38 protein-coding genes, 2 tRNA genes, 1 rRNA gene and 3 pseudogenes are annotated in these 43,359 nt (G+C 34.5%); 26 read left to right on the top strand and 18 right to left on the bottom strand.

The genetic code is table 11. From position 1 onward, the window contains the following. Positions 1 to 136 precede the first annotated feature (136 nt). The 9 genes from rrf (at position 137) to ACFOUV_RS16970 (ending at position 5,839) form a co-directional block, all read left to right on the top strand. A 5S ribosomal RNA gene (gene rrf, locus ACFOUV_RS17010) occupies positions 137 to 252 on the top strand. Positions 253 to 280: 28 nt separating this feature from the next. Next, positions 281 to 357: transfer RNA gene (locus ACFOUV_RS17005), tRNA-Met, on the top strand. Between the two features lie 174 nt (positions 358 to 531). Continuing rightward, positions 532 to 608, top strand: a tRNA-Asp gene (locus tag ACFOUV_RS17000). Positions 609 to 831: 223 nt separating this feature from the next. Continuing rightward, a complete protein-coding gene (gene thiL / locus ACFOUV_RS16995; protein ID WP_379497976.1) occupies positions 832 to 1,797 on the top strand; it encodes a thiamine-phosphate kinase in 966 nt (321 codons plus the stop codon). A gap of 9 nt (positions 1,798 to 1,806) precedes the next feature. After that, a complete protein-coding gene (gene tsaE, locus ACFOUV_RS16990; protein WP_379497975.1) occupies positions 1,807 to 2,256 on the top strand; it encodes a tRNA (adenosine(37)-N6)-threonylcarbamoyltransferase complex ATPase subunit type 1 TsaE in 450 nt (149 codons plus the stop codon). Between the two features lie 11 nt (positions 2,257 to 2,267). Then, the gene (gene tsaB, locus ACFOUV_RS16985; protein WP_379497974.1) at positions 2,268 to 2,975 is read left to right on the top strand and encodes a tRNA (adenosine(37)-N6)-threonylcarbamoyltransferase complex dimerization subunit type 1 TsaB; all 708 of its coding nucleotides are present in this window, start codon (positions 2,268 to 2,270) and stop codon (positions 2,973 to 2,975) included. Continuing rightward, positions 2,965 to 3,417, top strand: coding sequence for a ribosomal protein S18-alanine N-acetyltransferase (gene rimI / locus ACFOUV_RS16980; RefSeq protein ID WP_379497981.1), 453 nt, complete (start codon positions 2,965 to 2,967; stop codon positions 3,415 to 3,417). The genes tsaB and rimI overlap by 11 nt, the downstream gene beginning before the upstream one ends. Further along, positions 3,414 to 4,424 (top strand): tRNA (adenosine(37)-N6)-threonylcarbamoyltransferase complex transferase subunit TsaD, encoded by a 1,011-nt coding sequence (gene tsaD, locus ACFOUV_RS16975; protein WP_379497973.1) that lies wholly within the window; start codon positions 3,414 to 3,416, stop codon positions 4,422 to 4,424. Before rimI ends, tsaD begins: the two co-directional genes overlap by 4 nt. A 242-nt stretch (positions 4,425 to 4,666) precedes the next feature. Continuing rightward, the gene (locus ACFOUV_RS16970; protein ID WP_379497972.1) at positions 4,667 to 5,839 is read left to right on the top strand and encodes an FtsW/RodA/SpoVE family cell cycle protein; all 1,173 of its coding nucleotides are present in this window, start codon (positions 4,667 to 4,669) and stop codon (positions 5,837 to 5,839) included. A gap of 59 nt (positions 5,840 to 5,898) precedes the next feature. Here the strand turns inward: ACFOUV_RS16970 and ACFOUV_RS16965 are convergent, their stop codons facing one another. Next, positions 5,899 to 7,824: an ABC-F family ATP-binding cassette domain-containing protein gene (locus ACFOUV_RS16965; RefSeq protein ID WP_379497971.1), complete on the bottom strand. Its 1,926-nt coding sequence runs from the start codon at positions 7,822 to 7,824 to the stop codon at positions 5,899 to 5,901. Between the two features lie 154 nt (positions 7,825 to 7,978). Between ACFOUV_RS16965 and ACFOUV_RS16960 the strand changes: the two genes are divergently transcribed. Both ACFOUV_RS16960 and ACFOUV_RS16955 read left to right on the top strand, forming a co-directional pair. Further along, complete coding sequence (locus ACFOUV_RS16960) at positions 7,979 to 8,611, top strand: redox-sensing transcriptional repressor Rex (protein ID WP_379497970.1); 633 nt, start codon at positions 7,979 to 7,981, stop codon at positions 8,609 to 8,611. Positions 8,612 to 8,706: 95 nt separating this feature from the next. Beyond that, positions 8,707 to 9,696, top strand: coding sequence for a hypothetical protein (locus tag ACFOUV_RS16955; RefSeq protein ID WP_379497969.1), 990 nt, complete (start codon positions 8,707 to 8,709; stop codon positions 9,694 to 9,696). Positions 9,697 to 9,725: 29 nt separating this feature from the next. Here the strand turns inward: ACFOUV_RS16955 and ACFOUV_RS16950 are convergent, their stop codons facing one another. Then, on the bottom strand, positions 9,726 to 9,923 hold the full coding sequence (locus tag ACFOUV_RS16950; RefSeq protein ID WP_379497968.1) for a YdiK family protein: 198 nt from the start codon (positions 9,921 to 9,923) through the stop codon (positions 9,726 to 9,728). 3 nt (positions 9,924 to 9,926) lie between these two features. Next, positions 9,927 to 10,631: a CPBP family intramembrane glutamic endopeptidase gene (locus tag ACFOUV_RS16945; protein ID WP_379497967.1), complete on the bottom strand. Its 705-nt coding sequence runs from the start codon at positions 10,629 to 10,631 to the stop codon at positions 9,927 to 9,929. Between the two features lie 309 nt (positions 10,632 to 10,940). On the opposite strand from ACFOUV_RS16945, the gene groES reads away from it, so the two are divergent. Together groES and groL are read left to right on the top strand one after the other, a co-directional pair. After that, positions 10,941 to 11,225, top strand: coding sequence for a co-chaperone GroES (gene groES / locus ACFOUV_RS16940; RefSeq protein WP_379497966.1), 285 nt, complete (start codon positions 10,941 to 10,943; stop codon positions 11,223 to 11,225). 68 nt (positions 11,226 to 11,293) lie between these two features. Further along, complete coding sequence (gene groL / locus ACFOUV_RS16935) at positions 11,294 to 12,931, top strand: chaperonin GroEL (RefSeq protein WP_379497965.1); 1,638 nt, start codon at positions 11,294 to 11,296, stop codon at positions 12,929 to 12,931. A 77-nt stretch (positions 12,932 to 13,008) separates the two neighbouring features. On the opposite strand, the gene ACFOUV_RS16930 is transcribed toward groL, so the two are convergent. The 3 genes and pseudogenes from ACFOUV_RS16930 to ACFOUV_RS16920 form a co-directional block, all read right to left on the bottom strand. Beyond that, on the bottom strand, positions 13,009 to 13,275 hold the full coding sequence (locus tag ACFOUV_RS16930; RefSeq protein WP_379497980.1) for a tyrosine-type recombinase/integrase: 267 nt from the start codon (positions 13,273 to 13,275) through the stop codon (positions 13,009 to 13,011). Positions 13,276 to 13,346: 71 nt separating this feature from the next. Then, a pseudogene (locus tag ACFOUV_RS16925) lies at positions 13,347 to 13,589 on the bottom strand (tyrosine-type recombinase/integrase); the annotation flags it as partial. A 47-nt stretch (positions 13,590 to 13,636) separates the two neighbouring features. Then, positions 13,637 to 14,140 carry an Arm DNA-binding domain-containing protein gene (locus tag ACFOUV_RS16920; RefSeq protein ID WP_379497964.1) on the bottom strand — a complete coding sequence of 168 codons (504 nt, stop codon included), beginning with the start codon at positions 14,138 to 14,140 and terminating at the stop codon, positions 13,637 to 13,639. 1,029 nt (positions 14,141 to 15,169) lie between these two features. On the opposite strand from ACFOUV_RS16920, the gene ACFOUV_RS16915 reads away from it, so the two are divergent. Further along, the gene (locus ACFOUV_RS16915) at positions 15,170 to 16,741 is read left to right on the top strand and encodes a hypothetical protein (protein ID WP_379497963.1); all 1,572 of its coding nucleotides are present in this window, start codon (positions 15,170 to 15,172) and stop codon (positions 16,739 to 16,741) included. A gap of 359 nt (positions 16,742 to 17,100) precedes the next feature. Here ACFOUV_RS16915 and ACFOUV_RS16910 read toward each other — a convergent pair. From ACFOUV_RS16910 to ACFOUV_RS16895, 4 genes and pseudogenes are all read right to left on the bottom strand, one after another. Next, a pseudogene (locus tag ACFOUV_RS16910) lies at positions 17,101 to 17,346 on the bottom strand (tyrosine-type recombinase/integrase); the annotation flags it as partial. A gap of 490 nt (positions 17,347 to 17,836) precedes the next feature. Beyond that, positions 17,837 to 19,672, bottom strand: coding sequence for a nuclease domain-containing protein (locus ACFOUV_RS16905; RefSeq protein WP_379497961.1), 1,836 nt, complete (start codon positions 19,670 to 19,672; stop codon positions 17,837 to 17,839). After that, entirely contained in the window at positions 19,656 to 21,686 is a 2,031-nt protein-coding gene (locus ACFOUV_RS16900; RefSeq protein WP_379497960.1) for an McrB family protein, read from the bottom strand. Before ACFOUV_RS16900 ends, ACFOUV_RS16905 begins: the two co-directional genes overlap by 17 nt. A 24-nt stretch (positions 21,687 to 21,710) precedes the next feature. After that, positions 21,711 to 22,757, bottom strand: a complete 1,047-nt coding sequence (locus ACFOUV_RS16895) for a hypothetical protein (RefSeq protein ID WP_379497959.1) — start codon at positions 22,755 to 22,757, stop codon at positions 21,711 to 21,713. 345 nt (positions 22,758 to 23,102) lie between these two features. On the opposite strand from ACFOUV_RS16895, the gene ACFOUV_RS18595 reads away from it, so the two are divergent. From ACFOUV_RS18595 to ACFOUV_RS16870, 5 genes and pseudogenes are all read left to right on the top strand, one after another. Next, positions 23,103 to 23,261 carry a hypothetical protein gene (locus ACFOUV_RS18595; protein ID WP_449290040.1) on the top strand — a complete coding sequence of 53 codons (159 nt, stop codon included), beginning with the start codon at positions 23,103 to 23,105 and terminating at the stop codon, positions 23,259 to 23,261. Between the two features lie 57 nt (positions 23,262 to 23,318). Beyond that, positions 23,319 to 23,654, top strand: a complete 336-nt coding sequence (locus tag ACFOUV_RS16885) for an SDR family oxidoreductase (RefSeq protein ID WP_379497958.1) — start codon at positions 23,319 to 23,321, stop codon at positions 23,652 to 23,654. A gap of 267 nt (positions 23,655 to 23,921) precedes the next feature. After that, a pseudogene (locus tag ACFOUV_RS16880) lies at positions 23,922 to 24,047 on the top strand (helix-turn-helix domain-containing protein); the annotation flags it as partial. A gap of 33 nt (positions 24,048 to 24,080) precedes the next feature. Next, on the top strand, positions 24,081 to 24,452 hold the full coding sequence (locus ACFOUV_RS16875) for a helix-turn-helix domain-containing protein (RefSeq protein ID WP_379497979.1): 372 nt from the start codon (positions 24,081 to 24,083) through the stop codon (positions 24,450 to 24,452). After that, positions 24,350 to 25,279, top strand: coding sequence for an IS3 family transposase (locus tag ACFOUV_RS16870; RefSeq protein ID WP_379497978.1), 930 nt, complete (start codon positions 24,350 to 24,352; stop codon positions 25,277 to 25,279). The genes ACFOUV_RS16875 and ACFOUV_RS16870 overlap by 103 nt, the downstream gene beginning before the upstream one ends. Positions 25,280 to 25,293: 14 nt before the next feature. Here the strand turns inward: ACFOUV_RS16870 and ACFOUV_RS16865 are convergent, their stop codons facing one another. Beyond that, a complete protein-coding gene (locus ACFOUV_RS16865) occupies positions 25,294 to 25,683 on the bottom strand; it encodes a helix-turn-helix domain-containing protein (RefSeq protein WP_379497957.1) in 390 nt (129 codons plus the stop codon). A 331-nt stretch (positions 25,684 to 26,014) separates the two neighbouring features. Here ACFOUV_RS16865 and ACFOUV_RS16860 point away from each other — a divergent pair, with 331 nt between their 5' ends. The 5 genes from ACFOUV_RS16860 to ACFOUV_RS16840 all read left to right on the top strand — a co-directional run bounded on the left by ACFOUV_RS16860 (position 26,015) and on the right by ACFOUV_RS16840 (position 32,045). Beyond that, positions 26,015 to 26,875, top strand: coding sequence for an alpha/beta fold hydrolase (locus ACFOUV_RS16860; RefSeq protein WP_379497956.1), 861 nt, complete (start codon positions 26,015 to 26,017; stop codon positions 26,873 to 26,875). Beyond that, complete coding sequence (locus ACFOUV_RS16855) at positions 26,872 to 28,035, top strand: flavin-dependent monooxygenase (protein WP_379497955.1); 1,164 nt, start codon at positions 26,872 to 26,874, stop codon at positions 28,033 to 28,035. Before ACFOUV_RS16860 ends, ACFOUV_RS16855 begins: the two co-directional genes overlap by 4 nt. 39 nt (positions 28,036 to 28,074) lie before the next feature. Further along, positions 28,075 to 29,064, top strand: a complete 990-nt coding sequence (locus ACFOUV_RS16850; protein WP_379497954.1) for a VOC family protein — start codon at positions 28,075 to 28,077, stop codon at positions 29,062 to 29,064. Between the two features lie 311 nt (positions 29,065 to 29,375). Continuing rightward, complete coding sequence (locus tag ACFOUV_RS16845) at positions 29,376 to 30,956, top strand: MFS transporter (RefSeq protein ID WP_379497953.1); 1,581 nt, start codon at positions 29,376 to 29,378, stop codon at positions 30,954 to 30,956. A 210-nt stretch (positions 30,957 to 31,166) separates the two neighbouring features. Continuing rightward, positions 31,167 to 32,045 (top strand): fumarylacetoacetate hydrolase family protein, encoded by an 879-nt coding sequence (locus ACFOUV_RS16840; RefSeq protein ID WP_379497952.1) that lies wholly within the window; start codon positions 31,167 to 31,169, stop codon positions 32,043 to 32,045. A gap of 352 nt (positions 32,046 to 32,397) precedes the next feature. Here ACFOUV_RS16840 and dmpG read toward each other — a convergent pair whose 3' ends face one another. Genes dmpG through ACFOUV_RS16815 form a run of 5 tightly spaced genes read right to left on the bottom strand, consistent with a single transcriptional unit; the run spans position 32,398 to position 36,450 of the window. After that, on the bottom strand, positions 32,398 to 33,426 hold the full coding sequence (gene dmpG, locus ACFOUV_RS16835; RefSeq protein ID WP_379497951.1) for a 4-hydroxy-2-oxovalerate aldolase: 1,029 nt from the start codon (positions 33,424 to 33,426) through the stop codon (positions 32,398 to 32,400). Between the two features lies 1 nt (position 33,427). Beyond that, positions 33,428 to 34,309, bottom strand: a complete 882-nt coding sequence (locus tag ACFOUV_RS16830; protein WP_379497950.1) for an acetaldehyde dehydrogenase (acetylating) — start codon at positions 34,307 to 34,309, stop codon at positions 33,428 to 33,430. A gap of 11 nt (positions 34,310 to 34,320) precedes the next feature. After that, positions 34,321 to 35,094 carry a 2-keto-4-pentenoate hydratase gene (locus tag ACFOUV_RS16825; RefSeq protein ID WP_379497949.1) on the bottom strand — a complete coding sequence of 258 codons (774 nt, stop codon included), beginning with the start codon at positions 35,092 to 35,094 and terminating at the stop codon, positions 34,321 to 34,323. Positions 35,095 to 35,113: 19 nt separating this feature from the next. Then, the gene (locus ACFOUV_RS16820) at positions 35,114 to 35,950 is read right to left on the bottom strand and encodes a bifunctional riboflavin kinase/FMN adenylyltransferase (RefSeq protein ID WP_379497948.1); all 837 of its coding nucleotides are present in this window, start codon (positions 35,948 to 35,950) and stop codon (positions 35,114 to 35,116) included. 23 nt (positions 35,951 to 35,973) lie between these two features. Next, a complete protein-coding gene (locus ACFOUV_RS16815) occupies positions 35,974 to 36,450 on the bottom strand; it encodes a flavin reductase family protein (protein ID WP_087974595.1) in 477 nt (158 codons plus the stop codon). Positions 36,451 to 37,089: 639 nt separating this feature from the next. On the opposite strand from ACFOUV_RS16815, the gene ACFOUV_RS16810 reads away from it, so the two are divergent. Both ACFOUV_RS16810 and ACFOUV_RS16805 read left to right on the top strand, forming a co-directional pair. Next, positions 37,090 to 38,916: a V4R domain-containing protein gene (locus tag ACFOUV_RS16810; RefSeq protein ID WP_379497947.1), complete on the top strand. Its 1,827-nt coding sequence runs from the start codon at positions 37,090 to 37,092 to the stop codon at positions 38,914 to 38,916. A gap of 385 nt (positions 38,917 to 39,301) precedes the next feature. After that, entirely contained in the window at positions 39,302 to 40,675 is a 1,374-nt protein-coding gene (locus ACFOUV_RS16805) for a DHA2 family efflux MFS transporter permease subunit (RefSeq protein WP_379497977.1), read from the top strand. A gap of 875 nt (positions 40,676 to 41,550) precedes the next feature. On the opposite strand, the gene ACFOUV_RS16800 is transcribed toward ACFOUV_RS16805, so the two are convergent. Both ACFOUV_RS16800 and ACFOUV_RS16795 read right to left on the bottom strand, forming a co-directional pair. Further along, entirely contained in the window at positions 41,551 to 42,384 is an 834-nt protein-coding gene (locus ACFOUV_RS16800) for a right-handed parallel beta-helix repeat-containing protein (protein ID WP_379497946.1), read from the bottom strand. A 37-nt stretch (positions 42,385 to 42,421) separates the two neighbouring features. Further along, positions 42,422 to 42,925, bottom strand: coding sequence for a hypothetical protein (locus ACFOUV_RS16795; RefSeq protein WP_379497945.1), 504 nt, complete (start codon positions 42,923 to 42,925; stop codon positions 42,422 to 42,424). Positions 42,926 to 43,359 lie beyond the last annotated feature (434 nt).

Below are 43,359 nucleotides of genomic sequence, written 5' to 3'. Positions count from 1 at the left end.
GATCGAGGACTTAACTAAATTCTTTTTGATGTCTTGATTCACTCTTATTTAGTTTTTAAGGTATAAATTAAAAAAATACCTTGCATTTTTAGATGAAAATGCATATAATAAAACTTGTCCTTATTTTTAAGGAATGTCTGGTAGCAATAGCGAAGAGGTCACACCTGTTCCCATCTCGAACACAGAAGTTAAGCTCTTCAGCGCCGATGGTAGTTGGGGCTTTGCCCCTGCAAGAGTAGGACGCCGCCAGGCAGTATGTTTTATTATATATCCCTTACATCGCGGGGTGGAGCAGTCCGGTAGCTCGTTGGGCTCATAACCCAAAGGTCGTAGGTTCAAATCCTGCCCCCGCAACCAATTTATTTCAGGTTAACTACGTTGAATAGATTTATTTGTTAATTGAAAATCAGTAGTACTTGAAGAGTGCAACCAATTTATTTTAATTATCTACATGAAGTAATTGAGAATCACAAAAAAGATTCTATCCAGATTAAAAGTGAAGTACTGGATGTTGATCGCATTTATAAATTTGGTCCGGTAGTTCAGTTGGTTAGAATGCCTGCCTGTCACGCAGGAGGTCGCGGGTTCGAGTCCCGTCCGGACCGCCATTTTTATACTATAATAGATGATTGTACACATGATTTCGTTAAACGAAACGTGTGTTTTTTAGTTTTTAAGCTCCTTTACCATACATATTTTTTGAAATATAGTTATCCCTCTTTTGATACATATAAAAACCCCTCTAATTTCCTACGATTCCATTATTATTTTTCCTTTTTCTTTATGTTTTTGCTATCATAGTTGTAGTTAATAAAAAGTATGGTGATTATTATGGACGAATTTTCATTTATAGACTCAATAAAACAGAAAACGTATAGTCAATCATCGTTAATCAAAGGCATAGGTGATGATGCAGCGGTTTTCAGAAGCTCAATGGACATTGTTACAGCAGTAGATACGTTTGTTGAAAATGTTCATTTTTCTAAGGAAACAATGAATTCCTTTCATGTTGGATATCGAGCACTTGCAGCTAATATTAGCGATTTGGCTGCGATGGGAGCTGTACCAGCTTTTTATCTTGTCTCCATTGTAATTCCTAAAGGTTGGGAACAGAATGAACTTGTTCAAATCTTTGATGGGATGAAACAGTTAGCAGAGCAATATAAAATGGATTTAATCGGTGGAGATACAGTTTCAGGTAAAGAACTATCTATTTCCATCACAGTGCTTGGGTATACAATGAAGGATAAATCACGTTTTAGAAGCGATTCTATTCAAGGTGATGTCGTTTTTGTTACTGGGACATTAGGTGATTCTCAGGCAGGATTTCATGTATTGACAAATCCCGATAATTACATCGAACCTGCTTATTTTGTAAATAAACATCGCATGCCATCGCCTCGCGTTGACTTCTCAAGCAAATTAAATAACATATCCAGATTAGCATTAAATGATATCAGTGATGGAATTGCAAGTGAAGCCAATGAAATTGCTGAAGCTTCGAGTGTTACAATAACATTAGTAGATGAATTACTTCCTACCAGTACTAATTTTAATCAATTTCCAGCGGATTTGCAGTATAAATGGAAATTATACGGTGGAGAAGATTTTGAATTGATGGGCACAGTATCAAAAGAAGAATGGAATGAAGTAAAGCGAATTGCTGAACTGACGAATACAATGGTTTCTAAAATTGGTTATGTTTCTGCAGCAGATCCTGTTGGTCGTGTATTTTTAAAACAAAATCATAACAAGGATATCATTTTAGAGAAAAAAGGATACGTACACTTAAAGTAGGTGGATTAAATGACGAAAATAAAAACAAATACAGAGCGGGAAACAACTTCACTAGCAGGAGAACTTGCCTTGTTGCTTAAGCCTGGTGACGTAATTACACTTGAGGGTGAATTAGGTTCTGGTAAAACAACATTTACAAAAGGTCTGGCAAGAGGACTCGGTGTGAAACGAAATATAAGCAGTCCTACTTTTACGATCATAAAAGAATATGAGGGAGAGCTTCCTTTATATCATATGGATGTTTACAGGCTTGAGAATTCTGAAGAAGATATTGGTTTTGATGAGTATTTTCATGGAAATGGGATTAGTGTTGTAGAGTGGGCACAGTTTATTGAGGAGTTCTTACCCGATGAACGATTAAATATTAAAATCAGCTATATTGATGAACATAAGAGAGAACTGGAATTTACACCAACAGGTACTCACTTTAAATGGGTTGTAAATGAATTGATGAGTTAGGAGCAATTTGAATGAATATACTTGCAATAGATACTTCGAATCAGGTACTTGGTGTGTCCATACTGAAAGATGACCAGATCGTTGGAGAAGTAATGACAAATCTCACAAAAAATCATTCGGTGAGATTAATGCCTGCAATAGAAAATTTGATGAATGAGGTTGCTCTAAAACCTGAGCAACTGGATAGAATCGTGGTTGCAAAAGGGCCTGGGTCTTATACAGGAGTAAGAATTGGCATCTCAACAGCTAAAACAATGGCCTGGGCATTAAATATCCCGGTCGTAGGTGTATCGAGCCTGGAAGTACTCGCTTATCAGGGACGGTTCTTTAGTGATTATATCTGTCCTTTCTTTGATGCACGAAGAGGGCTTGTATTTACAGGTTTATATCAGTGGATTGATCATAAACTTGTGAAAGTCCTGGAAGAAAAGAATCTATTAATGGATGATGTGTTGAAAGAGCTTGAAATAAAGGAGAAAAGTGTTCTTTTTTTAAGTCCTGACATTTCTGTTTATAAAGAAGGAATTCAGCAATCCCTCGGAGAACTTGCCGTTATACCTGAAGGTCCGTACCATATACCTCAAGCAGGTCATTTAGGATTGGCTGGTATAATCAAAGAAGCGGATTCTACACATACTTTAACACCTAACTACTTGCGTCTGGCTGAAGCAGAATCAAATTGGTTGAGACAACAAAAGGAAAATAAAAATCATGGCTAACGTTACGATAAGGAAGATGGAACTTTTCGATGTAAATCACGTATTGGATGTGGAACGTGTCTCATTTGCAACCCCGTGGACAACAGATATTTTCTATCAGGAATTGATTGATAATAAGCATGCGCATTATTTTGTTATGGAGCTAGATGATAAGATTGTTGGCTATATAGGAATTTGGATTGTAATTGATGATGCCCAAATTACGAATGTAGCTATCCTGCCAGATTACCGTGGGAATAAACTTGGTGAAAAGCTTTTTGGCTATACCGTACAGTACGCAGTAAAAATGGGAGTAAAACGGCTTTCTCTGGAAGTTCGGGAGTCCAATAGTCCTGCTAAGGGGTTGTATAAAAAGTTTGGTCTTGTAGCTGGTGGAATTCGCAAAAATTACTATACAGATAATGGGGAAGATGCTATCGTTATGTGGGTGAATTTAATATGAAAACAAATAGATTAATATTAGGAATAGAAACGAGCTGTGATGAAACTGCTGTAGCCATTGTAAAAAATGGAACAGAGATTATCACAAATGTTGTAGCTTCCCAAATTGAAAGTCATAAACGTTTTGGTGGGGTAGTGCCTGAAATTGCATCCAGACATCATGTGGAGCAAATTACGCTTATACTTGAAGAAGCTTTTCAGGACGCACAGGTGACATGGGATGAAATTGACGCGATTGCAGTGACAGAAGGACCTGGTCTTGTTGGAGCATTACTTGTAGGCGTAAATGCAGCCAAAGCACTTGCATTTGCCAAACAGAAGCCTTTAGTGGGCGTGCATCATATTGCTGGCCATATTTATGCCAATCGATTGGAAAAGGAATTTCAGTTTCCGTTGTTGGCTCTTATTGTGTCAGGTGGGCATACGGAGTTGGTTTTAATGAAAGAACATGGATCATATGAGCTAATTGGAGAAACGCGTGATGATGCAGCTGGAGAAGCTTATGATAAAGTAGCCAGAATGCTTCATCTACCCTATCCGGGCGGCCCACATATTGACCGATTGGCTGCAATTGGGAAAGAAACAATTGAGTTCCCAAGAGCTTGGCTTGAAAACGACAGTTATGACTTTAGTTTCAGTGGATTAAAATCAGCTGTGATTAATAAAATTCACAATGCGAAGCAACGTGGAGAGACGCTGAAAAATGAAGATATCGCTGCCAGCTTTCAGGCTAGTGTTGTAGAAGTCTTAACTGCCAAAACAGTAAAAGCTGCGAAAGAGTATAATGTGAAACAGGTAATCGTAGCTGGTGGAGTGGCAGCAAATAAGGGCTTAAGAAAAGAATTGAATTTCGCTTTTAGTAAAACAGAAATACCCTTACTAATTCCAGATTTCAAGCTCTGTACAGATAATGCTGCCATGATCGCTGCTGCTGGAACAATTGCCTATGACCAAGGAAGACGTTCAGGGCTAGATCTGAATGCAAATGCATCGTTACTATTAAAGTAATAACAGGTTATACACAGGGTTGTGGATAATTTAATAGGATAACTGTAAAATATAGATTTTCATTGTGGGTAAAAGTTGTTGATAAAATGATGTAACCCTGTGGATAATGTGCATAAGTTTGTTAATAACCTTAAGTATAGCTAATTAATTGATGAAAAAGCTGTGGATATCTCTGGTTTATCCACGATGTATCTATAAAGAAGCAATGGAATGAACAGGAAAGAAATTTGGGTGATGCTGTAATGAATAAAAAACAATCGTATTATATGCAAACGGATTTAATATTTTTATTTACTTTGTTCGTCTGTGTTAGTTTGCTTGCCATTTTTAATGCGCAGCAGCTGGAACAGTATGAAGGTGAAAACTTTGTTCTAAAACAGATTTTATGGTTCACTGCTGGAGCTTGTATCGTAGCAGCTATCCAATTTCTTGATTTGGAACAACTCTATAAAGCAAGTGTGTATATATATGGAACGAGCATTTTAGTACTTATCGTATTGTTGATAAGTCCTGAATCAATAGCAAGGACCATCAATGGGGCAAAAAGCTGGTTTACTTTGCCGGGATTGTCTTTGCAACCAGCAGAGTTTACTAAAATAACGACCATTTTATTTATGGCTGCTGTGATCAGTAAGCATAAATCAAAGTTTGAAGTAAGCAACCTTAAAAGTGATGCCTATTTATTAGTTAAAATACTTATTCTTACTGCTATACCTGTATCCTTGATTCTGCTGCAACCCGATTTTGGAACAGCAATGGTATATCTGTTCATTGCAGGTATGATGATTATATTATCCGGCATTAACTGGAAAATAATTATGAGCTTAATCGTTGTCATTTCTACGGTGTCTGCTGCAGTTATTGGTTTTGTTATAAAATTTCCAGTACTGGCACAAGAAGTTCTCGGAATTCGTCAATACCAGGTTAATCGTATTCTGACTTGGTTTGATCCAACGCAACAGTCCAGTGACGCAACATACCATTTTGACCGTGCATATATGGCACTGGGTTCTGGGCAGTTATTTGGCAAAGGAATGGGAAGTCTTGAAGTTAATTATCCGGAGGCACATACGGATTTTATATTTTCTGTAATTGGGGAGAGCTTCGGCTTTATTGGAAGTGCCATTGTTATATTTTTGTACTTTATGCTTTTGTATAAGCTTGTCACATTAGGACTGAGCATATTTAAGCATTCGTCATTTGGTACGTATTTTTGTTTTGGTTTTTTGAGTCTTCTATTAATCCATGTTTTTCAAAATATTGGAATGACCTTAGGGGTTATGCCGATTACCGGGATTCCATTATTATTAATCAGCTATGGAGGGAGTTCCGTCTTATCCACAATGATCGGGTTAGGTATCGTGTATCGGGTGGCAGTAGAGAACACCATTCAAAACGATTATTTATTTAAATAGAAAAACAGCAGTATCCTTTAAGATACTGCTGTTTTTCTATTTTTAACTGTTTCATCGTTTTAGAGGTTCTCTTGAAGAGAAGTCCATTCTTCCATTAATTGCTCAGCTTCTTGTTTTGTGCTGCTTACTTTGTGGGTAAGTTCCAATGATTTTTCATGGTCCTGATATACTTCAGGTTTTGTCATTTCCTCTTCCATTTCGGAAATTTCCAATTCCAAACGTTCAATCATTTCCTCAAGCTCAGCAATCCGACGCTCTGTTTTCCGCTTTTCACTTTGCTGTTGCTTTCCTTCTTTAAAACTCAGCTTTTTATTTTCGACAGCTGGACCAATTTCCTTTTCCTGCTGAAGTTGTTTTAATTCTGCTTCTTCTTCCTTTTTTTCCAAGTAGTAGTCATAGTCTCCAAGATACATTGAAATGCCGTTTCGTTGCATTTCAGCAACCTGATCGGCAATTTTATTGATGAAATAGCGATCATGCGAGACGAATATAATGGTTCCGGGAAAATCATTAAGAGCAGCTTCAAGAACCTCTTTGCTGTCAATATCCAAATGGTTTGTTGGTTCATCCAATATAAGCAGATTTGCCTTTTGCATTTTCAATTTTGCGAGAGCAAGTCGGGCCTTTTCCCCACCACTTAATGTGTGAACTGGTTTAAGGACATCTTCACCAGAAAATAGAAAATTCCCGAGAATGGTTCGAATATCTTTTTCATTGATTGTAGGATAATCATCCCATAATTCCTGTAGAAGGCTTTTTGATTTGTCAAGCTCTGCCTGTTCCTGATCATAATAACCAATTTGGACGTTGGTGCCGAGTTGGATTGACCCACGATCAGACTTTAGGTTACCTAATATAGCTTTTAATAAAGTTGTCTTACCAACTCCATTTGGCCCTACGAGTGCGATGCGCTCGCCACGATTTACATGTAATTTAATATCGGAGAAAATAGGTTCCTGTTCATCTTCATAACTTAAACGCAGTTGATCTATTTTTAAAACGTCATTTCCGCTTCTTTTTTCAATCTGAAAGGAAAATGATGCTGAAGATTCATCTCCAGGCGGACGGTCAAGTCGATCCATTTTTTCGAGCTGCTTTCTCCGGCTTTGCGCTCTTTTTGTAGTAGAAGCTCGGACAATATTTCGTTGTACGAAGTCCTCCAATTTCTTAATTTCTGTTTGCTGCTTTTCAAATTCCTTTAATTCCTGTTCGTAATTTAAAGCCTTTTGCTCCAAATACTTACTATAGCTTCCATAATATTTACTCGTTTTGTGCCGTGCAATTTCATAAACAATGGAAACCGTCTTGTCTAGAAAATAGCGATCATGCGAAACGATGACAATGGCACCAGGATAGTTTACTAAATAATTTTCCAACCAGGAAAGCGTATCGATATCCAGGTGGTTAGTTGGTTCATCCAAAATCAACAGTTGCGGTTTTTGCAGTAAGAGTTTCCCCAATGCCAGGCGTGTCTTTTGACCACCGCTTAGCTCCATGATAGGTGTATTGTAATCATAATCAAAGAAATTCAACCCTGTCAGAACAGTTTTTATGTCTGATTCATAGGTGTACCCTCCACCAGTCTGATAGGCGAGCTGAAGTTTATCATAATCTTGAAGTAACTTTTCATATTCTTCCCCTGCTAAATTAGAAGCATTTTCCATTTCCTTTTCCAACAAACGAAGCTGGCTTTCCTGACGCCTTAGATGCGAGAATACCTCAATCATTTCATCCCAAATGGTTTTACCTGACTCCAGTGTCATATGCTGGGAGAGATAGCCGAATGTAAGGTCTTTCGGTTTAAAGAAATCTCCTTCATCATAGGATAATTCACCAGCCATAATCTTTAACAATGTCGATTTCCCGGCACCGTTTCTACCTACAATGGCGACACGATCTTTATCTTTTATTTCTAGTTTAATATTTGATAAAATTTCTTCTGCACCGAAGGATTTTGAAAGGTCGTTTAATTGCATTAATATCATAAATATTCACCCCATCCTTCATAGTGTATCTTATAGTTAATTAAGTAAGCAACTCAGGTTGTGAAAAATATCACGATTTCTTTCTGGATTTCTGTTAAAATAGAATAGGATACGTTTATATCATTTACTATAGGATCGAAAAGAGGAAAGTTTAATGGATCAAAATAAAATTCCACAAGCTACTGCAAAGCGCTTGCCACTATACTATCGTTTTCTGAATAACTTAAATCAGCAAGGTAAAAAAAGAGTTTCATCCAAAGAATTAAGTGAAGCAGTAAAAGTTGATTCTGCTACAATCAGAAGAGACTTCTCCTATTTCGGTGCACTAGGCAAAAAGGGTTATGGTTACAATGTCGAGTACTTACTAGGTTTTTTTAGAAGTACTTTGGACCAAAACGAAGTTACAGAAGTGGCTTTAATTGGTGTAGGTAACCTTGGTACAGCATTCCTAAATTATAATTTTATGAAAAATAATAATATCCGCATTACGATGGCTTTCGATGCTGACCGTGAAAAAGTAGGTACCGATATTGGTGGGATACCCGTTTATCATGTCGACGATCTCGATGAAAAATTAAATCATATTAAAGTTGCAATCTTAACCATACCAGCTATTGAAGCGGATTCAATTGCCAATAAACTGGTAGAGAAGGGGATTACTGGAATCCTTAATTTTACACCTGCGAGGATAACCGTCCCTAAAGCAATTCGCGTACATCATATTGATTTAGCTGTCGAATTGCAGGCACTCGTATATTTTCTGAAACACTATTCACTTGATAAATAATAATAATGCTATTGAAATGTAATTATTTCGATGGCTTTATTTTTTTGCAAATTGGAGTATATCTAATTATCTAATGAAAGATGGGAGAATTTTTTATGAAGAAATTGGGGCGCTTTGGGATTTCCACTATTTTATTTATTTTTATTTCATTCGTACTTGCAGCATGTTCAGAAGATGAAAGTATACAAGAATCGTCTGATAAATCCGTTCGTGCAGAGATGGAGGAAGATACGGAAGAAGATTTGCAGGAAAATCTCCCTGAAGACGAGGTATTATTTACAGTGATTGAGAATAATGTAAAGGCACTTAGAAATGGAAACCAAAATGAATATAAGCAAACGGTACATAGTGAGTCACCTGTATATAATCAAAGAGTAGATACAATGAAACAATTATCCCATTATCAGTTGGATATGGAGCTTTCCGGTCTTTCTGTAGAAGAAAGGACGGAAGAAGAGGCAAGGGTTTCTTTTATACAGACAACGATAAAGATGGAAGGACCCGAATTTCAAAACAATAAAACTTCAGGGATACATGTATTAAAAAATGAAAATGGAAATTGGAAAATCTATCAGACAGAAGTCGAAGAAGTAATTACACTTGATGAAGATGTCTTATCTGAAGAAGTAACGATGGAAGGGGAATATACGGATTACATTACCAATCTGAAAAATCCATTTGATGATGGTGGGTGGACGCTCGGAAACTATCAGGAAGCAGATGGGGAAGCGATTGCAGAGTATCTTCTATCGCATGAGGACTTTAGTAATTTAACGGAATTATTAACCATTCATTATTACCAGGATGGAAATCATCAGATAGGCATAGAAAATTTCATTTCTGAAATGGAGAACAATCTTACCGAAGTGCATACAGATAGCTTAGAATTCAACACGTTAGAACAAACATCAGAGGAAGGAGTAATTGAATTCGCTTTAACTGATGATGAGGTACTGTTCGATCAGGAAGAGGTTGTGAGAGTGTTCATAAAAGAAAATGACTTGTTTGCTATACGGTATACGACATTGGATAAAAAGATAGATAACAAAGAAGATTGGATCGATATGCTAAAAGATGTACAGTGAATAAGTAAAAGGAGCAGAATGTTATCATTCTACTCCTTTTTATTTTTAGACTTAAAATATTGTGTCAGCAGTTTAAAGACTACCCAGAAATCCATGGCTGCAACTGCAGCAAAGATAAGCGTAACCGGATTCCAAAGCGTATCGCCTTTACTTTGAATTGCAATGTAAATAAATGTCGTACCCATCAGTGTGTATATGAATGCTTTGATTAATAATGACTTACCCATTAATTATCCTCCAATGAAAATTGTTTGTAATTGGTCCAGTTGTTGTTGAATTTCCTCTGGAGTCAGTGAATACTGTGCAAGAACAACCATCGTATTCATTCCAGCGTGAACGATAATTGGCACTAGAATCCGCTTCGTTTTTACATACAGAAATGCGAATACAAAGCCCATCGAAGCATAAATTAAGATGTGCTGCGGTTCACCATGAATGAATCCGAAGATAAGAGCGGAAAGCAGCCCGGCTAAAAAGAAATTCATTCGTTTATAAAAAGTACCGAATATGATTTTACGAAAAATTAATTCTTCCAGTATTGGTGCAATAATTGCTGGAATTAGCATAAATAATGGAGCGGCACGGGTAATATCCATAATCTGTTGCGTGTTCGCTGAACCTGGATCTATACCTAGCACTTCCATTTCAATTGTAGCTGCAATACCTTGAGCGAATAAAGCCATAAATATACCAAGCACAGACCAAAGAATGACGGTACCTGTAGTGGCAGCATTTCGGGCACTTTGCATTTGCATATCTGGTTTCATTATAAACAGGATTACAACAAGACCAGCAATAAAGCTAAAGATTGTCCAATAAACAACAGCATCAAAAGCAGAGATCGGAAATACGTTTAAAAGCAAAGGGGCTCCGAGTATGCCTGAAAATTGAACAATAATATAAGTGAGAATTACGTACCAGTATCTTCTAGCCAAATGAACGTCTCCTTTAAATTTTTTCTACTTGGCTATTTTATAAATGGTTGCTAAAACAACGACCCTATAGAAAACAGCCTTCTACATTTACATATCCCCCATTCTAACATAACTTGCATGCTGAATTATAATCGTATGTCTTACTTTAAAATCATCTTCTCTACTTATATTATTAAAAATATGGAAAAATAAAACATACTTTGCTTGCATTTTTCGGATGGATTAATTATTATATTAGTAGGAGTTAGCACTCAATGTGTTAGAGTGCTAATAAACTAAAATTGATATGGAATTAAGGAGGCATTCTACATGATTAAACCATTAGGAGATCGTGTTGTTATCGAACTTGTTGAACAAGAAGAAACAACTGCAAGCGGAATCGTACTTCCAGACTCTGCAAAGGAAAAACCGCAAGAAGGTCGAGTTGTTGCAGTAGGAACTGGTCGAGTAACTGAAAATGGAGAAAAAGTAGCACTTGAAGTTTCTGAAGGTGACGTTATTATTTTCTCTAAATTTGCTGGTACTGAAGTAAAATACCAAGGTGCAGAATACTTAATTCTTCGTGAAAATGACATTTTAGCTGTAGTTAGCTAATAAAAACATAAAATTAACTACTTATTTAAATAAATTAATCATGATTTAATTAAAGGAGGACTTTTCTTATGGCTAAAGATATTAAATTTAGTGAAGATGCTCGTCGTTCCATGCTGCGTGGTGTGGACATTTTAGCAGATGCAGTAAAAGTAACATTGGGACCAAAGGGTCGTAACGTTGTTTTAGATAAAAAATTTGGTTCACCACTTATCACAAATGATGGTGTAACAATCGCTAAAGAGATCGAATTGGAAGATGCTTTTGAAAATATGGGAGCACAACTAGTATCTGAAGTTGCATCAAAAACAAATGATGTAGCTGGTGATGGTACTACTACTGCAACTGTTCTTGCACAAGCATTAATTCGTGAAGGACTTAAAAACGTAACTTCCGGAGCAAATCCTGTAGGAATTCGCCGAGGAATTGAAAAAGCAGTAGCAACTGCAGTTACAGAATTAAAATCTATTTCTCAACCAGTTGCAAACAAAGAGTCCATTGCACAAGTTGCAGCAATTTCTGCATCTGATGAAGAAGTAGGTAATTTAATTGCTGAAGCGATGGAACGTGTTGGTAATGATGGTGTAATTACAATTGAGGAATCTAAAGGCTTCAACACAGAATTGGAAGTTGTTGAAGGGATGCAATTTGATCGTGGATATTCTTCCCCTTATATGGTTACTGACCAGGATAAAATGGAAGCTGTTTTAGAAGATCCATATATCTTAATTACAGACAAGAAAATCGGTAACATCCAAGAAGTATTGCCAGTACTTGAGCAAGTCGTACAACAAGGTAAACCACTTCTATTAATTGCTGAAGATGTGGAAGGCGAAGCACTTGCAACATTAGTTGTAAACAAACTTCGTGGAACATTCAATGCGGTAGCTGTTAAAGCTCCAGGATTCGGCGACCGTCGTAAAGCAATGCTTGAAGACATCGCTATCTTAACTGGTGCAGAAGTAATTACAGAAGATCTTGGACTTGATCTTAAATCTGCAACAATCGATCAATTGGGTCGCGCATCCAAAGTAGTAGTAACAAAAGAAAACACTACTGTTGTTGAAGGCGCAGGAAGCCCAGAAGCAATTTCAAGCCGTGTAGCACAAATCCGTGCACAAGCGGAAGAAACTACTTCTGAATTTGATAAAGAAAAATTACAAGAACGCCTTGCTAAATTAGCTGGTGGTGTAGCAGTAATCAAAGTTGGTGCTGCAACTGAAACGGAATTGAAAGAACGTAAACTACGCATTGAAGATGCATTGAACTCAACACGTGCAGCAGTTGAAGAAGGTATTGTTGCAGGTGGTGGTACTGCACTTGTGAATGTTTATAATAAAGTAGCAGAACTTAATCTTGAAGGTGATGAAGCTACTGGTGTAAGCATCGTTCTTCGCGCTATCGAGGAACCAGTTCGTCAAATCGCTCACAATGCAGGTCTTGAAGGATCCATCATTGTAGAACGTCTTAAAGGCGAAGCTGTTGGTATTGGTTACAATGCTGCAACTGGCGAATGGGTAAACATGGTAGAAACTGGTATCGTTGACCCAACAAAAGTTACTCGTTCTGCACTTCAGAACGCAGCATCTGTAGCAGCTATGTTCTTAACTACGGAAGCTGTAGTTGCTGAAAAACCTGATGAAAATGCCGGCGGTGGCGGCGGAATGCCTGATATGGGCGGCATGGGCGGCATGGGTGGCATGATGTAATATAGGTTGCCAAACCTTGTTATATCAACGTTTACTAACATGTTAACATGTTTAAGTGTCCGAAAAAGTGACCGATATTAGTTATTAAGATATTTTGAGAGGTTTCCCATTAAGTTACTAAACTTTTGGGAAGCCTCTTTTTTAATGTTTTTTGTCATATGTGCGTAAATGTCCATAGTTGTTTTTATATCAGCATGTCCCAGTCCTTCCTGAATTTCCTTAATATGAACACTAGCTTCAATTAGTAATGAAGTATGGGTATGTCTGAATGAATGTGGTGTAATATCTTTGTCGATATTAGTTCTTTTCAGTAATCGCTGTAACCGAATTGATATAGCCTTTATTGTTTTGGGATAACCTTCATTAGTTGCAAAGATAAAACCGTTGTCATTATAAAAAGGCTTGTTTTTATTTTTTATAATTTCCTGTTCAGTATTATACTTCTTAGTAAGTTAATTAAAAGTTCATCAATTGAGATTGTACGTCTTGAGGTTTTTGTTTTTGGTGTTAGTAATTGATAATTTAACTTATTATTAGTTGGATTGTAGTAAGTTCTTATAACGCGCAGAGTCTGATTGTCAAAGTCAATATCTGACCATTTTAAAGCAACTAATTCACCTACACGTAAACCAGTATAAGCTAACATTGTAAAGGCAAGTAAGTCACTTTCTAGTCCTTCATTCTTAGTAACCGTTAGAAATTCTTCTAATTCTTCTTTTTTAGAAACTTATCAATAATAGTACTTCCTTTTTCTAGATCTTCAACAGTTTCTCTTTTCTGCGGAAGCTTAATATCTTTTGTGGGGGTATCCTTAATCAATTTATTTTCATAAGCATATTGAAAAACCATGTTCGCTGATGTGTGGATACTGGAAACATAATTATTACTAAATTTATCAGCGAGTTTGTCTAGGGTGTCTTGGTAGGCTTTTTTTGTAATTTTTTGTAATACCACGTTATCATATTCAAGACGAATATGGTTTAAAGCAATTTTTCTTGCTCTTAAGCTACTCTCCTTTACACCTTGAGAAGAATAATGACGCTCCCAATCACTACATAAATCACCAAACTTAATATTAGAAGGTTGGATATATTCACCATTATGGAATTGCCTTTCAAACAATGCGGCAGCAAGTTTAGCGTCTTTTTGAGTTAGAAAGCCTTCCTTACTCTTTCTTATGTCTTTTCCCGTTATGGGGTCAGTTCCCATATATACACGAAATCCCCATTTTATTCCTTTTTTGGTCTTCTTTTTATATAATACGTGCCATGAATAATCACCTTCTTTAACTGGTTACAACTCGATATATCAATACAAATAATTAAGGAAGCAACCAATTTGCCAGACAAAATAATAAAGGAATTACAAGAAGAAGTTAAAAATAGATAATCATTTTATGACGTCCTGCTGTTTGAACAGTAGGTCATCTTTAATATTGTTCAGCAAATAAAATAATAACATATGAATTAAGTATATACAGAATATAGAAAAATTATTATGGGATATTTTCTGAAAGAGCATACTATTGACAAAATTACCTATCAGTTTCAAAATTGTAATAAAGTATCATTATTTTATTCCCGCTTTAGTAATGATTACTATAATTAACTTAACTTAAATGTGCATGAGTACTTTAGTGACAGAGAATTTGGAAAGGCGGAAATCAAATTCCGAAGACATCACACTCTCTGTTTATAATGGAATAGACGGCGTATTTAATAGTTATCAAAATTGGGTTGAGCAGATTTTGGGCGATTATTAGAGGGTTAGAGTGATATTGTCACAGGAATAATTAGAATGAAAAAATGGCTGCTTAACGAGTAAAATATATTAACGACACAAAGTTAAAGATATTATACACATTGAACGGGAGCATGATGTAATACATCAGCCCAAACGCTTCCATATGACAGGCAAGAAACTGGAATATATAAAGACACCTATGTTATTTGTTAAGGTGCTTTTGAGAGGTCGTTCAGTGAGTCACTGAACTTACTGGAAGCCTCTTATTATGTTTTATTTCAGATATGCGTACACTGAATAAGTGCTATAAATATTAATAGCCCTCAAAACATTCTTGAATTTAATGTTGGCATTGAATTTAATAAAAAGTAGTATGCGTGTCTCTAATCGAATGTGGAGTCAATCCCTTTTACCATTCTTAAAGAATTAGAGCTACTTCAATGGCATCATTTTATAAGTATTGTTAGTAAAATAAAATTAAATAAGGTGATAAATATGGAAAAACCAAAACTAGTAAAATGGAATGAAGAAAAATGTATAAAGCATTTGAAGAAATTGTACGAGGATTATGGAATATTAAACGCTACTACCATTCACAAGTACGCTGGTGGAATGGCAAAATATATAGAAGCTAACTATGGAAATCTCTCAGCATTTTGTGATGATAATGAGATAGTTTACTTATTTAAAAGTGGAAAGAACAATTGGACTGAGGAGAAAGCTATTAGAGTACTTAAAGAAATATATGAAGAGAAGGGTGCGTATAGCACATCTGAATTGCAAACTGTAAATAGTGGACTTGAGCGGTTTTTAAGAACAAGGAAAGATGGAGTACGAGATTTTTGTGAAAAGAATAAGCTCTCTTATGTTCTTAAAAGCCCTAAAAAGAACAGATGGACAACAGAGAAAGCTATAAACATTGTAAAGAAACTTCATAAACAATATAAAGAGCCAGTCGGTATGAAACTATTATCTAGGACTAATTATGGTGGTCTTTATCAATGGGCCAGTAAGGAATATGGATCGTACAAAGCTTTTATTCTAAATAATGGGTTAGCCGAGTATACAAGTTATCAGAACAACTGGAATGACGTAAAATGTTTCAGATTAATAAAAGATCAATTTATTGCTAAAGCTGGTAAAATTCATCCAGAAAGCATTAAAAAGAGCTTTAAAGGTGCATATAACTATATTTACAACGAGCATGGCGGTTTTGAGAACTTCTTAAACTCTTACGATTTACAAGATTATGTAGATGTTAATAATACTATATATACTGATGAAATTGTTAAAAGAAAAATAAAAGAAGCATACACTCTGCTGGGGGATAAGGTATATAGAACATGGTTAAGTGAAAATGGCTTTGGAGGTGCTGGAACTTACCTAACTAGATTAGGGGAAGGCAGCTTCATTGAGGGAGCTAGAAAGCTTGGATTAGAGGATTATGTAATTTCAATATATACGGACTGGACGGATGAACTGGTATTAGAAAAAGTAAAAGAAATGCTTGAGGACAAAGGTGAACCTATTATTTCAAAAGATTTTGAGACAAATGGATTAACAGGTATGCGTGACTGGATAGTAAAAAAACATGGTGGACTGAAAGAATTCTTTTTGAAATATGGAATAGAAAGCCAGTATGCAAATATGAAATATGTAGGAAAAGAATTATGGTCATATGGCCTACAATTTGAGGAACTTGCAAAGGAAGCTATTGAGCTATTCTTTGAAAATGTAGCTTATAATAAATGGGTGGGTAATGTAAGACCTGATTTTATTCTTAATGAAGGAATTTGGATTGATACTAAGTTGTCCTCATTTGCTTATTTCACCGATGAAACTGTAAAGAAGTACACTGTTAAAGAAGAATGTAAAGAACTCTGGTTATTGTACTTACGAGGTCATAAATTTAATCATGGTAACCCACAAGTGAAATTGATCTCAATAAAAGAATGGTATGAAGACTTAATCAGAATGGGTAGAAGGGATCTAGTTGATAAGTTTGATGGACTAAGGGAAAAGGTTTATGAGAAGGAAAGAATAGATGGAAAAAGAGTTCATAAGTAATCTATCAGCCTACAGTATTGGATTAAAAAGTATCCAATATTAAGAGTAAATATTTTAATTTACCAATTAACGTGGAAGTGAGTTATGAATTAAAATGTACTAAAACAATTATTAAGTTATATCCAATAAAAGTGAATGCTAACATTTTGCTAACGCAATCCCATAAAAAACGGTAAATCTCCGTTAAAGGTGTTACAGACGGAATTAAGCAAAACCTTGATATATCGAACTTCCTGCACCTCTCGTTAAAGATATTACACAATCTCATCTTAAGGACGGCATGATGTAATAACCGCCCGGAACCATTGATATATAAGGGTTTTGTGTGAAGAAAAAGTCATTTGGCTACATTTGATACATTATTGTAGGCTTCTCATCAGTTGACCAAACTTTTGAGAAGCCTCTTTTATCAATTCTTTTGTAATGTGGAGATAGACATCTTTGGTGATTTGATCATCTGAATGGCCAAGTCTATCCATGATTTGTTCAAGTCCTACACCGGCCTCTGCAAGAAATGATGTATGTGTATGTCGTAAAGAATGTGGAGTTAAATCAAGATTTAAGTTTGCGATAGCAAGTAGCCTTGCCATCCTATGTTGTACCAAAAAAGATGGCTTCCAAAAATTCCAAATGAATATTTATTCTAAATAAAAGTGGGGAGATTCGAGACATTATTGCAAGAATACAAAATCTGAAAGTGGAGAGATTAGACAATCCATTTAATGAAGTTTCCACAATTAGACATCAAGCTTTTCTAAAGTCACACAAGTATTTCGGTGAAACTCATCCTTCATTTCGCTTTATTAATGAGGTAATTGATGAATTTAAGATTGTGTCTGAGCTTTGGGAGCTAAAAAAATGGTGTAGCAAATTAAAAGATACATTAGTTACAGCTCTTTATTCTTAGGAAGAATCTCTAAAAAAAGGACCTGTTCTATGTAATTAGAACAAATCCTTTCAACAAGCGCACCAACATTGTGTGTTGCCATTTACACTCCGCACATATGGGTAGATAATAAATAAAGCTTAGGAATTAGAATTATTTTTGTCTAATCATAATTTATTTATTGAAATAATGTATTACTAACCTCTTTTCTATATAAACATTTCATATTTTAATGCTTCAAAGATGAGATTTTCAATCTTTTCTGAGTCTTCTCCTGGACTATATGGTACTTTGGTCAGCCAGTCTTTCTTCACTATTTCTTTGTTATTTTTGTTATTATTAATTGAATTTGGAAAGATGACCCAAACCCCGGCGATAGGTGTCTTATTACGTGAGATTTTATCAGGAACGATATAATCTTTTGATTTACTCACAAATTCACTATCGAATTTAGAGTAATGAAGTAATTGTTTATATGCTTTCCATTCACTATGATAATCACTAACTCCCAAATTTCCTATAGCTGTTGCTGGTCTATATTTAAAGTCGATAATAAAACTTGCTTCATAGATATCATTTTCATAGAAATCAATTCGTGTATCAGGTCTGTTATTTGGAAAGCGTGAGTATAATGGGTCATCGAATGTTGTTGTTTTTCTATCATAGGAAATAGGCTTATCGTAAACTAAGTTTATGGTTTTGTTTCCGGCACCTTGGAGTGAAATTGTTGTACCCTCTTCAAGTAAAGGAACTTGCCAAGTGGTGAATATTTCTTTGTCATCATAAATCCAACCTTTTATGGGTTTGAAATTTAAAGTTGGAGATTGGAGAGCTTTTAATAATTTTATGAATCCCCACATTTCATATAATTTATCCGTTCTTTTCCACCGATATGAAAAGTCGGCGTTTAATTGAATTGTTTGTTTCGTATTTTTTAATTCCCGAGAAATTTGATGTAAAAATCTATATCGACCGTCTAAATGAAGACCAACTGCATTACTGGATATTCCACTTACTTCTTTGACCCAATCAGATTGGAGTAGAAAGTTAAAAGCATTATATAGTTTTTTCATTTTTAATCTATTTTCTCTGAGAGATTCAATTTGCTTGAGGTAAATTGTTCGTTCATTTTCAGGTCTTGGGTATTTACCACCGCTAAGTCTGTTTGTATCATATTCAATGTGTGGGATCAATTGTTCTATATAATGAATAGCAGTGCGTGTCACTTTTTTTAAATATCTAACAATTTCTACTAGAACTTGATTCTCTGGAAGATTTCTTGTAATCAATCGCTTAGGAACTAATAATCTTTTCTTTACATCCATTTGCTTCAAGCGATGTTTTACAGTTTCTTGATCAATAATTCTAGCTTTAGAACTGTCTTCTAATTGATAATGATTGATAACCTTAGATCTAGGTGTAAGGTTAATTTCATTTACAATTGGAATTATTTTATTACAGTTTTGCGCCAATATTAGTAATTGACTAGAAATAGATTCTTTATTTTCTAGTTCTTTATCCATTTTAGTAGAAGATTCATTACTCACTAGCATATGAGCTAAATTCTCAATCATTTCTTCTATTTCTTCTCTCATTATACCTAACTCAACATCTGTAATTTGTTTTGGATTAACCTTGATATAGGCATAGTATTTTTCATTACCACATGTAACATATATCTGGTAAGTACCAGGAACAAACGGATAATAGTCTGTATTAGAACTATTAGTAGAAGAGTTTTTATAAAGAATAATAGGTTCAAAAGATTCTTCGATATAAATATTTCCATTAACATCTTCTTTACAGATAGAATTTTGGTAATAGTCTAAGGTATCCATATATATACGTGCATTATTGTCAAAAGAATTAAATTCCATAATAATATCTCTGTTTTCGGTAATAGGAATCATTAAATCTTCTGAAACAGTATTCATCATTTTAGTTGTAAAAAAATACTCGCTGTAGTCTACCATTTCATCTTGAAATTCATTTACAAAGCTACTTTTAATTTTTTCTTGAATTTTAAATTTAAATGGTATGTCCATAAACTTGTAACTCCTTGGCTAAATTAAGTATTTTTAATCTTGAATCATCAAAATTTGAAATCTCACTATATTGATCAAACAAACGAACTAGAGAGCTGTCTTTAACTTGGTTAGAATTTCCATCATATACACCTAAAATAAATGAGAGTTGATCTTCACCTCCACGTATTTTTGTAAGTACACGTTGGAGAATTTGGAGATCGATTGCTTTTTCACGCGTAAGTTCATTGTTACTAGGTAAACATTGTAAATAATGATCGATTTGTCTAACTATTCTAAAACCAATACCTAATTGGTTATTTGCACTTTGTAAAAGTTCATGAACATCCCATAAGAAATCTAATTCACTGTCCTGTAAAAGAAATTTATTTTCCTCAATGGAAGACGGGCGTGTACCAAAAAATTGTGTTTTCGTAAAAGCTGCTGAGCCAATACTATCTGCAACATTTGATTTTTTAGCTGATTCTGCAACTTCTTTAAACTTTCGAAGTTTGAGATGAATTACATTTGCCCTATCTAATACTTTGTCTGAAAAATGATATGTTGATTCATCTAAATTTACAGTTCCTACAAATAGGACATTATCAGCTATTTTGACAGTGTCAGAGTATTCTCTAGAATTGTATAAGCGATTTTGATAATCTTTGTTGTATAAGGTAATTCTTCGCTGATCTTCGCTAACTTCTTCTAATACTGAAAGAAATTGAGAAAAATAATGTTCTACACGAGCCAAATTCATCTCGTCAAAACAAACAATATGGAGTTGATCTTTGTTTTCGTCTTTGTTAGCTTTGATGAGAAAATCAATTAAACCAGAATCACCAGGACGGTAAATATTATTTAAAACATCTAAATAACCTAATAAATCACTATCATCTTGCCAAAATGGTCTAACTGGAATCTTTTTATAATTTCCTCTATCTGCTAATCCTAGAGCTTCTGCATAACAGTTTACAATTTTAGATTTTCCTGTTCCACTCATTCCAGCTAAAATCACTAAATTTCCAGTTTTCATAGAGGTGTGAAAATTGTAAAGATCTTCATCGGTATAAAATAAACCATGACTCTCTGCAATCATCTTAAAATTATATAAAATCTTTTGCTCAATTTGTTCAGCTTCTCCCTGAACTTTTTCTAAGTGATTATTAGTTTTTTCCTGAATTTTATTATTTAGAAGTATTTCATCCTTTTTCTTTTCGTCAGATAGTTTTTTTTCGTTTTTTCTTAATGTCTCCCTAATAGGATTTGATGCATGTTTTTCTATAAAGAAACAAGTCAACTTTTCCAAATTTTCTTCATTGCTTTCTACATTGCTGTAATTACTATACAAAAAGTCGTCATCTTCAATAATAATTTTGTTTGCCTCATCCGAAAAAGAAAACGAATAGGAAACGGGACTCTCGCCATTATTAATATCATTTAGAGGGCCATATGCAAAAACCTTCTCTTCACTTTCTTGTAAAATAATGTAGGGAGGAATAAATGAGTCTTCGAACATTAAAGCATCAAACCTTGTGTTATCAATATACTCACGTAACTCAGTAATCTTAGCACCACTTTTTAATAAATCAATAAACTGATTCACATCGGAAACTTTAAAGTAAGGAATTGTATCGAACTCTTGTTCAGGTAAAAAATCCTTATCTTTTGTAGTAAAGACCGGATTAATAACATTATAGTATCCATCATTATACTCAAGCTTAAAAATTACTATAGACTTACTAAAATCTTGATATAACTGTTTTCTTTTCTCTTGTTTTGACGAATTTCTATATTCGGAATTTGCGTATTTATATCCACTACGCAACCGAGTATCAAGTGCTTTTACTACGTTTCCTAATCGATTCAATTCGGTCTCTATGCGGTCCGGAACATGTGATAATATTTTAATATTTACCTTAAACCCACTCGCCCCATCGTATAATGGATCTTGACCACTTTTCATTTCTCCAGGACTGGCTAATCTCCCTAAATAATAATTACCGAAAATTTTATTTTCTGTCTGAGTATACACTTTGTATCAATTCTCCTTAATAAATTAATGGACTAATTTACTGTAATTTTTTTTATCAATATTCACTTTATTACTATAGGGGTTTCTTTGTAATTGTTTTTTTTCTTTAGCTGATAGTTTATCTTCGACACACCAATATTCTTCGTAATCTTCATTAAACATATATGTAGAAATATCTTTATTGAAATATTCAAATTCGTGTGTATCTGTCTTCTGTGCGTTCAAAGGTAAATCTCCAAAGACCAAAACTCTAATTTTCTTTCTTTTATTTTCTATTACACTTGTCTTTGATAAGATTTTTTTATCATCCATATTATTTATTTCTGTTTTTTCATTCTTATCTTTTTGCAATTCTACTAATTGATTTTGAAGAATGGTATTTTTATCATTTAATAAAAGTAATTTTTCTTTAAATTCTATCCTCTCAAAATCTAAAAGATCTGAAGATTCCTCCATATCTTTAATATAACTATCTTCCAATTTTTTAATTTCATTTGTATATTGAGTAGTCATCTGATTGTATTTTGTTTCTAAAGTATCAAACTTTTTTTGCAGGCCTTTGTGGGCTTTTGTTATAGTACTTATTTCTTTTTTAAAATCCCTAATTTCTTCTAATGCTTTAGCAAGTTTGGCTTGATAGGGGTCAATGGCTATTTCTTTAATAACTTCCTCTGGTTGCAAATTTATTACTTCATTTGCTCTAGAATTATTTTTAGAGACAAAATACAGAAGAATATATAAGAAACCATGTTCTTTAATTTTTTCCTCATATTTTCCCTTTTCGATATTATCTAAAGCATGCAAATGCGATGCTTTATTATTCATATCTATATTTAGATCAGGAATGAGGGTCTCAACATAATAAGCAACTATAGCTTTTTGAATATTAGTCTTGTTCAGGCTGTTATTAAGCAGATTTAAGACAATTTTCCATTGACTTTCTTTGTTAATTAATTGGCTTTGCATATTTCCTATTCTTACATTTTTTCTTGTGAGTACTTCTTTTTTTTGCCTTTCGTCTAGTCGATTAATCAGGAATTTCCATATATTAATATCAATGTCCTTACTCATGTCGTCCTCCTTTGTAAAAATATATTTCTAACTTTAAATGTGGAAATTCAAAAAGGAAAATAATACTATAGTAAGTATATTACTCATGTTACTATTTTCCTTTTCCAAAATATATAGATTCCCTCTCTTTAATTTGATATATTCATAAATTATTTTTAAATTGATCAGTGCTAATGGAGGATATTGTATTTAGAGGGGATGGTTGCTTATAAAAACTAAAAAGAAGTAGTTCTTCGTTTTAATATTAATGTATTTAAAAATGCGTACATGTTAACCGACTTACCCAAAATGAACCTAACCTTTATTACAATAGAAGTTGGAGATTGTAATAAAGAAGACCTTATTATGCAGAATGAACTTTCAGGTGATTCTCCTTCCATTGAATCTTTTAATATACACGCTATTATGGGGAATAATCCTTCTGCTCCTTCCGGTGCAAATACAAAGCTAAAACTGTATGATGTTATTTTAGCTGGGATAGGTGAAATTCAAAATGAAAATTAATATTTTCTATGGGCCAATGAAAGAATTTAACTTGAAGATACTCTCAGTCTTTCAGAAATGGTCAGATGGAGTGATGCTCAACGCTATAATCCAATTGAAGATGAATTAATTGGTACATATAGAGGGATAACGAAAGTAGCAGCTCTTGAGAACGGTAAATTTAATATCCGTGTTAACTCCGTAGCTCCAGGTGCAATTGATACGCCAATGCTACGCGGTGCACTGGAACAATTTGGCTTAAGTGAAGAAGAATATGCACCACAATTAAGCTTATTAAATCGCTTTGGTCAAGCAGAAGAGATTGCACAAGCTTCACTTTGGTTAGCATCTGATGCATCATCCTATGTAACAGGTACAACCATACATGCTGATGCTGGTTATACTTCACGCTAAGCATTAAAATGTATAAATACGTCGTTTATCAATAATAATAGAAAGCACTCACTTTAATCGATTTTTGGTTGGGGTGAGTGCTTTTATATTGGTAGAACTGTGGTATTCAACAACAGGGACAGGTGCCTCGGTCCACTTTTAAGAAGATTAATTATTAATTAGGACCAGTGTTCTGTGGTGCACCCTAAAAATTAGAGTAAGAAATCTAACTTTTGGGGTGTTTAGTGTGGTCAAAAAAAATATAGTGATAGTTTAAAGCTAAAGGTAGTAAAAGATTATCAAGAAGGATATCTAGGATTTAGAGGTGTAGCTAAGAAACATGGAATACAGTCAAAATATCAAGTTGAAAGATGGGTGAAATTATATGAGAAGTTTGGTGCGGAAGGAATAAAAAGCAGGAAACATAAAGAAACTTATTCTGTTCAATTGAAGCTAGATGTATTAAGCTTTATAAAGAGAACAGGTTCTTCAGAAACAGAAACAGCCCTTCATTTTGGGCTGAAACATCCCACTCTAATAGCTTCATGGAAGAAAACTTTTCGTGAGAGTGGTGCTGAAGCCCTGGATAGAGCGAAAGGACGGCCTCCCATGTCTGATACATCTAAGAGTAGTACAAACAAACAAATAAAAGAAAAAGATATGACACACGAACAAAAATTAGAAAGAGAAAACGAGCTTCTTCGTTTAGAGGTAGAATACTTAAAAAAGTTGCGAGCTTTTCAGATGGATCCGGAAGGATATCTCGAAAAGCACAAGCAACGTTATCACTCGAACTCAGAGAAAAACAATTCCAATTAAGAGATGTTTTACATGTCGTCGGTATCCCTGAATCCTCTTACCATTATCATATAAAAATGATGAAGAAGGAGAACCCAAATCAGGTACTAGAAGAGCTTATCCAATCCATTTTTGATGAAAATGATAAAAATTATGGTTATCGTCGTATTTATCTAGCCTTAAAAAACCAAGGACATAGAGTGAATCATAAGAAGGTTCAACGTATCATGAAGAAATTAGGACTAAAAGGAAATAAGTTCTGGAGAAAAACACGCAAGTATAGTTCTTACAAAGGTACGGTCGGGAAGGTTGAGAAAAACCGTATTAATTGCCGATTTTATACAAATGTTTCTCATCAAAAATTAACAACAGATATCACAGAATTTAAATGTGCTGCTGGAGCAAAATTATATTTAAATCCAATTATGGATATGTTTAATGGTGAAATTCTTTCGTTTGGGATAAGTAAACGTCCAAATTTAGAACTTGTGATGGACCCCTTAAAGGAAGCTTTGGAAGTAGTAAAAGGTTCAACGTACAGAACAACGATTCATTCGGATCAAGGATGGCATTATCAACATAGAAAATGGGTAGAAGCCCTTAAAGAAAATAAGGTTTTTCAAAGTATGTCCCGAAAGGGAAACTGTTTAGATAATTCACCAATGGAAAACTTTTTTGGTTTATTAAAACAGGAAATGTATCATGGAGAGGCCTTGTGCTCTTTTGAAGAATTAAAAAGCAAGATTGAGCGATATATAAACTATTTTAATAACAAACGTATCAAGCAAAAATTGGCGGGAATGAGCCCGGTTCAATACCGCATTCACACCAGCCAATTAGCTGCTTAATATAAACTCTAACTTTAGGGGGTCACATCATTTTTTTTAGACATAGAAGGTCTCCCTTTTGATTTTGGTTTCAGGCCTTCTATCCCTTGTTCCTTATATTCCTTAATCCAGCGTCTAATTAAGGAAGGATTGTTCAAATTAAATTGAACAGCAGTTTCTAAAAAAGAAGCACCTGTCTTTAACATAAATTGTATCGTATCTAATTTAAATTGAACAGGATACAACTCCCTAGTTTGCCTTCTTTTTAACCCATCCATCTCCTGAGACTTATAGACTTTCACCCATTCAATTATGGATGTTTTGCTACCCATATTATATTTTTTGGCCAATAATTTATATCCTAAATTGCCATATAAATACTCGGTGACGAGCTTTATTTTAAATTCTTCACTATATTTAGCCAAAAAGAAGTACCCCCGAAAATTAGATTTTCTACTCTAACTTCATGGGTCGGTATCTTTTCTTGCTTTCTCAATTTATCAAAATACTCTTTAGCCCTTGAAGCAGGTATTCTATTAGCCTCCATACTTTTCATTCATAACTTTAGCACTACAACTCACAACTAAAGGGTCTGCTCCCAACATTTATTTTTTTGTATCCTTTAGAAACTAGAAATTTATCAATAGCTATTTGCAAAAACAATTATCTTTATTAAAAAATTAGAAAAAATCAATAATAATAACAATTACTATTAATATTAGCTAGAATTATAATTGTAGCTAAGGAGGGGAAGTAATGGTTAATTATCAAAGAAAAACGTTAAAAACAGGTGATTTTCAAACTGTATTCTATGAATCAGGTGCGAGCAATAAAGAAGCTCTAATTTTTTTGCACGGTTCAGGTCCAGGTGCAAATGGTATTACAAATTGGAAGAATGTCTTAGAGCATTTTGGTGAAAATTATCATGTCATTGCACCAGACTTAGTCGGATTTGGTGAAACAGAAATTCCAGAAAATACTGATTTGGGCTTTTGGCAATGGACTCGTTTACGTGTAGAACAAATATTACAACTAATGGATTATAACGGTATTGAAAAAGGAACATTGATTGGAAATTCAATGGGTGGAATAATCTCTCTACATGCAGTTATGCATTCATCCGATCGCTTCGAAAAAGTGATTTTAATGGGAAGTGGAGGTGCACCTACTGCTGTCCCAGGTCCTACTCCGGAAATTGTTCGAATGTCAGGTTTCTATCAAAATCCTACCTATGAGGATTTCCGAAACTTAATTACTTGGTTCCTATACGATGAATCCGTATTAGGAGATGAACTTGAATCAATTATTAAACAACGATATGAAATAGTAATGCAGCCAGGGTATAAAGAAATTTATCCCAAATTATTTCCAAAATCGCCATTTGAAATGCAGATTCCAACAAGTGCATTAAGACGTATGAAGCAACCAATGCTGTTGGTACATGGTTATGAAGATCGTTTTGTACCGAAAGAATCAAGTCTCAGTTTAATGGAGCATTTACCTAATGCAGAACTCGCTTTGTTGAAGGAATGTGGTCATTGGGTACAAATTGAAAAAGCTGATCGCTTTCATGAAATATTAGAATCTTTTCTTAAAAGAAAGGAGCAAGTCAGATGACAGTACAAATCCAAGATACTGAAATTTACAACAAATTAATGCTAAGCGCTGAGAAAATTGGAAGACTAGCAGAAGAAGAAGCTCTAGAAGCAGATTTAAATGCAACTATTTCTAAAAATGTTGTCCAGTTAATAAAAGAGGAAAACATTAATCGCCTAATCTGGCCTAAAATTTATGGGGAACCACAAATTGATTTTACTACTTTCACAGATATGATTAAGAAAGTAGGCTATTACAATATGTCTGCATCTTGGCTAACTTATTTCTATTCACTGCATAACTCTTGGTCAACTTTCTTGCCAAAACATCGCATGGATGAAATTTTCCATGCTGACGCACTACTTGCGGATATTTTTGCACCTATGGGAAAAACAGAGAAAGTTGAAGGTGGATTCATTCTTAATGGTAAATGGGATTTTGTAAGCGGTATCAATTATTCTAATTGGGTTGCTGTAGCAGCAATACATCATTTTGAAGGGGAACCTCAACCAGAGCGACTCGGTTTAGTTGTGAAGGTTTCAGACCTCGAAATTATCGAAAATTGGAACCCATTAGGTTTAAGAGGCTCTGGAAGTAATTCAATCGTGATAAGAGATTTATTTATTCCAGAAGATCTGACATTCCGATTTAATGACATTCCATCAAAGAAAGCTTTTAATGAAGCAGTAGATTCGGAATATCTTTATTATAAACCAACTTACATGTCTGCATTTTTTGTTGGATTCCCAGCGGTCGCACTTGGTGGAGCGGAACGTACGATTCATGAATATAAGAAACATATTTTAGGTGTAAGAAGAATGGATGGAAGCCTAAAAGGTGAGACTGCTAAGTTTCAGCGCGTCCTTGCTGAAATGGCGATAGACTTTCAAACAGCAGAAGCGCTAATGAAAGAATATATTAGTCTATTAGAAGAAAAAATCGATGAATATAAACCAGCCACAGCGCAAGCGCTACGAGCAAAAATTATCAAACTTTGTCTTGATATTGTCATAAAAGCAACGGTTACTTTGGGTGCATTTGTAGCTATTAAAGGGCATCCTATTGAAATGATTTCACGGGATATGATTAATTTATCGACACATATGACGTCACTTTATGAAGACGCTCTTGAAAACTATGGTAAAAGCGAGTTAGGATTTGACGTAATTTCAATAGGTTAATTTTTATGAAAGACAAAATAAGAAAAGGTGGGATATGAAATGGAATACAGAGTATTACCTGAAATTGCGAAATTAGGACATGTTGCTGTTGTTTCAACGGATTTAGAGAAATCACTTTGGTTTTTCAAGGAAGTAGTTGGATTAGAAGAAACAGAAGAAGTTGATGGTGTACATTACTTGCGTGCATGGGGAGATTTTGAACATCACACATTATCTTTAACTGCCGGAGACGAATCACGTGTGGAACATATTGCATTCAGAACGAAACGTCCTGAAGATGTTGGCTATTTTGCTGAGTTACTGGAAGAGGCAGAAGTTAAAGTAGAGAAAGTTCCAGCTGGAGTTGAAGCTGGTCAAGGTGAATCGATACGTTTCCAATTACCTACAGGTCATAATTTTGAGTTATATTTTGAGATGGATCAAACACCTGCAGACCCTTCTCGTAAAGCACGATTAAAAAATCAAACGTACAAAGCTTGGAGAAAAGGAATTTCACCTCGTCGTTTTGATCACGTCAATATTGCAACGAACGAAGATGCAAATTTAATTATTGATTTCTTAGTAGAGAAATTAGGGTTTAAAGTACGAGAATATTTCAAGTTACCAAATGGCGCAACCGGATCTGCATGGTTAAGTGTAACTCCACTAGTTCATGATATCGCGGTCATGTCATCGCCGGATGTTAAATCATCACATGAATTGCACCATATTTCCTATTTTACAGATAATGCACAAGATATTTTACGTGCAGCTGATATTTTAACTGAAGAAGGATTTAAATTTATCGGACCAGGGAAACACGGAATTACTCAAGCGATCTATCTTTATATCATTGATCCTGGTAGCGGTATAAGATTGGAACTATTCTCAAACAGCTATTTAATTCTCGAACCCGATTGGAAACCTGTTGAGTGGTCGATCGAAGAGGCTGAATTTGCAGTAACGTATTGGGGCGAGCAAACTGGTGGTGCATCAGAACTAGATAAGCCAACAATAAATGCTGGTGGAGAGATGAGCATTAAGATCTAACAGATTACTAATTTAAAAACAGTAGAAAAATATTTTCTACTGTTTTCTTTTACCAATTTACAAAAATTGTATTTAATATATTAAAATTATGGACATGGAACGATAGCTTCATTTCTGCGGTCAGCCAGTGCTTTGCATAATTGGCGCTTCCAATTATGCAACATGGGAACGAATGAAAGTCTAATGTTTTAAGAGGTGAGCGTACTAAATAAATAGGCGCCCGCTAAAGTTTTTCTCATACGTTTATATTTCACGAAGGATTTCGATTATTGATTCATCGTTTTACTTTTAAAAACTTAGGAGGTATGTATATGAAACAACGTTCACCATGGGTTATATTTATTGTGTTACTTTCTGGCATTTTCGTTACGTTAGAAGCGAGTGCCTTTTTAACACCAGCACTTCCATACATTGCAAAACATTTTGCACTACCTACAGAATTTGTGGGTATAGTGACCGTATGTTATTACATTACAGCAATCGCTTTAGCGCCATTATTCGGTCGTCTCGGTGACCAAATTGGACGCAAAAAAATCGTTGTAGCAGGTATGCTCATTTTCTCGCTATCCGAATTTTTAGCATCGTTTAGCCCAACTCTAACTGTGTTTTTAATTGCGCGAGTTATTCAAGGTTTTGGCTATGCTTGTATATTCCCAAATGTATTTGCTTATATTTCGGATATTTTTACCGAGGAAAAGCGCGGGCGTGCTATTGGTGTTTTCATGCTATTTATTTATATCGCGACAGGTACAGGCGGTCTGATTTCAGGCTTCCTTATTGAAACGTTTAACTGGCGAGCAATTTTCGTTACAAGTGGTACAATAGCGTTTATTGGTTTCCTACTAGTAGCAATTTTTGTACCTTCGACTACACTTCAAGTGACGAAAACAAAACTCAACTATACTGGGGCAGTCATTTTTATGCTATTCATTGCATCCGTTGTATCTATACCTATGTCAATCGGATTCTTCGGATTATTTTCACCGTTTACGCTCATTCAATTCGTTTTAATTTTCGTGATTTTAGCTAGCTTGTTAATGTATGATCGTCGGAGTGAAGCACCTACGTTAGATCTATCTATATTAAAAATTAGAGGTATTGCAATTTCTGCTATCTTAATTACAGGTCAAAACATAATTATGTTAAGTATTCTTTACACCCTTATGTTTTATGGTGCTAACCGTGCAGACTGGACAGCCGTAGAAATTGGTTTAATTACAACTGTAAATTTTAGTATAGCAGCAATTATTTCGCCATTTATTGGACGATATTTAGATAAATACCGTCCAGTATATGTGATTATTTTTGCCTTAGCTTCATCACTCGTTGGTGTAATTATTTTCTATTTTGTAAATATGAGTTCAAGCTTAACATATGTATTATTAGTTATGGTCTTTATTGGGATTTGCTCAGGCTGCATAAATGCTGCGTTAATGAAAATTGTTATTACGGAAGCGCCAGAAGGGAAAAAAGGTGTTGGTACAGGTTTATTCACATTATTTAAAGATTTAGGCCTACCACTTGGTGCAACATTTGGTTCAACACTTTACGGTATTTCGCAGTCAAAAGGGTTCGAAAATAATATTACAGTAGCTGCGGCAGATAATGGTATTAATGCTAAACTATCAAATGATATTTTAACGGCGAATACAACAGGTGAAATTTCTTCTACTCTATCGTCTGCTCTTTCATCAGCTAATATTACGTTTGAAGCACTGGTTTATCAGATTAACGATTTAAGTACTGAATTCGCTATACAAACTATTGCTCTCGTTTGCTTTGGATTATGTTTATTCATTTTAATATTAAGTTTAACTTTATTAAAGAAATCTCCAAAACTAGAACAGGAGCAGAATACAATTATCTTAAAAGAAGATGTTGCAAAGAGTTAAAGGGTTTACAGATGTTAAGCTAGAGCTAATTGTAAAAGCACGGGAAGCAGGTAACTAACAGATTAGGGTTAAGAGCTAACAGATCACTAATTTTATAACAGTAGAAAAATTATTTTCTACTGTTTTCTTTTATACAATTTACAAAACTTGTATCTATTCTATCAAAATTATTGACTGTTAAAATATAAAAAATAAGAAAGAGTGATTATTTTGCGTTTGTTACGTTTTTCGATAAATGATAAAGGTCATATTGGTGTTCAGCTAGAAAATCGAATAATTGACTTAACAACTGCTGCAGAGGATTTTAAAGTTGTTTTTCCAGATAATATCGAATCGATCATTGGTAAAGAGTACCTTGTTGATGAATTATTAGGTAAGATTAAAGAAAAGTCAATTGATCGTTATGTTGTTTCTAAAGAAGAATTAAAGTATTTACCTGTTTCAAGTTCACCTGAAAAAATTATTTGTGTAGGCGTTAACTACCAGGAACATGCAGATGAATCCAATTTGGATGTTTTAGAGCATCCAGTATTGTTTAATAAATTTAATAATTCCTTGCATGCGCACAATGAACCAATTGTAATGCCTAAAGATTCATTAGAAAATGATTATGAGGCTGAGCTTGCGATTATGATTGGAAAGGAAGCTCAAAATATTACTAGAGAAGAAGCATTACAGTATGTATTCGGTTATACGATTGCAAATGATGTTTCTTCTCGAGATTGGCAAATGCGAACACATCAATGGATGCTCGGGAAGTCTGTTGACCAATATTGTCCAATCGGCCCCGTGTTAGTGACAGCGGACGAGATTGACGATCCACAGCAATTGGATATTCAATTATATCTAAATGGAGAAATCAGGCAGCATTCAAATACGTCAAAAATGATTTATGACTGCATATCTATTATCTCTTATTTATCTAGTCATATGACGTTAAGACCTGGAGATATTATTTTAACTGGGACTCCGGAGGGGGTTATTTTAGGAATGGATCCTAGAACAAGACAGTATTTACAACACGGAGATGAAACTATCATTGAAATTGAAGGAATCGGTACATTAAAAAACACATTTATTCGTAAATAAGTTAATTAGTTCATATCATATGAATGTCAAATGTTAAAACAAGCAGCACAGAGAACGTTACTAATTTGTGCTGCTTGTTCATATTGGCTTATGGAGATAGGTGAAGGGTTCTATAGCAGATTCACATTGGATGATTTTTTCCTTTTTAAAAAAATTCGTTGAGGCATTCCGTTCATCGTTTTAGATTGTTACCCAATGTCCTGAACCTTTGAATTCTAGAAACTCGAAAAAAGCCCTTAAGTTCTTAGAAAAGAGATAATCTTAACTAACGGACTTAAAGGCTTGTATTTTATAACTGATTATTTACCTACATATAAATCAATGTTGTACGCATTTCATATTAGCGGCATATTTAGATGTCATATGTTGATTCACTTAGCAAAGGCTGAAGTCTCGCAGCTATTTCGTAAATAAGATCTTCCTGGCCGCCGACTGCTTGCATTTTACCTAATTTAACTAAGATATCTCTTTCATCAATATTGAACTTTTTCGCAGCCTTTTCTGTATGTAGAAGGAAACTAGAATACACTCCAGAATAACCCATCATTAAGCTTGAACCAGTAACCTCTTGAGGGCGTGGCATAAATTTTGCAACAACGTCATTAGCAACGTCAAGAATTTTATAAAGGTCAACACCTGTGTGATATCCCATTTTTTCAAGCACGGCAACCATTACTTCTGTTTGCGTATTACCGCTTCCTGCACCTAATGCACGTAAACTACCATCGATATACGTGGCTCCTGCTTGTACTGCAGCAAGCGTATTTGCCATGGCCATCGATAGGTTGTTATGGCCATGGAATCCAATTTCACAAGAAAGTTCATTTTTTAGTGCAGTAATTCTTTCCGTGACTTCATGTGGTAAGAGTGCACCAGCTGAATCGGTTACATAAACAACTTCTGCCCCATAGCTTTCAAATAACTTTGCTTGTTCGACGAGTTTTTCAATGGGTGCCATATGTGCCATCATTAAAAATCCTATTGTTTTTAAGCCAAGTTCGCGCGCTAGCGTAATATGCTGCTTAGCCACATCTGCTTCTGTCACATGAGTTGCTACACGTACCATGTTTGCGCCTACTTTTACAGCGTCATTTAGGTCATTCTTCGTTCCAATCCCAGGTATTAGCAGAACAGATATTTTTGCCTGGCTACATTCAGCCGCTGCAGCTTCAATTAATTCTAGCTCATCTACTTTGGATAGACCGTATTGCATGGAAGATCCACCTAAGCCATCTCCATGTGATACCTCGAAATAATTCACGCCAGCCTTGTCCAATCCTCTTGCCGTTTCTCTTACTTGTTCTTTAGTAAACGCATGTCTCATGGAATGGCTTCCATCACGGAGTGTTACGTCCACAATCTCAAAACTGCGGTTGTTCATCTTAATTCACTCCTTCTTTAGCTCGTTGTAATGCTAATTCATTCGCTACTCTCGTTGCAGCTGCTGTCATGATATCTAAGTTACCAGAGTAAGTAGGGAAGAAGTCTCCTGCACCTTCGACTTCAACAAAGACAGAAATCTCTTTTCCTGAAATTTGAGGTTCTGTATTCATGCGATAACCAGGAACGTATGTTTGTACTTCCTTTACCATACCTTTAATAGATTGAAGGATTTCAGCTTCTTTACCTTCTTCTTCTATCGTTGCATGAATCGTGTCACGCATCATAACTGGCGGTTCAGCAGGGTTTAGGATAATTATTGCTTTTCCTTTTTTTGCACCACCGACTTTTTCAATAGCATTTGCTGTTGTCAGTGTAAATTCGTCAATATTTGCTCGTGTTCCTGGACCTGCGCTGCTGCTTGAGATTGTCGCAACAATTTCTGCATAAGAAACAGGGGAGACACGATTAATCGCATGAATAATAGGAATGGTAGCCTGACCACCACATGTAACTAAGTTAACATTTGGTTCGCTTTTCAATTGATCCAAATTCACTGATGGCACAACGAATGGTCCAATTGCAGCAGGTGTTAGGTCAAGTACTTGTTTTCCTATTGAGGTGAGTTTATCACTATGAGATTGATGAATCTTTGCAGATGTTGCGTCAAATACCATTTCAAATTTTTCCGGATGTTCGAGAAGCCCATCGATACTTTTGGTTGTAGTAAGGTAACCATGTTCTTTCGCTAGACGCAACCCTTCTGAGTTAGGATCAATTCCTGCCACCATTGTTAATTCTAGTGCGTCTGATCGTTCAATTTTATACATTAAATCGGTTCCAATGTTACCTGAACCGAGTATAGCAACTTTACATTTTGACATAAAAACCCTCCTTATTTTATAAACGTTGCTGAAACGGTTCCCAGATTTTCAAATTCAGCTTTAAATTGATCTCCGTCTTCAATTGGAATGGCTTTGGACAAAGCCCCAGCGAGAATAATCTCTCCAGCGTTCAGTGAAATATCATAGACACCTAACTCATTTGCCAGCCAAGCAACTGCTTCAAGTGGGTTGCCCATTACAGCCGAACCGTACGCAGAATCAATGAATTCATCGTTTTTATATAATGACATTTTTACTTCTGATAGATTAATTTCACTCAATGGTATGGAGTCTCTTCCGATGATTGCACCAGCTGATGATCCGTTATCTGCTACGGTATCCTCAAATTTAAACTTCCAATCTCGTATTCGGCTATCGATAATTTCAATAGCTGGTACAACATAATCCGTTGCTTTTATAACATCTTCTATGGTTACTCCAGGTCCTTTTAGTTGCTCCTTTAATACAAAACCGATTTCGAATTCTACTTTAGGTTGAATAAATTGGTCTAAAGAGATGGCCGTATCTTCACTGTAAATCATATTGTCTAGAAGGTGGCCATAATCAGGAGTGCTTACTCCTAACATGTCTTGCATTGCTTTACTTGTTAGCCCGATTTTTTTACCCACCACTTTCGCACCTTTTTCTTTCTTGTAATCAATAATAGCTAACTGTATTTGGTAAGCTTGGTCTTTTGTTATTTCTCCCTGTGATGTAAATGCTTCGATAGTTTCTTTTGATTTCTCTACTTCAATAAGTGCATGAACAGCTTTCTCTATGTTCATCGATTAACTCTCCTTTAAGCTATACAGTAAACGCACTGCTAGAATGAATTTCTTGTACAACAGGTATTTGATGTGACCAAATAATCTCTACTTTATCACTCCGAATAAACCTGTGTATTAATTTTTCTGTTAGGTAGATCCTATTCTGATTTTTAGGAATGACGACTTCTGTTTCTTGAACTCTTTCATTTATTTTAATCGCTACTTTATACATCCCTTTGGCGGGGAGCATATAATACGGTGCTAATTTGAAACACTGCCCGTCCCAGTACACTTCGGTTTCATAGTATCTTCCTAGAACATTTGATAACTGTTCCATTTCTCCATTAGAGATGAGCTCGCGTATCCATGTTGAGCTGATCTTTTTACCATGGAAATCAATCTTTTTGACTTTTGTAACGTCAATTTGGTCGTGGGAATCTTTCTTAACTCGATCAATATTACCTGTAGCCCGATGTCCATAAGAAAAATCAAAACCTGCTACTGCATGCACCACCTTCAAATTAAGTAGATAGTCTGATACAAATTGTTCTGGAAGAAGAGAAAGAAAATCCTTATCACATTCCACCACATAAAACGTATCAACACCCAAGGATTCTAAAATGGATGCTTTTTTTGAAGTTGGCATTAAATAATCAAACGTAGTATTGCCTTTTGATAGAATCGTTTTTGGGTGTGGAAAAAAGCTCATTACTGCCAGTGGAAGATTTCCCTTTTTTGCGACATCACCGGCAGTCTTAACCACTTTTTTATGTCCGTTATGAATCCCATCAAAAAAACCCAGTGCCATAACATTTGGTGTTGAACGGTGTTTCCAGTACGTGAAATTACTGGAATTTAAATGTATTGTTTTCATAAGGATTTTCTCACTCCTGACAATTATTTTGCGATTACTGCTTTTTCCAATGTGCGGTATTTTCCTTTAGAGAAAATGAGTGGTTCTTCTTCTTCTAAATGAATATCAGTTACTTGCCCTATAAAAATGATATGGTCGCCTTCGACATATTCTGATTTAACGTTACAGGCAACTTGTGCAATGGCACCGGGAATTACCGGCTTTCCGTCCAAATAATCAAACATGATTTCTTTTTCACTCTGCACCTGACCAGCGAAAATCCTCGATAAATCCTGTTGATTTTCAGAAAGGACGTTAACGGAGAACTGCCCACTCTCCTTAATTTTTGTTAACATATGTGCATCTTCTTTTAATGAGATAATAACAAGTTTTGGTTCCAGTGACTGCGACATGAAGGCATTCGCTGTCATTCCATGTGCACCTGCATTTGTTTCCGTTGCGATCACAGTAACCCCTGTTGCAAAACTTCCCATCGCATTTCGAAATAAACGATCATCCATTATAAACCCACCTTTAAATTTTTTATTATGTTTCTTTAAATGACAATTAGAATCCCAGCAACCACAAAAATAAACATCGATGCGTCTAATATGCTGACTTAGTTACTCCATAGTCGCGCCCTCATAACCAAATAGATTATGACTATAAGAGAATATTGTATTCTCTTATATAGAAGCAGTGAGTTTGATAACGCTTACAGTTATCGAAGTAGGTTCAATAGTGTTGTTTTTAATTATTGCAGCACCAAAGAGTCATCTTCTAATAAAACATCTACAAACAGCAAAATATCCTCGGTCCCGGCATTCTTCGGCATTGTCATTTTTATTACTATCTAAATCTTATCCAATAAAGAATCTCTAAACAAGATAAGAAATTATTGAAAACTCAAATATTTTCAGTAAAAATAATTGTTTTATTCTATCGTATGGCTTTTTGGAAAGGCAATTGCTTAGTTAATGTATTTCCAAGAAATCTTGTTTTAATTTCCGTGGATAAGCAGAATGACATTTTAGTACTTTTAATGTTATTTTATTGTAATCTTAGACTATAACCATAATTTTTATTGTTGTATAATAATAATATATGGACTAATATAAGATAATTAGGTAAACGCTTTCATCGGAAGGAGAGATTGTATTATGAATGAAATTACTCATTTAGACAACTTTGATCACTCCGACATAGTGATTACATCTGAATCATTCGGTATCTTACGAAAAGCTTTATTTGAACATATGGGAAAAGAAAAAGCCAAAGCATTCTTAATGCGTTTCGGAAAAGTATTAGGAGAGAATAAAGCAAAGGAAGTAATTGATTCTACGAAGCCTATTAACGACATCTTAGGTATCGTAGAATCAATTACTAATAATCATGTGAGCTTAGGTCATGTTTCTAATGTTGAATACGACATTCCAAGATCAAATATAGAAGATAATCAAATAATATTTAATGAAAAAGCAGCCAAGTCGAAAGATCCCGGCAAGTGGAAAGATTCTTTTGAAGTAAAATTGCATTTAAAGCATTTTGGAATCGCAGATGAATGTACTTGTTATACTTTAAGTGGTTATGCTAGTGGGAGTTTATCTGTAATATTTAACCAAGAAATATTTGTTAAAGAATTAACTTGTCGTTCTAAAGGTGACGCAGATTGTACATTCGAAGTGAATACAAAGGAATACTGGGAACGAAATTCACAAGATTATTTACCCATTTATGATGATCAATCTATTTTAAACGAGTTAGAGATTACATATGATACACTACTGTCCCAGAAGAAACTTCTCGAAAGAATTACGGACTTTCATGTGCAATTAACGGAATCTGTTATCGAGCAAAACAGTATCGATGAAGTCGTGAAAGCAGCCTATCAAATTTTAAAAGTTCCTATTGTAATTGAAGAATTGAACGGGAATATTATTAGTAAGTATGGTATTGAAAAAGTTGAATTTAATGAATTAATTAGCAATAAAAAAATAATAAAAGAAAGAAAACATAGAACTAATGTAGAACAAATTAATAACTCTTACCTGATGAGTACACCGATTTATTTAGATGATAAAGCTCTTTTTACTTGTTATTTTGTTTATGAAGATATGTTGTTGTACGATAAAAATGATTATTTATTTTTAGAAAGATTGTCTACTGTATCTACATTATGTTTTATTAATGAAAAAATTAGTTTTGAGACAACAGAACGATTAAAAATTAATATACTCGATCGTTTAATACAGAAGCAATATATTTCTATAGATGAAATCTCTTCACAATTAAAATATATTACAAATGAAATAACAGATCCTTATATAACTTTAATGTTTGAATGTAGCACAAAAGAATCTACTAATGCCCCTATTGACTTGTATGAAAAAGTAATACAAATCTCTAACACATTAAAAATATACTCATTAGATGGATTATTAAGTAATTATAAAGATAAAATTGTAATTTTAATTTTTTCTGTTAATAAAACATCTTTTCAAAAAAGAATAAATCAAGTATTATCCCATTCACAGAAAATAGATAACGAATACAATTATAAAGTAGGAATTAGTAGTGTATTTGATGATTTAACTCATTTTCATAGTTCATTAGAACAAGCAGAACAAGCTGTAAATTTACCTCGCTCTCAAAATGTTATTCAATTTGATGAATTAGGATTACTAGGAACTTTCCTCCAAGGAATTAATGTTAATGATTTAAAGAATACTGCAAACAAAGAGCTAGGACGGTTATTGGATTCAAATGACCGAAATAAAGAATTACTTTATACCTTATACATTTATCTTATAAATGGAGGCAAGTTAGAAAAAACAATGAAGGATCTTTCGCTATCTATAGGAGGTATCCAATATCGTATACGTAAAATTGAGGAAATAATCGAAAAAGATTTAAAAGACTTCACAAACGCTTCTTATTTATTATTAATAATAGAATCACTTATTTCCATTGGTGAAATTAAAATTTAATTATTGGATAATTAATTATTCATTGATGTTTATTGTAAACAAGTCAGTTGTATATCTTGAATATTAAAATCTCTAGTTGACTTTGTAGAATACAAAGAGTTGTTGCTATGAGGGAACATACAAGAAGTGCGGCACAGCGTTAAGGAGGTAAGCAAATGGTTCAGGAATGCAGAAAGGTCCTCACTGTACTCCCTGCTCCTATTTAATTTTTTATATGAGCTGCTGTAGTTTACTAATATCTAGTTGAAAAACCAAGCGGCAGAATGATGAATTTATTTAATAAAAAAGTTTAAGTGAGGAAATATTAGTGAATAATAACGAATCTGTCATAACAAATGAATCAATAGCAGCGATTGAAAGAAAAAGAATAAAGACGATTCCTATAATGGTTTCACTTATGATTGGTGTATTTACTGGAATATTTAATCAAACTGCATTAAATATGGCATTAACGGGTATTATGGATGATTTTCAAATCCATGCTTCTAACGTTCAATGGGTAACAACAGGATACATACTAACTATGGGTATCTTAGTTCCGATATCTGGACTATTATATAAATCGGTTCCAACAAAGAAGTTATTTACCATCTCACTTGGTTTTTCTTTTACTGGAACCTTACTAGCAGGTTTTTCTATAAATTTTGAAATGTTATTACTAGCTAGAATTATACAAGCAGTTGGTCCTGGAATATTGATGCCATTAATGACCAACATCATTTTAGTTCTCTTTCCACCGAATAGACGAGGAATGGTAATGGGTTTAATGATGCTTGTCATTGCTGTAGCACCGGCTTTAGGACCAACTATTTCTGGTTTACTTATAGGGAGTGTTGGTTGGAAAGGAATCTTTTGGGTTAGCATACCTTTACTATTGATTTCATTGATTTTGGGTCTGATTTATATGCGAAATATCTCCAATATAACCAAACCTAAAGTAGACATTCTATCTATATTGTTATCGACGATAGGATTTGGTGGAATTGTTTTCGGTTTTAGCAGTGCAGGAAGTGCAGTCGGTTCTTGGGGACAACCAATTGTAATAATACCTTTAACAATTGGCATTCTGAGCCTTATCCTATTTTCGTTTCGTCAATTTAAGTTAGCAAGCCCCATGCTGAACTTACGAGTATTCAAGTATCCTATGTTCACAATCGGATCTGTATTGGTTTTTTTAGTTATGTTTGTTAACCTATCCATTTCAATCTTAATGCCTATGTACTTAGTAGAGAGTTTACTATTGTCAGCTCTAACAGCAGGGCTTGTTTTGCTGCCAGGTGGAGTTTTTAATGGTGTTACTTCACTTATTATTGGACGAATTTTTGATGAAGTTGGTCCTAAATTTCTTGTGCGGATTGGTTTTTTTATTCTAATCATAATGTTCCTTTTATTTTCAAATATAACAGTTAATACTTCGTTACTAATTATTATTATAATTCACACCGGTTCGATGTTTGGAGTTGCCCTCATAATGAATCCTGCACAAACGAACGGGTTAAATCAATTACCAAAACAGCTCTACCCAGATGGTGCAGCAGTCATAGGAACGCTAACACAGATTGCGGGGGCAATCGGAGTTGCTATAGCTATCAGCACGATGGTCTCAGGTCAGGAAGCATATCTTGGCGGCAATATTGAACCAATAAATATGACAGTTCAATCTGAAGCATTAGCAGCAGGTGTACGAAGTGGCTTCAAACTTTCTGTAATAGGTGCAATCATTGGATTTATTACTTCTCTTTTTATTAGGAGGAGTTGATAGCCTTTAACAATAAGCAGAGGAAGCAAACAAGGCATTAGTAGGAGTAGGTAAAGCTGAGAAGAGAAATATGAAATTGCAGCAAGGAAACAAAGCTTGAAGTAATAGTTGCTAAAGCGATTGTATATTTATTGATAGTACATACAACGACTATGGTAAGGAAAAGGGCATCTTTCAAATTGATTGAGAAGCTGAAAGAAGGTACCCCATCGGCAAATATGGCGTAAAGGGTAATTAGCTATTGTATAAAAAATTTCAAATTTTTCTCTAAACCCTTTAATAATAATTAACGCTTTCGTGCCCCAGCAGATTGAAAAAATATGAATATGTTGAGCTATTTGAATAGGTATGACATAAAATGAATTTCATAAATAATCAAGATAGTTTATTGGTCTAAGTCACAATTTGAGATCATGTATAATACACAACTTTTGCTAAAAACGAAATAATACTAAAGGTAACAAAAAGGTAACAAGAATAAATAATAAAAAAAAATCACGAGAAACACCTGTTCCGAAAAGGTATGCGCAACTATTGAAATAAAGACAATTAACAAATGGAAAAAGGTAGATAATTAGGCTCACAACACGGGCGGCATGATGTAAGTTGCCCCCAAACCCCTTGATACGTAAGGGTTTTATGTAAGATGAGAGTGGTTTGCTCACATTTTGCTAAGCTAAGGTAGAGGTAAATTAAGGGAGACTTCCCATAAGTTTAATCAACTTATGAGAAGTCTCTTTTTATTGGGTAATAGACTTTTTTCTTGATTTGATCATCGGAATTTCCAAGTCTGTCTATGATTTGTTCGATTGAGACTTCAGCCTAGTAGCAACTTGTTCAGTATAAAGATGATTATTAGTTACAGCACTATAAACTTAAATGGTTTGGCACATTTCCCAGTGATTCATCCAATGATTTTGAAAATGTAACAACAATACCTTCGAGTAAAATGGATTTTCATAAAAGCTGATTATATTTTCAGAGCATCCCTTATTGGTATTTTGTTTCATAAAATCCTTTGTTTCTGGATCGCTTGAGTCCTTTTGCGCTGTTTTCACAGGGATGAATTCAGTATGTTCTTTATCGTATTTTTTATATTTAGGGTTAATACGGATAAAATCCTCCACATAATTAATAACCGTATTCGAAGAAAGTGCTTCTTTATTTTCCTTACTTAACTCATTATATGTTACATCATATTCAGAACCAGAATTACTGTTTTTCCAAGGGGTAAATTGGATTGCCCGCGGTATATTATCAAACAGATTGTTTTGGAAGGTAGGTTTGATGGCACCACTTGCAAATATTCCTCTGTTAGCGTTATTTTTTCCAGGATCTACATCTTTAAAAGTATTGTTTTCTATCGTAGCGTTACTCCAGTTCAACACGCGAATGGCATCCTGACGCATTTTCTCTATTTTATTATTCTTGATTATGATTTGGTCATGATATTTTCCGCCGGAATACTTATGTGTACCGATTGCCCGGTCCAACTCGTAGAAGACATTATTTTCAATTGTCATATTGGTATTAGGTGTTTTATCGAATTTACTCCACTTGGAGCTCCAGCCATTCGTTAACTTATCAGGAGTATCTATATTGATTGCTTCTTTGATTTCACTTGATGAAGGTTTTGAGTACATAAATTTATTATTAGAGATAACAGCATCCTTTGTTGCATCAATCTCAATGAAATGTCCGGAATACATGTTTAGAAAATGAATATTTTCGATTCTGATATTTTGATTACGGCCAGCAATAATGCCAATACTTCTTTTCGAAATTCAAATCAATTGTCGCTGTACCAGATCCAATGATTGAGATGTTTGTTTCACCATTGTATTCACCATAGACACCTTCTTCTTTTCCAAAAGAAGGACGGATAAATTGAAAAATTGATTTATCAGCATCGGATTTAGATGTACCAGTTTCATTTCCATTTACAATCTTTGCACCATCTTGTAGTTTAATCGTTACATTCGAAGGTACGAATAATACGTTTGATACCGTATACGTTCCTTTTTCAAATACGAGTGTGCCTCCACCTGTTTCTTCAAGTTGTTCAAGATATGAACGAATTAAATAGTAATGTTTCGTATACTTATTATAGGTTGAAGCCCTCATAAAATTCCCATTGTATGTATCACTGTTTGGGGTAATCGTATATGTTTCTGCTTTAGCTTCGATTGAACTTGTAGGGTAGAGAATCCACAAAGTCAAGACAACTAAAGTCAATAAAAACTTTTGCATGATATGTTCCTCCTGGTTTGCTAGTATTTAATTTTTTGCTTTACAAAAGGAGTTTGTTTACCCCCTATATTAATTACCCCAAATATTCCTATGTAAAACTGATTCTATTAAGGGTGTTATTCGATTAGTAGGTTCAAAAAATAATTTTAGAGGTGCATGGAAGTGTCCAGGAATCAGATAAAAGGATGGATGTTTTACAATTCAACGCGCTCAGTAATATACACTAATATTAAAAATGCTTGCCATTCACTGGGATGGAAAATCAGTGTAAATTGGTCTACATAGGAAGTTTTTAAAGAAATAAAAAAGAAGTAATACTTAATCTTAAAAAGGTTAAATACTACTTCTTGCTATACTATATATAAGTTGTGTTTTGCAACCTAAAAGGTTACAAGATTGCAATGAAAAGGTTAGAACTTTGCCAGCCCATATTT

This window comes from Oceanobacillus longus, assembly GCF_042650085.1.
Classification (GTDB): Bacteria; Bacillota; Bacilli; order Bacillales; family Amphibacillaceae; genus Oceanobacillus; species Oceanobacillus longus.
Note: the sequence above shows the minus strand (reverse complement) of the source record. Positions and strands in the feature narration are given on the sequence as shown.

Bases quoted from the DNA above. Each gene is read 5' to 3' on its own strand.
- thiL (WP_379497976.1), top strand. From the start codon at position 832: ATGGACGAATTTTCATTTATAGACTCAATAAAACAGAAAACGTATAGT.
- tsaE (WP_379497975.1), top strand. From the start codon at position 1,807: ATGACGAAAATAAAAACAAATACAGAGCGGGAAACAACTTCACTAGCA.
- tsaB (WP_379497974.1), top strand. From the start codon at position 2,268: ATGAATATACTTGCAATAGATACTTCGAATCAGGTACTTGGTGTGTCC.
- tsaD (WP_379497973.1), top strand. From the start codon at position 3,414: ATGAAAACAAATAGATTAATATTAGGAATAGAAACGAGCTGTGATGAA.
- ACFOUV_RS16970 (WP_379497972.1), top strand. From the start codon at position 4,667: ATGAATAAAAAACAATCGTATTATATGCAAACGGATTTAATATTTTTA.
- ACFOUV_RS16965 (WP_379497971.1), bottom strand. From the start codon at position 7,824: ATGATATTAATGCAATTAAACGACCTTTCAAAATCCTTCGGTGCAGAA.
- ACFOUV_RS16960 (WP_379497970.1), top strand. From the start codon at position 7,979: ATGGATCAAAATAAAATTCCACAAGCTACTGCAAAGCGCTTGCCACTA.
- ACFOUV_RS16955 (WP_379497969.1), top strand. From the start codon at position 8,707: ATGAAGAAATTGGGGCGCTTTGGGATTTCCACTATTTTATTTATTTTT.
- ACFOUV_RS16950 (WP_379497968.1), bottom strand. From the start codon at position 9,923: ATGGGTAAGTCATTATTAATCAAAGCATTCATATACACACTGATGGGT.
- groES (WP_379497966.1), top strand. From the start codon at position 10,941: ATGATTAAACCATTAGGAGATCGTGTTGTTATCGAACTTGTTGAACAA.
- groL (WP_379497965.1), top strand. From the start codon at position 11,294: ATGGCTAAAGATATTAAATTTAGTGAAGATGCTCGTCGTTCCATGCTG.
- ACFOUV_RS16920 (WP_379497964.1), bottom strand. From the start codon at position 14,140: ATGGGAACTGACCCCATAACGGGAAAAGACATAAGAAAGAGTAAGGAA.
- ACFOUV_RS16915 (WP_379497963.1), top strand. From the start codon at position 15,170: ATGGAAAAACCAAAACTAGTAAAATGGAATGAAGAAAAATGTATAAAG.
- ACFOUV_RS16905 (WP_379497961.1), bottom strand. From the start codon at position 19,672: ATGGACATACCATTTAAATTTAAAATTCAAGAAAAAATTAAAAGTAGC.
- ACFOUV_RS16895 (WP_379497959.1), bottom strand. From the start codon at position 22,757: ATGAGTAAGGACATTGATATTAATATATGGAAATTCCTGATTAATCGA.
- ACFOUV_RS18595 (WP_449290040.1), top strand. From the start codon at position 23,103: ATGCAGAATGAACTTTCAGGTGATTCTCCTTCCATTGAATCTTTTAAT.
- ACFOUV_RS16885 (WP_379497958.1), top strand. From the start codon at position 23,319: ATGGTCAGATGGAGTGATGCTCAACGCTATAATCCAATTGAAGATGAA.
- ACFOUV_RS16860 (WP_379497956.1), top strand. From the start codon at position 26,015: ATGGTTAATTATCAAAGAAAAACGTTAAAAACAGGTGATTTTCAAACT.
- ACFOUV_RS16855 (WP_379497955.1), top strand. From the start codon at position 26,872: ATGACAGTACAAATCCAAGATACTGAAATTTACAACAAATTAATGCTA.
- ACFOUV_RS16850 (WP_379497954.1), top strand. From the start codon at position 28,075: ATGGAATACAGAGTATTACCTGAAATTGCGAAATTAGGACATGTTGCT.
- ACFOUV_RS16845 (WP_379497953.1), top strand. From the start codon at position 29,376: ATGAAACAACGTTCACCATGGGTTATATTTATTGTGTTACTTTCTGGC.
- dmpG (WP_379497951.1), bottom strand. From the start codon at position 33,426: ATGAACAACCGCAGTTTTGAGATTGTGGACGTAACACTCCGTGATGGA.
- ACFOUV_RS16830 (WP_379497950.1), bottom strand. From the start codon at position 34,309: ATGTCAAAATGTAAAGTTGCTATACTCGGTTCAGGTAACATTGGAACC.
- ACFOUV_RS16825 (WP_379497949.1), bottom strand. From the start codon at position 35,094: ATGAACATAGAGAAAGCTGTTCATGCACTTATTGAAGTAGAGAAATCA.
- ACFOUV_RS16820 (WP_379497948.1), bottom strand. From the start codon at position 35,950: ATGAAAACAATACATTTAAATTCCAGTAATTTCACGTACTGGAAACAC.
- ACFOUV_RS16815 (WP_087974595.1), bottom strand. From the start codon at position 36,450: ATGGATGATCGTTTATTTCGAAATGCGATGGGAAGTTTTGCAACAGGG.
- ACFOUV_RS16810 (WP_379497947.1), top strand. From the start codon at position 37,090: ATGAATGAAATTACTCATTTAGACAACTTTGATCACTCCGACATAGTG.
- ACFOUV_RS16805 (WP_379497977.1), top strand. From the start codon at position 39,302: ATGGTTTCACTTATGATTGGTGTATTTACTGGAATATTTAATCAAACT.
- ACFOUV_RS16800 (WP_379497946.1), bottom strand. From the start codon at position 42,384: ATGTATTCCGGACATTTCATTGAGATTGATGCAACAAAGGATGCTGTT.
- ACFOUV_RS16795 (WP_379497945.1), bottom strand. From the start codon at position 42,925: ATGCAAAAGTTTTTATTGACTTTAGTTGTCTTGACTTTGTGGATTCTC.